57 protein-coding genes and 1 pseudogene are annotated in these 55,787 nt (G+C 62.5%); 33 read left to right on the forward strand and 25 right to left on the reverse strand.

The annotated features are described in order from the left end of the window. Positions 1-32 precede the first annotated feature (32 nt). The 9 genes and pseudogenes from mbnB to NEI07_RS08570 all read left to right on the forward strand — a co-directional run bounded on the left by mbnB (position 33) and on the right by NEI07_RS08570 (position 8,643). Positions 33-860, forward strand: a complete 828-nt coding sequence (gene mbnB, locus NEI07_RS08530) for a methanobactin biosynthesis protein MbnB (protein WP_328516970.1) — start codon at positions 33-35, stop codon at positions 858-860. Continuing rightward, on the forward strand, positions 844-1,419 hold the full coding sequence (mbnC, locus tag NEI07_RS08535) for a methanobactin biosynthesis protein MbnC (RefSeq protein ID WP_256034007.1): 576 nt from the start codon (positions 844-846) through the stop codon (positions 1,417-1,419). The genes mbnB and mbnC overlap by 17 nt, the downstream gene beginning before the upstream one ends. After that, positions 1,416-2,717 (forward strand): multi antimicrobial extrusion protein MatE, encoded by a 1,302-nt coding sequence (gene mbnM, locus NEI07_RS08540; RefSeq protein WP_256034009.1) that lies wholly within the window; start codon positions 1,416-1,418, stop codon positions 2,715-2,717. The genes mbnC and mbnM overlap by 4 nt, the downstream gene beginning before the upstream one ends. Beyond that, entirely contained in the window at positions 2,714-4,360 is a 1,647-nt protein-coding gene (gene mbnF, locus NEI07_RS08545) for a methanobactin biosynthesis FAD monooxygenase MbnF (RefSeq protein WP_256034011.1), read from the forward strand. Before mbnM ends, mbnF begins: the two co-directional genes overlap by 4 nt. A 122-nt stretch (positions 4,361-4,482) precedes the next feature. Then, a pseudogene (gene cysC, locus NEI07_RS08550) lies at positions 4,483-5,058 on the forward strand (adenylyl-sulfate kinase); the annotation flags it as partial. 31 nt (positions 5,059-5,089) lie between these two features. Further along, positions 5,090-6,097, forward strand: a complete 1,008-nt coding sequence (locus NEI07_RS08555; RefSeq protein WP_256034012.1) for a sulfotransferase family protein — start codon at positions 5,090-5,092, stop codon at positions 6,095-6,097. A gap of 129 nt (positions 6,098-6,226) precedes the next feature. After that, the gene (gene moaA, locus NEI07_RS08560; protein WP_256034013.1) at positions 6,227-7,279 is read left to right on the forward strand and encodes a GTP 3',8-cyclase MoaA; all 1,053 of its coding nucleotides are present in this window, start codon (positions 6,227-6,229) and stop codon (positions 7,277-7,279) included. Between the two features lie 2 nt (positions 7,280-7,281). Beyond that, entirely contained in the window at positions 7,282-8,157 is an 876-nt protein-coding gene (locus tag NEI07_RS08565) for an NAD(P)-dependent oxidoreductase (protein WP_256034014.1), read from the forward strand. 321 nt (positions 8,158-8,478) lie between these two features. Beyond that, positions 8,479-8,643 (forward strand): hypothetical protein, encoded by a 165-nt coding sequence (locus NEI07_RS08570; RefSeq protein ID WP_256034015.1) that lies wholly within the window; start codon positions 8,479-8,481, stop codon positions 8,641-8,643. A gap of 140 nt (positions 8,644-8,783) precedes the next feature. On the opposite strand, the gene arsA is transcribed toward NEI07_RS08570, so the two are convergent. From arsA to NEI07_RS08595, 5 genes are read right to left on the reverse strand one after another with little or no spacing between them, the layout of a single operon-like run. Next, positions 8,784-10,553, reverse strand: coding sequence for an arsenical pump-driving ATPase (gene arsA, locus NEI07_RS08575; RefSeq protein ID WP_256034016.1), 1,770 nt, complete (start codon positions 10,551-10,553; stop codon positions 8,784-8,786). 9 nt (positions 10,554-10,562) lie between these two features. Further along, the gene (arsD, locus tag NEI07_RS08580; RefSeq protein ID WP_256034017.1) at positions 10,563-10,919 is read right to left on the reverse strand and encodes an arsenite efflux transporter metallochaperone ArsD; all 357 of its coding nucleotides are present in this window, start codon (positions 10,917-10,919) and stop codon (positions 10,563-10,565) included. A 16-nt stretch (positions 10,920-10,935) separates the two neighbouring features. Next, the gene (gene arsC, locus NEI07_RS08585; protein ID WP_256034018.1) at positions 10,936-11,352 is read right to left on the reverse strand and encodes an arsenate reductase (glutaredoxin); all 417 of its coding nucleotides are present in this window, start codon (positions 11,350-11,352) and stop codon (positions 10,936-10,938) included. A 45-nt stretch (positions 11,353-11,397) separates the two neighbouring features. Continuing rightward, positions 11,398-11,892 (reverse strand): ArsI/CadI family heavy metal resistance metalloenzyme, encoded by a 495-nt coding sequence (locus NEI07_RS08590; RefSeq protein ID WP_256034019.1) that lies wholly within the window; start codon positions 11,890-11,892, stop codon positions 11,398-11,400. After that, a complete protein-coding gene (locus NEI07_RS08595) occupies positions 11,858-12,229 on the reverse strand; it encodes an ArsR/SmtB family transcription factor (protein ID WP_328516967.1) in 372 nt (123 codons plus the stop codon). The genes NEI07_RS08590 and NEI07_RS08595 overlap by 35 nt, the downstream gene beginning before the upstream one ends. Before the next feature lie 269 nt (positions 12,230-12,498). Between NEI07_RS08595 and NEI07_RS08600 the strand changes: the two genes are divergently transcribed. The 5 genes from NEI07_RS08600 to NEI07_RS08620 all read left to right on the forward strand — a co-directional run bounded on the left by NEI07_RS08600 (position 12,499) and on the right by NEI07_RS08620 (position 19,758). Beyond that, the gene (locus tag NEI07_RS08600; protein ID WP_256034021.1) at positions 12,499-13,116 is read left to right on the forward strand and encodes a LysE family translocator; all 618 of its coding nucleotides are present in this window, start codon (positions 12,499-12,501) and stop codon (positions 13,114-13,116) included. 411 nt (positions 13,117-13,527) lie between these two features. Next, complete coding sequence (locus NEI07_RS08605) at positions 13,528-14,805, forward strand: urea ABC transporter substrate-binding protein (RefSeq protein WP_256034022.1); 1,278 nt, start codon at positions 13,528-13,530, stop codon at positions 14,803-14,805. A gap of 3 nt (positions 14,806-14,808) precedes the next feature. After that, complete coding sequence (locus NEI07_RS08610; protein ID WP_256034023.1) at positions 14,809-17,580, forward strand: response regulator; 2,772 nt, start codon at positions 14,809-14,811, stop codon at positions 17,578-17,580. Between the two features lie 17 nt (positions 17,581-17,597). Then, positions 17,598-17,969, forward strand: coding sequence for a response regulator (locus NEI07_RS08615; protein ID WP_175094698.1), 372 nt, complete (start codon positions 17,598-17,600; stop codon positions 17,967-17,969). Between the two features lie 145 nt (positions 17,970-18,114). Beyond that, on the forward strand, positions 18,115-19,758 hold the full coding sequence (locus NEI07_RS08620) for an adenylate/guanylate cyclase domain-containing protein (RefSeq protein ID WP_256034024.1): 1,644 nt from the start codon (positions 18,115-18,117) through the stop codon (positions 19,756-19,758). Between the two features lie 479 nt (positions 19,759-20,237). On the opposite strand, the gene NEI07_RS08625 is transcribed toward NEI07_RS08620, so the two are convergent. After that, positions 20,238-20,894 (reverse strand): pyridoxamine 5'-phosphate oxidase family protein, encoded by a 657-nt coding sequence (locus NEI07_RS08625; RefSeq protein WP_256034025.1) that lies wholly within the window; start codon positions 20,892-20,894, stop codon positions 20,238-20,240. A gap of 277 nt (positions 20,895-21,171) precedes the next feature. Here NEI07_RS08625 and NEI07_RS08630 point away from each other — a divergent pair, with 277 nt between their 5' ends. Then, entirely contained in the window at positions 21,172-21,885 is a 714-nt protein-coding gene (locus NEI07_RS08630) for a class I SAM-dependent methyltransferase (RefSeq protein WP_256034026.1), read from the forward strand. 170 nt (positions 21,886-22,055) lie between these two features. Here NEI07_RS08630 and NEI07_RS08635 read toward each other — a convergent pair whose 3' ends face one another. Then, positions 22,056-22,925, reverse strand: a complete 870-nt coding sequence (locus tag NEI07_RS08635) for an aldo/keto reductase family oxidoreductase (RefSeq protein WP_305123670.1) — start codon at positions 22,923-22,925, stop codon at positions 22,056-22,058. A 71-nt stretch (positions 22,926-22,996) separates the two neighbouring features. Here NEI07_RS08635 and NEI07_RS08640 point away from each other — a divergent pair, with 71 nt between their 5' ends. Beyond that, a complete protein-coding gene (locus tag NEI07_RS08640; RefSeq protein WP_256034027.1) occupies positions 22,997-23,692 on the forward strand; it encodes a TetR/AcrR family transcriptional regulator in 696 nt (231 codons plus the stop codon). Between the two features lie 66 nt (positions 23,693-23,758). Here NEI07_RS08640 and NEI07_RS08645 read toward each other — a convergent pair whose 3' ends face one another. Then, positions 23,759-24,802 carry a zinc-dependent alcohol dehydrogenase family protein gene (locus tag NEI07_RS08645; RefSeq protein WP_328516968.1) on the reverse strand — a complete coding sequence of 348 codons (1,044 nt, stop codon included), beginning with the start codon at positions 24,800-24,802 and terminating at the stop codon, positions 23,759-23,761. 86 nt (positions 24,803-24,888) lie between these two features. Between NEI07_RS08645 and NEI07_RS08650 the strand changes: the two genes are divergently transcribed. Next, entirely contained in the window at positions 24,889-25,512 is a 624-nt protein-coding gene (locus tag NEI07_RS08650) for a TetR/AcrR family transcriptional regulator (RefSeq protein WP_256034029.1), read from the forward strand. Positions 25,513-25,551: 39 nt separating this feature from the next. Here NEI07_RS08650 and NEI07_RS08655 read toward each other — a convergent pair whose 3' ends face one another. Both NEI07_RS08655 and NEI07_RS08660 read right to left on the reverse strand, forming a co-directional pair. Then, positions 25,552-25,983, reverse strand: coding sequence for an ester cyclase (locus tag NEI07_RS08655; RefSeq protein WP_256034032.1), 432 nt, complete (start codon positions 25,981-25,983; stop codon positions 25,552-25,554). A gap of 90 nt (positions 25,984-26,073) precedes the next feature. Next, positions 26,074-26,436 carry a winged helix-turn-helix transcriptional regulator gene (locus NEI07_RS08660; RefSeq protein ID WP_256034035.1) on the reverse strand — a complete coding sequence of 121 codons (363 nt, stop codon included), beginning with the start codon at positions 26,434-26,436 and terminating at the stop codon, positions 26,074-26,076. Between the two features lie 222 nt (positions 26,437-26,658). Between NEI07_RS08660 and NEI07_RS08665 the strand changes: the two genes are divergently transcribed. The 6 genes from NEI07_RS08665 (at position 26,659) to ligD (ending at position 32,215) form a co-directional block, all read left to right on the forward strand. Next, positions 26,659-27,054: an ester cyclase gene (locus NEI07_RS08665; RefSeq protein ID WP_256034037.1), complete on the forward strand. Its 396-nt coding sequence runs from the start codon at positions 26,659-26,661 to the stop codon at positions 27,052-27,054. A 171-nt stretch (positions 27,055-27,225) separates the two neighbouring features. Continuing rightward, positions 27,226-27,612, forward strand: a complete 387-nt coding sequence (locus NEI07_RS08670) for a hypothetical protein (protein WP_256034039.1) — start codon at positions 27,226-27,228, stop codon at positions 27,610-27,612. 295 nt (positions 27,613-27,907) lie between these two features. Beyond that, positions 27,908-28,228 (forward strand): hypothetical protein, encoded by a 321-nt coding sequence (locus NEI07_RS08675; RefSeq protein ID WP_256034040.1) that lies wholly within the window; start codon positions 27,908-27,910, stop codon positions 28,226-28,228. A gap of 18 nt (positions 28,229-28,246) precedes the next feature. Then, the gene (locus tag NEI07_RS08680; protein ID WP_256034041.1) at positions 28,247-28,744 is read left to right on the forward strand and encodes a phage holin family protein; all 498 of its coding nucleotides are present in this window, start codon (positions 28,247-28,249) and stop codon (positions 28,742-28,744) included. Positions 28,745-28,789: 45 nt separating this feature from the next. After that, entirely contained in the window at positions 28,790-29,650 is an 861-nt protein-coding gene (gene ku, locus NEI07_RS08685; RefSeq protein ID WP_256034042.1) for a non-homologous end joining protein Ku, read from the forward strand. A gap of 6 nt (positions 29,651-29,656) precedes the next feature. Then, on the forward strand, positions 29,657-32,215 hold the full coding sequence (gene ligD, locus NEI07_RS08690; protein ID WP_256034043.1) for a DNA ligase D: 2,559 nt from the start codon (positions 29,657-29,659) through the stop codon (positions 32,213-32,215). On the opposite strand, the gene ku (NEI07_RS08695) is transcribed toward ligD, so the two are convergent. Further along, the gene (ku, locus tag NEI07_RS08695; protein ID WP_256034044.1) at positions 32,212-33,018 is read right to left on the reverse strand and encodes a non-homologous end joining protein Ku; all 807 of its coding nucleotides are present in this window, start codon (positions 33,016-33,018) and stop codon (positions 32,212-32,214) included. The two genes, ligD and ku (NEI07_RS08695), sit on opposite strands and share 4 nt — an antisense overlap. Before the next feature lie 189 nt (positions 33,019-33,207). Here ku (NEI07_RS08695) and NEI07_RS19725 point away from each other — a divergent pair, with 189 nt between their 5' ends. Beyond that, positions 33,208-33,417, forward strand: coding sequence for a NepR family anti-sigma factor (locus NEI07_RS19725; RefSeq protein WP_407659876.1), 210 nt, complete (start codon positions 33,208-33,210; stop codon positions 33,415-33,417). Between the two features lie 148 nt (positions 33,418-33,565). Here the strand turns inward: NEI07_RS19725 and NEI07_RS08700 are convergent, their stop codons facing one another. From NEI07_RS08700 to NEI07_RS08740, 9 genes are all read right to left on the reverse strand, one after another. Continuing rightward, positions 33,566-33,727 (reverse strand): hypothetical protein, encoded by a 162-nt coding sequence (locus NEI07_RS08700; protein ID WP_256034047.1) that lies wholly within the window; start codon positions 33,725-33,727, stop codon positions 33,566-33,568. A 205-nt stretch (positions 33,728-33,932) separates the two neighbouring features. After that, the gene (locus NEI07_RS08705; RefSeq protein ID WP_256034048.1) at positions 33,933-34,136 is read right to left on the reverse strand and encodes a CsbD family protein; all 204 of its coding nucleotides are present in this window, start codon (positions 34,134-34,136) and stop codon (positions 33,933-33,935) included. A gap of 111 nt (positions 34,137-34,247) precedes the next feature. Further along, positions 34,248-34,763 (reverse strand): YchJ family protein, encoded by a 516-nt coding sequence (locus NEI07_RS08710; protein ID WP_256034049.1) that lies wholly within the window; start codon positions 34,761-34,763, stop codon positions 34,248-34,250. Positions 34,764-34,877: 114 nt separating this feature from the next. Further along, a complete protein-coding gene (locus NEI07_RS08715; protein WP_256034050.1) occupies positions 34,878-35,114 on the reverse strand; it encodes a formate dehydrogenase subunit delta in 237 nt (78 codons plus the stop codon). Continuing rightward, positions 35,104-35,931, reverse strand: a complete 828-nt coding sequence (gene fdhD, locus NEI07_RS08720) for a formate dehydrogenase accessory sulfurtransferase FdhD (RefSeq protein WP_256034051.1) — start codon at positions 35,929-35,931, stop codon at positions 35,104-35,106. The genes NEI07_RS08715 and fdhD overlap by 11 nt, the downstream gene beginning before the upstream one ends. Then, complete coding sequence (fdhF, locus tag NEI07_RS08725; RefSeq protein ID WP_256034052.1) at positions 35,928-38,807, reverse strand: formate dehydrogenase subunit alpha; 2,880 nt, start codon at positions 38,805-38,807, stop codon at positions 35,928-35,930. The genes fdhD and fdhF overlap by 4 nt, the downstream gene beginning before the upstream one ends. 10 nt (positions 38,808-38,817) lie before the next feature. Next, a complete protein-coding gene (locus tag NEI07_RS08730) occupies positions 38,818-40,368 on the reverse strand; it encodes a formate dehydrogenase beta subunit (RefSeq protein ID WP_256034055.1) in 1,551 nt (516 codons plus the stop codon). Then, the gene (locus NEI07_RS08735; RefSeq protein WP_123177019.1) at positions 40,368-40,841 is read right to left on the reverse strand and encodes a formate dehydrogenase subunit gamma; all 474 of its coding nucleotides are present in this window, start codon (positions 40,839-40,841) and stop codon (positions 40,368-40,370) included. Before NEI07_RS08735 ends, NEI07_RS08730 begins: the two co-directional genes overlap by 1 nt. A gap of 125 nt (positions 40,842-40,966) precedes the next feature. After that, on the reverse strand, positions 40,967-41,866 hold the full coding sequence (locus NEI07_RS08740; RefSeq protein ID WP_256034090.1) for a LysR family transcriptional regulator: 900 nt from the start codon (positions 41,864-41,866) through the stop codon (positions 40,967-40,969). Between the two features lie 241 nt (positions 41,867-42,107). Here NEI07_RS08740 and NEI07_RS08745 point away from each other — a divergent pair, with 241 nt between their 5' ends. The 5 genes from NEI07_RS08745 to NEI07_RS08765 all read left to right on the forward strand — a co-directional run bounded on the left by NEI07_RS08745 (position 42,108) and on the right by NEI07_RS08765 (position 47,892). Continuing rightward, positions 42,108-43,508, forward strand: coding sequence for a sensor histidine kinase (locus NEI07_RS08745; RefSeq protein WP_256034057.1), 1,401 nt, complete (start codon positions 42,108-42,110; stop codon positions 43,506-43,508). Further along, positions 43,505-44,149 (forward strand): response regulator, encoded by a 645-nt coding sequence (locus NEI07_RS08750; RefSeq protein ID WP_256034058.1) that lies wholly within the window; start codon positions 43,505-43,507, stop codon positions 44,147-44,149. The genes NEI07_RS08745 and NEI07_RS08750 overlap by 4 nt, the downstream gene beginning before the upstream one ends. A 101-nt stretch (positions 44,150-44,250) precedes the next feature. Beyond that, positions 44,251-44,811: a DUF3280 domain-containing protein gene (locus tag NEI07_RS08755; RefSeq protein WP_256034059.1), complete on the forward strand. Its 561-nt coding sequence runs from the start codon at positions 44,251-44,253 to the stop codon at positions 44,809-44,811. 165 nt (positions 44,812-44,976) lie between these two features. After that, positions 44,977-46,395, forward strand: coding sequence for a D-alanyl-D-alanine carboxypeptidase family protein (locus NEI07_RS08760; protein WP_256034060.1), 1,419 nt, complete (start codon positions 44,977-44,979; stop codon positions 46,393-46,395). Between the two features lie 288 nt (positions 46,396-46,683). Beyond that, entirely contained in the window at positions 46,684-47,892 is a 1,209-nt protein-coding gene (locus NEI07_RS08765; RefSeq protein WP_256034061.1) for a CobW family GTP-binding protein, read from the forward strand. A gap of 98 nt (positions 47,893-47,990) precedes the next feature. On the opposite strand, the gene NEI07_RS08770 is transcribed toward NEI07_RS08765, so the two are convergent. After that, entirely contained in the window at positions 47,991-49,307 is a 1,317-nt protein-coding gene (locus NEI07_RS08770; protein WP_256034062.1) for a cation:proton antiporter, read from the reverse strand. Between the two features lie 173 nt (positions 49,308-49,480). Between NEI07_RS08770 and NEI07_RS08775 the strand changes: the two genes are divergently transcribed. The 3 genes from NEI07_RS08775 to NEI07_RS08785 are packed head-to-tail and all read left to right on the forward strand — an operon-like array spanning position 49,481 to position 50,937. Next, positions 49,481-50,248, forward strand: a complete 768-nt coding sequence (locus NEI07_RS08775) for a ComF family protein (protein WP_256034064.1) — start codon at positions 49,481-49,483, stop codon at positions 50,246-50,248. A gap of 21 nt (positions 50,249-50,269) precedes the next feature. Then, positions 50,270-50,542, forward strand: a complete 273-nt coding sequence (gene grxC / locus NEI07_RS08780) for a glutaredoxin 3 (protein ID WP_175093405.1) — start codon at positions 50,270-50,272, stop codon at positions 50,540-50,542. Next, complete coding sequence (locus NEI07_RS08785; RefSeq protein WP_256034066.1) at positions 50,539-50,937, forward strand: DUF1178 family protein; 399 nt, start codon at positions 50,539-50,541, stop codon at positions 50,935-50,937. The genes grxC and NEI07_RS08785 overlap by 4 nt, the downstream gene beginning before the upstream one ends. Positions 50,938-51,004: 67 nt before the next feature. Here NEI07_RS08785 and NEI07_RS08790 read toward each other — a convergent pair whose 3' ends face one another. From NEI07_RS08790 to NEI07_RS08800, 3 genes are read right to left on the reverse strand one after another with little or no spacing between them, the layout of a single operon-like run. Then, complete coding sequence (locus tag NEI07_RS08790) at positions 51,005-51,607, reverse strand: DUF1254 domain-containing protein (protein WP_256034067.1); 603 nt, start codon at positions 51,605-51,607, stop codon at positions 51,005-51,007. Next, the gene (locus tag NEI07_RS08795; RefSeq protein WP_256034068.1) at positions 51,598-52,188 is read right to left on the reverse strand and encodes a DUF1214 domain-containing protein; all 591 of its coding nucleotides are present in this window, start codon (positions 52,186-52,188) and stop codon (positions 51,598-51,600) included. Before NEI07_RS08795 ends, NEI07_RS08790 begins: the two co-directional genes overlap by 10 nt. 16 nt (positions 52,189-52,204) lie before the next feature. Beyond that, a complete protein-coding gene (locus NEI07_RS08800; RefSeq protein ID WP_256034069.1) occupies positions 52,205-54,442 on the reverse strand; it encodes a transglycosylase domain-containing protein in 2,238 nt (745 codons plus the stop codon). 140 nt (positions 54,443-54,582) lie between these two features. On the opposite strand from NEI07_RS08800, the gene NEI07_RS08805 reads away from it, so the two are divergent. Beyond that, positions 54,583-55,179: a YcgN family cysteine cluster protein gene (locus NEI07_RS08805; RefSeq protein ID WP_256034070.1), complete on the forward strand. Its 597-nt coding sequence runs from the start codon at positions 54,583-54,585 to the stop codon at positions 55,177-55,179. Between the two features lie 92 nt (positions 55,180-55,271). Here NEI07_RS08805 and NEI07_RS08810 read toward each other — a convergent pair whose 3' ends face one another. Beyond that, entirely contained in the window at positions 55,272-55,661 is a 390-nt protein-coding gene (locus NEI07_RS08810) for a hypothetical protein (RefSeq protein WP_256034072.1), read from the reverse strand. Between the last annotated feature and the right edge of the window lie 126 nt (positions 55,662-55,787).

Here is a 55,787-nt window from a genome sequence, read left to right on the forward strand (position 1 = left end):
CGTTACGCGGCCAAAACGAAGGCGACAAAGAGATGCGGCTTGGCTTCAATTTCACGCTCGGCGACACCTATGACACTGTCCAGCGGCTGCTCGCCGAGGGGCGCATCGACTATTGCGAATTTCTCATCGACAATTTTTTCTGCGTCGATCCGGACGAACTGGCCAAGGCGTTCGATTGCCCGATCGGCCTGCACATTATGTATTCGAGGTTTCTCGAAGCCGATCGGCCGACGCTCGTCGATTTCGCCGTTCGGCTCAGAGATTATATCGACGCATTAAATCCGATTTACGTCTCCGACCATATTCTGCGCTTTTCTCACGAAGGGCGCGCCTTCTTTCACTTGGGCGAAATCGACTATTCCGCCGAATATGAAGTGGTGCGCGACAAGGTCGTCGAGTGGCAGGAGATCGTCGGGCGGCGCATTCATTTTGAAAATTACCCCTCGATCATGGATGGGGGGAGAGAGGCGCCCGCCTTCTTCGAGCGCCTCATGAAGGAAACGGACGCGGGCGTGTTGTTCGACGCCTCCAACGCCGTCTGCTCCCATCGCAATTGCGGGACGCCGTTCGAGGCCTGGCGCAACGTCATCGCCAACGCCCAGCATTTTCACGTCGCCGGCTACCGGCAATCCTTGATCGAGCCCTTCATTTCGCTCGACACCCACGCCGAGGCGCTGGCGCCGGACACGCTCGCCTTCCTTCGGAATTTTCGATCGGTCTTCGACAAGCCTGGCGCAACGATGACCTATGAGCGCGACGATCAGATCGAGTTTGACGATATCGTCGTCGATCTGAAAGCGCTGCGCGATCTGTTCGGCCAACCGGAAGAAAGGCGTCACGACCTTGCTCTCACTGCCTAGTCGAACTGATCGCGACCTCTACCCTGCGCTAATGTCGCCGGAGCTGAACGCAAAATATCCCGCGGACCACAAGGCTTTCGTGCGGATCGACGTGAGCCTGCGCGTCTATTGGCACACGCTCTTCGACATCTGCCCAGAGCTATTGGAGCTTTCCGGTCCGGACGGCATGTCAATTTTTCGGCCTTTCATGGCCTGGGCCGGAGAGAAGAAGCTCGCCTTCGACTGGTCCTATTATCTTTGGGTCTATGTTTGGCTGCGCCAATCGCCGTTCAAGGAACGGCTGTTGGCGGACGACAAATATCTCCGCTCGATCATGGCGGCCTCCGCCGCACGTTGGGCGATCCTCGATCGCGGTCGAAGCCGCGGGATCGTGATCGGATGCGCTGATACGGCGGATCTCGTCATCGGCTGGAAATGCCGCAACGTTCGCTTGGGACGGGAGATCGAGCTTATTGAACCCGAGGAGCCGTTGCCGGCGCCTTCAGACCTGTTCGGCTACTTTACGCTGCCGAGCTTTGAACTCGACATCTTTCCGGGGTGGCAGAGCCTCGCGCGATGACAAGCGCGCCGCTGTGGCGCGGATACTGGTTCCTGTTCGCCAGCACCTCCGCAGCCGCCTTCATCATGCAGATCGATCTCGCCATGGTCGCGCGATTGGGCGGCCGTGCGTCAGGGGCCTATGCGATTCTGATGCGCATCACGCTGCTCGATGTCGCGGTCACCATCGCTTCCGCCGCCGTCGCCGCCATCGCACTTGGCCATGCTCAAAAGAATGGCGCGACCGCCGACGCGATCGAAAAAACCTGCGCGCTCTCCCTCGCGCTTGGCGTCGCAACAGCGATTTTCGGCTACTTCGCCTATCCGGTCGTTCTTGACGCCATGATGGGCGACGCCGTCGCCGCTCCCTATATCGGCGCCCCGATCCTTTGGCTGGTCGCCGGCGCGCCATTCCGAGTTCTTTCGAACACGCAGGGATTCCTGTTGCACGCGCTCGGACGCGGCGGTTCGGTTCTCACATGGAAGCTCGCCGAAATTCCAGCGAAAGCCGGGGCCAACGTCCTGTTTATACAGACCCTCGGATTGGGTTTTACCGGCTGTTTTCTCGCGGGCTGCGTCGTCGCCGCCGCCTCGTCCTTTTGGTTGTGGACACGGCTGCACGCGCATGGCGCGCGCCAATTGCGCCTTCCTGAACTCGCCTTTGCGCGCTCCTTTCTGAGTGGAGCTTTCTGGGAAGCATTGCGGGTGCTGTCGCCGCAGGCTGCAATGCTCTTCTCGCTAACGCTCTTCTCGCTCCCCTGGCATTACGCCGCGAATGGTCAACGCCTCGACTCCTACGCGGCCGCGCAAACCTTCATGCTGTTCATTCTTGGTCCGCTGATCACGCTGACGCGTTTTCTCGCCATTCGCCTGCCGTCGAGTTCTCATGAAGAGTGGATGACGACGCTCGCGCCGATGGTTCGGGTCGGCGCGCCAATCGCGCTGACGGCCGCCGTCTTGCTGCTCTTCGCGCGCGACTGGATCGGGGACGCTCTCTACCGCCAACACGGACCCTGGTGGTCCGTTTTCGTCGCCTGCTTGGCTCTTTCCATACCCGTCCGATTCATCGGAAGCATCGTCCGAGGACTAACGCTCGCTCGGAGCGCCTTCTCAGAACTGACATCCGTCGATGTGCTTGCGCAGTGGCTCATCGCGCCGCTGTTCATTCTGTTCGGTCTCTCCGTGAACAATCCGGCGATCGCCTATCAGTCACTGATCTGGCCTGAGATCGTCGCTGTTTTCTTGCTCTGGCGCGGACTTCGATCCGCGCCCGAGGAGCCTCTTGGCGTCTCGTGGCCCTCCAAAGGACATGTGCAATGAGCGTGGAGCGAGTCCCAGTTCTTATTGTCGGAGCCGGCTATGCCGGTCTGTCTGCGGCGACGCTGCTTGCATGGCGCGGCGTCCCCTGCCGTCTCGTCGAGAGACGCGCGTCAACGTCGCGACTGCCTAAAGCGCACGGGATCAACCGCCGCAGCATGGAAGTTCTGCGCGTCGTCCCCGGCTTGGAGGATGCGCTGTTTGCGGCAAGTCGCGCCGGCGCCAATGAGTCCACGCTCATCATCGCAGAGACGGCGACGAGCCAGCCGATTGAAACGCTCGTCACCAAGACGTCGCTCGATGCGACCGCAGTATCACCCAGCAAGATATGCACAGCGGGCCAGGATCGGGTTGAGCCCGTGCTGCTGCGCTTCGCTCGCGAGAACGGCGCCGACGTTCGATTTTCGACGACGCTGGAGCGCTTCTCGCAGCGGAACGACGGCGTCGAAGCGATCCTGCGCGACGAGGCGTCGGGACAAGAGACGACGGTTTTTGCCGACTACATGATCGCCGCGGACGGCGCCGGCGGAACGATCCGCGACGCCGGCGGCGTCAAGTTGGAAGGTCCCGGCGTTCTCGCCGATACGATCTCGGTGCTGTTTGAGGCCGATCTCGACGCTATCCTGCCGGGCGACGGATTTGCGCTCTATTATCTGCGCAACCCGGCGTTCAGCGGCGCCTTCGTCACCTGCGACGAACCCAACCATGGCCAGATCAACATAGAATATGATTCGACCCGCAATCAGGCCTCAGATTTCGATGAAGTGCGATGCGAAGAGCTGGTTCGACAATCACTTGGCGTCGCCGACCTTGCGGTAAAGATTCACGACATACGACCCTGGCGGATGGCCGCTCTCCTCGCCGATCGCATGTCTTTCGGGCGGGTGTTTCTTGCGGGCGACTGCGCTCACATCACGCCGCCCGTCGGCGGATTGGGAGGACAAACCGCGATCCAGGACGCCGCAGATCTGGCGTGGAAACTTGCGCTCGTCGTCAAGGACCAGGCCGCGCCCTCGCTGCTCGATAGCTATGCGATCGAGCGTAGGCCCGTCGCGCGGATCGCGATCGCGCGATCCATCGCCAATTACGTCGAGCGCCTCCTGCCCGATCGTCAGGACATCCGCATTCGGGAAGACGAATATGGACTTCTCGAAACATCGATGGGCTATCGCTACCGCTCTGACGCAATCATCCCTGATGAATTCGACGATGGCGCATGCGTCGAAGATCCTCTTCGCCCGAGCGGCGCGCCCGGAGCGCGTCTTCCGCATGTCTGGCTGCGGCGCGGCGAGGAGACGATCTCCTCTCACGATCTGATCGGACGCGATTTTATGCTCTTCGCCGGTCTGGACGGCGGCGACTGGATCGAGGCGGCGGAACGTGTCGCCCGTCGTTCAGGGGCGCCGCTTAGCGTCTGCCGCCTGGGATTTGACGTCGTCGACCCCGACGCGCTGTTTCTGCCGCGTCTCGGCGTCTCGCGAGAAGGCGCGCTGCTCGTGAGGCCCGACGGATACATATGCTGGCGGTCGCGCGGACGAAGCCCTGATCCGCTCGCAACGCTCGAAGCGAGTTTCGCGCGGGCCAGAGGCGAAAGGATCGCCGAGGGCTCGTCGCGGATCGAGACTCTGGTCGGAGCGTCGGCATGACGTCGCGGACTTCGACCCCACTCCCTCATGATCGCCGGTCGCCGGATGCAACCTCCGCCTATCACGAAGATCAAACCGACGCGCTTTGCGCGAATGCAGCGAACCTGACCGACCCGAAACGGCAGTCGATCGCGGTGACGAAACGCGAGCGGTCGATGATCAAGGGCCAGCGTCCGGCGGTCATTTGGCTTACCGGATTGTCTGGCGCGGGCAAATCGACGATCGGCAATCTTGTCGAGCGAAAACTTGTGACGCGCGGCGCGCACACGATCCTTCTCGATGGCGACATGCTGCGCTGCGGGCTGAACGAAGATCTGGGTTTTACAAGCATCGATCGAAGAGAAAACATCCGCAGGGTCGGCGAGGTCGCCAAGCTCATGACCGAGGCCGGCCTCATTGTCATCTGCGCGCTCATTTCACCGTTCCGCGCCGAACGACTTGCGGTGCGGCGACTTTTCGCGCCCGGCGAATTTGTTGAAGTGTTCGTCGACACGCCGCTCCAGGCTTGTGTCGCGCGCGATCCGAAAGGGCTCTATAGGCGCGCGCTCGCCAACGAAATCGCGAATTTTACGGGAATACATCAGCCCTACGAGCCGCCAGAGCGGCCTGAACTGATTTTACGGACGTTGGATGGATCGCCCGATCAAGTCGCTGATCGGCTCCTCGAAGTCATTCAACCGTTCTTGACCGCAGTTTGAGGTCGGCGTCCGCCCGATTGGAGAATGACTCATGTCTGTTTCCGTCCCCGACATGTCGATGAATGGGACCTTTTCCGGCCTCGCCGTCGACCCGAAAAGACTCGAGACGCTTCACCGTCCTTATCAGGACTTCCGCCGGCGAACCGAAGCCGGCGGCGCGTGGCGGAATCTGCCCTTGGAAGTCGCACACAACTTCCGACGCTATTATTTTTTCAATCCGCCAAAATGGCGGGTGTGGGCGCGCACGCTCGGCTCCGGCGAACGCATGGCGCCGTCCTTCGCGTCGATTGGCGCGGTGCGCTCCGGCACGTCTTTTCTCTCCTCTTATATTTTCCAGCATCCGCACGTCGTGCTGCCGCTGTCGAAGGAAATCTCCTTCACGGAGACGATGCGCGAGCTCATGGCGCATTTTCCGACGCTCGCGGCGCAAAGGGCGGCGGAGCAGCGGAACGGCGGCGCGATCACCGGCTACTGCACGCCGGTCATGCCCAATCCCTTATGGATATTCCTGGCGCAGTCGATGTTTCCAGACATGCGCATCATCTGCGTTCTGCGCGATCCGGTGGCGCGCGCCTTTTCGCACTGGCGATGGGATCAGAAGCGTTTCATCAGCCGCAAGACGCAGGATCCGCACTGGAAGGGCTTTCCGGATTTCGAAACCTTGATCGAGGCCGAAAAGGCGACGATACGCGGCGGCGGCATGGAGCCGCATGCGTTTTCCGGCGCGCGCGCCGGCTATTTGCGGCACAGCATCTACGCGCCCTTTATGCGCCTGCTGTTCGAGAAATTCGGCAGAGACCGCGTTTTCATCGTCGATGCGGCGGAATTTTTTCGAGATCCGCAATCGACCGCGAAGGAGATTTACGCCTTTCTTGGCCTGCCCGAAGTCGAGCCGCTCGTGATCGAGGAGCAAAATCCGGGTCCGCCCGGAAAACTCGACGACGGCGTTCGGGAGAATTTGGCCGCGTTTTTCCAGCCCTACAATGAAGAACTCTACGCGCTGCTCGACAGGGACTTCGGCTGGGGCGCCGCCCGATGAGGCGACATGCCGCGGCAGACCTCTCCTTTCTCCTGGTCTCGGCCCTTGCCGACTTAAGGGGTGGGCTTCACGGGGCCGCGTTCCGGCAATATATGGAGGACGCCGAATTTCCGCCGGTTCGAGGTAAGGATGAACGCCCACGCCAGAGGGCCTGCAATTGCGACGCCCGCGGCCGCCGCGCCGGCGCCGCTTGTCGACCCTTTTGGGCGGACGATCTCCTATCTGCGCGTTTCGGTCACGGATCGATGCGATTTCCGCTGCGTCTATTGCATGTCGGAACATATGCAATTCCTGCCACGGCGCGACCTGCTGACGCTCGAGGAACTCGACAGGCTGTGCTCCGCTTTCGTCTCGCGCGGAACCAAAAGGCTGCGCATCACCGGCGGCGAGCCGCTGGTGCGCCACGACGTGATGAAGCTGTTTCGCGCCCTCTCGCGCCATCTCGACACGGGCGCGCTCGAGGAGCTGACGCTCACCACTAACGGCTCGCAGCTTTCGCGTTTCGCGGCCGAACTCGCCGACTGCGGCGTGCGGCGCGTCAATGTCTCTCTCGACACGCTCGACCCGGACCGCTTCAGCGCCCTGACCCGCACCGGCGCACATGCCCAGGTGCTGGCGGGAATCGCCGCGGCCCGCGCCGCCGGCCTCAAAGTGAAGCTCAACGCCGTGGCGCTGAAAGGCGTGAACGAAGACGAATTCGTCCCGCTCGTGCGCTTTGCGCACGAAAGCGGGATGGACATGACCTTCATCGAAGTGATGCCGCTCGGCGAACTCGAGGGGCCGGAACGCGCCGACCAATATCTGCCGATGCAGGAGGTGCGCGATCGGCTGAGCAACTCCTTCACGCTCGACGAGATCGACTATCGCACCGGCGGACCGGCGCGTTACATGCGGTCGCGCGAAACCGGCGGGCGCATCGGCTTCATCACGCCGCTCACCCATAATTTCTGCGAAAGCTGCAATCGCGTGCGCGTCACCTGCACCGGGACGCTTTATATGTGCCTCGGCCAGGAGGACGCGGCGGACCTTCGCGCGCCGCTGCGCGAAAGCGCCGACGACGCGCTGCTGCATCAGGCGATCGAAGCCGCGATCCTGCGCAAGCCCAAGGGCCACGATTTTGTGATCGATCGAACCGCGCCGGCGCCCGCTGTCGCGCGCCACATGAGCATGACGGGCGGCTGATTATGGAGCCCCTTTCGCTCGCTTTTATCGGCCTTGGCGTCATGGGTTATCCCATGGCCGGCCATCTTCATCGCGCCGGCCACAAGGTGCGGGTCTATAACCGCACCGCCGCCAAGGCCGAGAAATTCGTGGCGGACCATCCCGGCGCGGCATGGTTCTCGACGCCGGCCGAAGCCGCAAATGGCGCAGAATTCGTCTTTTCCTGCGTCGGCAATGACGACGATCTGCGCGCGGTGACGATCGGCGACGGCGGCGCCTTCGCGGGCATGTCGGCGGGCGCGATCTTCGCCGACCATACGACGGCTTCTGCGGAGGTGGCGCGGGAACTCCACGCCGCAGCGGCCGAGCGCGGGTTCGGCTTCATCGACGCGCCGATTTCCGGCGGCCAGGCCGGAGCCGAGAAGGGCGCGCTGACCGTCATGTGCGGCGGCGATCCGTCGAATTTCGCCAAGGCGGAGCCGGTGATCGCCTGCTACGCGCGGGCGTGCCGGCTGATGGGACCGCCGGGCGCCGGGCAGCTCACCAAGATGGTCAATCAGATCGCCATCGCCGGCCTCGTCCAGAGCCTGGCGGAGGCGCTGCATTTCGCCGTCGCCGCCGGCCTCGACGCAGAGAACGTCGTCGATCTCCTAAAGAACGGCGCGGCGCAGTCGTGGCAGATGGAAAATCGCACAAAAACAATGCTTGCCGGCGAGTTCGACTTCGGGTTCGCGGTCGAATGGATGCGCAAGGACCTATCGATCTGCCTCGCCGAGGCGCGGCGCAATGGCGCGCGGCTGCCGGTCGCGGCGCTCGTCGACCAGTTCTACGCTGAGGTCGAGAAAATGGGCGGGCGGCGGTGGGACACGTCGAGCCTCATCGCCCGTCTTGAGCGATAGGGCGGATTTAAGGCTAAATCTTAAAATTTCGTAAATTTCGTGACTGCGGCGGAACCATTAGCGGGGCCGCCGCGTTTCTCCCCGGCAAAAGAGGAAGCGTCCAGGTTCGCATCGTTCGAGTAGCGAGCCGGGAGAGAATTCCCGATCCACCCTGTGGGAGCCCTATTAATGGCCGTTTCGCGCGAAAGCCCTTTCGCAAGCCGCACGTCCCGGATTGTTCTCGGCTTCACAGTCGCCATATGCGCGGTTGCTGCTGTCGCAGCCGCGCCTTCAGCGTCTGATCCGAAGATTCAATCCACCGCCACTGGCGTCCAAGCCGCCGTGAGCCTTAACGACGTCGGCATGCGTCCGCTTGCGCGCGGGCCGGCAATCCGAGTGGGGCGCGCCTACGGCGCGGAGGATGAAGACTGCACGCTCGTCATCACGCCGAAAGCTGACGAGCGGGGTCGCGTCCGTTACATGCGTAGCGTCTCCTGCGCCAATTGACGCCGAGAGTCGCGCACCCGGATTAGGCCAAAGGGCTGGCCTTGGGCGAGGATCGTTCGGAAACGGACGTCCTCGCCTTTTTCTTTTTCCGGCCCAATGATCCGCTCGTTCCTTGCAGGCCGAACAGGATGACGAGCGTTTCAGGCGGGTTCAGTCGCATGGCCAGCCAATTCCAGAAGGCGCGGCGCCCCGACCGGCTCGTCCCTTAGCAGCGGCACGACGGCGTAGCGGCGCGCGTGGATTGTCGCGACCTTTTCCATTTCCGCCAGCTCGTTCTCGGCGCGCTTGCGTAAGAGGGGCGAGCGTGGGCGCGCCGCCGCGACGCTGTTATTGATGACCCACGCCCAAGGTTCGATGTCCGCACGTCGCAAATCCGCTTGCAGATTGGCGGCCTCCAAGACCGGCGTCGTTTCCGCGAGCGTCACGAGCAAAACCTTGGTTCTGCGCGCGTCCTGAAGCTGCATCATCGGCGTCGTGTAATGCGCGCCCTTGGCGTCCAGCATCCGCGCAACCTCGCGGTGATAGGCCCCCGTTGCGTCCAAGAGCAGCAGCGTGTGGCCGGTCGGCGCGGTGTCCATGACGACGAATTTCTCGCCCGCTTCCCGAATGACGCGCGAGAAGGCCTGAAAGACGGCGATTTCCTCCGTGCACGGAGAACGCAAATCCTCTTCGAGTAGGGCGCGTCCCTGCGCGTCGAGCTTTGCGCCCTTCGTCCTCAGCACCTCTTGCCGGTAGCGTTCGGTTTCGGCGTGCGGGTCGATGCGGCTCACGGTCAGATTGTCGAGCGAACCATGCAGCGTTTCGGCGAGATGCGCGGCAGGGTCGGAGGTGGTGAGATGGACGGGCAGTCCGCGATGCGCCAGTTCGACGGCGACCGCCGCCGCAAGCGTCGTCTTGCCGACGCCGCCCTTGCCCATCAGCATGACGAGGCCATGACCATCGGCGGCGACGCCGTCCACCAGTTCTGACAGGCTGGGCGCGTGCAGTTCGACGGGTTCGCCGACTGCCGCTTCGATGTGCGATGGCGTCGCAACGAGGAGCTGGCGCAGCGCATCGAGCCCGACCAGATTGAACGGCTTCAACGGCACATAGTCGCAGGGCAAGCCCCGAAGCGCATCGGGCGTCGCCGCCAAAGCGGCTTGCTCGCGCGCGTAAAGGGCGGCGGCGAGCGCATCGAGCGCCGCTTCTTCCTTTGGCAGCAGACCATTTACGACGAGGAATTGTTGATGCAGGCCTATCGCCGCCAGCTCCTCATGCGTGCGCGAGGCTTCGCACAGCGCCGAATTTTGCGCGCGAGCGACGAGGATCAGGCGAGTGCGCCCACCGTCAGCCAAAGCGCCGACCGCGGCGCTGTATTGCGCGCGCTGCTTTTCCAATCCGGCAAGCGGACCGAGGCAGGATGCGTCGCCTTTCCCCGCCTCAAGGAAGCCGCTCCACGCGACGGGGAGCTGCAGCAGGCGGATGGTGTGACCGGTCGGGGCCGTATCGAAAATGATATGGTCGTATCCCGATGTAATGGCCTTGTCCGTCAACAGCGCGGTGAATTCGTCGAAGGCGGCGATTTCCGTCGTGCAGGCTCCGGAAAGCTGCTCTTCAATGCCCTTCACCACGGCGTCCGGCAGCTTGCCGCGCACGGGGCCGACGATACGGTCGCGATAGGCTTGGGCGGCGGCCTGTGGGTCAATTTCCAGCGCGAACAGGTTCGGCACGGCGTCAATCGCCGTGATTTTATCGCCGATGCCGACCCCGAACGCCTGCCCGACATTCGAGGCCGGATCGGTGCTGACGAGCAGCACGCGGCGTCCGGCTTCCGCGAGTTTTATCGCCGTCGCGCAGGCAATCGAGGTTTTCCCAACGCCGCCCTTGCCCGTGAAGAAAAGGAAGCGCGGAGCCTGTTCAAGGAATTTCATTTCGGCCTTTCAGCAGCAGGAGGAGCCGCTGCAACATGCACCTGGTTTTGTTTCCTCGACCTTTTTGAGGCCCGCCCAGCGCGCAAGTTCCTCGCGGTTCGGATAGCGTCCGGCGAGCGCGATTTCGCCGTCAATGAGGATCAGCGGCAGGGCTTCCTGCCCCGAGCGTTCGAGAAAGCCCTTAACTCTCGCATTTTCGGCAAAGACCATGGGCTCCTGGGCGAGATTGAAGCGCTCGATGTGCGCGCCGTTCTGCTTCGCCCAATCAACGTCGGCGGCAAAGGTCACGAGCGCCTGATCGGTCTCGACGCCGCAGACGCCGGTGCTGCAACATAGGGCGGGATCAAAAACTTGAATGGTTGTCATTTTCGTCCTTTCAGGATTAAGGTTGCGGGGCGCTGCCGATGACGACTTCGCCATCTTCCTTGATGAACTCGCCAATGGCGGGATTGGGGAGGATATCGAGCACGGTTTCCGAGGGTCGGCACAGCCGCGCGCCCTTCGGCGTCACGACGATTGGACGGTTGATGAGAACCGGATGTTCGAGCATGAAGCCGATCAATTCCTCTTCCGTCCACTTTGGATCGCCAAGGCCGAGCGCGTCATAGGGCGCGCCTTTCTGGCGCAGCAGCTCGCGCGCTGAAATGCCCATGGCTTTCAGTAGCTCCACAAGTCGCTCGCGCGTCGGCGGATCTTTCAGATATTCGATGACGACCGGCTCTTCGCCGCTCTGGCGGATCATCGCCAGCGTGTTGCGCGACGTGCCGCAGGCGGGATTGTGGTAGATGGTGATGGTCATCGCTCAGGCGTCCTTTTGTGGCCATGGCTTGCGCCTGAAACCGTCTCAATCATTCTGAGCTCCAGAACAACAGGCGGCTTCAATCACGGGCGCTGGCTTCGCGCCGCAGCAGGGTGAGGGCTCCTCCTTCACGGCGCTCGTGCGGAATCTCGCAAGCGCTTCATCGTCGCCGTAAATCGTGCTTTCGCCGCTTGTTAGGAACGACTCCCACAAGAGCCCTTGCGGGTCGGACGTCCATGCTTTCTCCGACTTGGCGTAGCAGCAGGTTGTCGCGCCCTCTTCCAGCACAGGCCGTTGAGCCTGTTGCAGACGGCCATAGACTTCTTTCAGCTCTTCGCTCGTCTCGACCTCGATCCCGAGATGATCGACGCCCGCCCCTCCGCCGCGCGACGATATCGCGAAGTTTACGCACGGATCATCCAGCATCCATTTCGCGTAGTCAGGTTTAGCGACGGTCGGCGCCGACGCGAAAAGCGCGCTGTAAAACTGGATGGACCCCGCAAGGTCATCGACGGATACGTGCACGTGCAGGCGTTTCATGGCTTCCCTTTGGCTGGCAAGTTGAAGGAGCGGCGCCTTCGCATGGGGCGGTTGCGCCTTGGCAACAATTCTCGGTCATGTAGGCAAGCAACGCGCTCATGACCGGATAAGCCGCCGAGTAGATCAGCGACCGGCTTTCACGCCTAAAGGTGATGAGGTCCGCGTGCTTGAGCTGGCTCAGGTGGAAAGACAGCGTCGCTGGCGGGAGCGCGAGCCGCTCGCCGATTTGCCCAGCGGCGAGCCCCTTGGGCCCGGCTTGCATGAGCAGCCGAAAAATATCGAGCCGCGTTTCGTGACCCAGCGCGACAAGAGCGGCTATGGCGCCATTCTTTTCCATATTTCCAATATGGTGGAAATATTCGCCGAGTCAAGCCTGTCCAAAACATGCAGATCATGCAGATAGAGTGGAGCGCAGAAAAACGTGACGTTGTCCTTCATCCAGTCAAACTTTGACGGCGGAAAGGATGATGGCAGCCAGCAGCAGGAGCAAAATTGCTCTGCGACGCCGAGCAGCCGCGTGACATGCCGTCAGGTCGGGCTGTTGCCTGCGAAAGCGGAATTCTTCAAAATCGCGCCATGTCAGCTTCCAATTGTTTGGAGTCAAATATGACTTTCTCCGTTTGGTTAGCCTTCGCCGCCGCGTCTGTCGTAATGGGGTTGATCCCGGGACCGGGCGTAGCCGCGATCATCGGTTACGCGCTCGGCTCTGGACGCAAGACTGCGTTGGCCTCCGTCGCTGGCATGACGGTGGGTAATGCGATTGCGATGACGTTATCGCTTGTCGGCGTTGGCGCGTTACTCGCCGCCTCGGCGCTAGCGTTCTCTGCACTAAAGTGGATTGGCGCGGTATATCTGGTTGTCCTCGGTCTCTACACGTTCTTCAAAGCCAACCGGGCAACAGCAGAACTAAAGATCGACGCAATCTCTCCACGCACCGCATTTCTCGGGAACGTCGCCGTCGGCGTCTTTCACCCCAAGACCATCATTTTTTACGTATCCTTCGTGCCCCAATTCATCGATGCGAATGGTAGTTATCCGTTGCAGGCAGCGGTGCTAACGGTGACATTCTGCTTAATCGTGGCCGCCACAGACGCAGGCTACGCACTGGCGGCCTCCACAGCGCGATCGTTGCTCTTCCGCTCTGATGTTTCGGTCTGGACGAAGCGCGCCAGTGGCGGCGTTCTTGTCGCCGCAGGAATGGCGACGGCAGCGGCCAAAGCGTGAGAACATAAGCGGCACGACTCGTGGTAGAGCGAGGCGGAAGCGCGCCGAGCCGCGCTGTATGTTGAACTCACGCCGACGACGGCGAGCGCGTCAGTCGCAGGAACATCGCGCTGCGGCTCTCCACGCGTTCGCGAAGCGTCATCATCTCGTCGGTCATCGGCGGCTCCTCGGGTGCGTTGGCGTGTCGCCACCCGATCCTGCCGGCGTTTCGTTCATGACCACCGCAGGCCGCTCGCTCGCTACTGCGCTAGGAAAAGCGCGCTTCGCAACAAGCTTGCTCTCGCTCTGCTACGCCACCACTCTTACGATTAACTACAACTTGACGGCGCGCGTCTGGAAGGCGAGGCGGCGATCGCGTAAAATGACGTTCTGTCAATTTTAACAAACCTCGGAAGAAGCAGGATACGGCCAATGGCCCTCGAGAGTCCTCGCAGCGCGTGGAAAGGCTTTATCGCGGTCGCTATCGCCGCCGCGACGCTATTCGCCGCGACGATGTTCCTTTTCAGAGCGGAAAGCGCGCCGATCAAGGTCGGCATCCTGCATTCGCGCACTGGGCCGATGGCGATCAGCGAAAATTCAATGGTCGACGCGGAGCTGCTCGCGATTGAGGAGATCAATGCGAAGGGCGGCTTACTGGGACGCAAGATTCAGCCGATTATCGCCGACGGCAAATCCGATTGGCCGACATTCGCGAAAGAGGCCGAGCGCCTGATCACCGAGGAACACGTATCCGTGATCTTCGGATGCTGGACCTCCGCAAGCCGTAAGACGGTCGCGCCCATTATCGAAAAATATGGTCAGCTCTTAGTCTATCCTATGGCCTATGAGGGACTCGAACAGTCTCCCAACATTATCTACACGGGCGCGGCGCCCAATCAGCAGGTCATTCCGGCGATCAAATGGAGCCTCGATCACATTGGCAAACGATTCTATTTGATCGGCTCTGATTATGTTTGGCCGCACAGCATCAATGAAATCATGAAGGACACGATCCGCGCGCTTGGCGCGGAGCTTGTCGGCGAAGACTATATTTTCTTCGGAAGCGCCAACGTCTCTCGGGCGATCCAAAAAATCAAGCTGGCGCAGCCGGACGTTATTGTCAGTTCGGTCGTGGGCGATTCCAACAAGGCGTTCTATCAGGCGCTGACCGACGCTGGCCTTTCCGCGAACAAGTTGCCGGTTGTCTCCGTCAGCATCGGCGAAGAGGAGCTTCGCAGCCTGCCGATTGCGAGCCTCCAAGGCCATTACAGCGCCTGGAGTTATTTCGAGGCGATCAAGAAGCCGGAGAACGAGCGGTTCGTTCGCGCCTTTCGTGAAAGATATGGCGCCAACCGTGTGACGAGCGACGTTATTGCGACCTCCTACTTCAGCGTCATCTTATGGGCGAAGGCGGTCGAAGAGGCGCAGTCCTTCGACGTTCAGAGGGTCAAACGCACCATGCTGACCGAGACCCTCGATGCCCCCGAAGGTCTGGTGTCGGTTGATCCTTACACGCAGCATACTTGGCGGTCTTTCTCTGTCGGTAAAATTCAAACTGATGGCCGGATCGAGCTTGTCTGGACGATCGATCGTCCGATCCGTCCCGTGCCCTATCCGCCGACTCGCACAAAAGCCGAGTGGGAGGAATTTCTGACCGCCTTGTACAACAGTTGGGGCGGCAGATGGGCTAATCCGACAGAGGCGGACTGATCCATGAAGCTTCCCAGGCTCGATTTCCTCCGGCGCTCCATCGGCGCCAAGATCATCTTCTGGTTCCTTGCGATCAATATCGTCTCCTGCGGCCTCCTCGCCTGGCGAACCTATGACATTTCGCGAGAGTCACTCGAGCAGGCGATTCAGACGTCGTTGCAGGTTGTCGCCAAGAAGAAAGTGGAGCAGCTGGAGACTCTGACGCTTGAAAAAATCAGAAGCGTCGAATCTCTGATGCACAGCGCCTCAATTGGCGAGGCGACCCGGGAATTTTCCGAAGCCATAAGGACGAGCGGAAGAGACTCGGAATCCTATCGCCAAGCGGTCGCGAAACACGGCCCCACTCTCAAGCGTCTTTCCGACACGTTCAATTATGTGAATTGCGCGATTGTCTCGCCCGAAGGCTTAACGCTTTTCGAGCAATCGAACACCGCCCTATTCAACCCAAATTCGCCCAGCGGGCCGCTCACGGGAACGGAGCTTGCGGACACGATTAATCGGGCGCGCACATTGCTGCAGGCCGAAATCTCGGCGTTTCAGATCTACCCGGGGCTGAAGGAGCCTGCCGCATTTATTGCGGGGCCTGTTCTGGAAAACGGCGTCGTGATTGGCGTCGTCGTCTTTCAGCTCGATAATCAGGAGCTTTACAGCCTCATCAATGACTATACGGGTCTCGGCGAGACGGGAGAGGTGCTGGTCGCCGCCCGCCTTGATCAGGGCCAAATGGTCGTGGTTAACCCGCTGCGGCACGACGCTTCCAAGGCTTTCAGCATCAGGGCGTCGCTCGATGGCGGCGCTTTTCCCGCGCTCGCCAGGGCGCTCGCCGGCGTCCACGGCTCGGGTCTTTTCGATGACCTCGAGAACAGGCCGGTTGTCGCCTCGTGGACCTACGTTCCCTCATTTCGCTGGGGCATGGTCGTACAGCAGAGCACTAAGGAGGCCTTCGCGCTCACCAGCGCGCAAAAAGCGGCGACGCTCTGGCTGCTGTTCTTCATGATTCCGCCGATTATCGCTCTGGCCATGGGCGTCGCGCGCACGATCACCAAGCCCATCAAGACCGCTGTCGGCGTCGCCGAGAGGGTCGCCGCGGGGGATCTCGACGCAAATTTCGAGATTGGCAGCCGTGACGAAACGGGGCTCTTGCTGAGGGCGATCCGCTCCATGACCGTGGAGCTACGCGGACTATACGACTCCATGGAGGACAAGATCCGGGCGCGCACGCGCGAACTTCAGCTCGCGAACGAGGAATTGTCAGTCGCGCGCGTGGCGGCCGAGGAAGCCAGCAAGACAAAAAGCGCCTTTCTTGCAAACATGAGCCATGAGCTGCGCACGCCGCTCAACGCCATCATCGGTTATAGCGAAATGCTTCAGGAGAACGCGATCGACAATGGCGATCCAGAGCCGATCGAGGACCTGAAGCGGATCGAGAGCGCGGGCCGTCACCTGCTTGGCCTGATCAACGATATTCTCGACCTTTCCAAGATCGAAGCCGGAAAGATGGAGGTCTTCATCGAGAGGGTGGAGATCAGGCCTCTCGTGAACGAGGTCCTTTCCATCGTTCAGCCCCTCGCCGACAAGAACGGCAATACGCTTGAGCTTTCCTGCCCGGGCGACGTGGGCGGTTTTCTGTCCGACGAAACGAAGGTCAAACAGTGCCTGCTCAATCTCATGAGCAACGCAAACAAGTTCACGAGCCAGGGAAAAGTCTCTCTGACCGTCGAGCGGGACGCCGACGCTTCCGTGGTTTTCCACGTGTCGGACACGGGGCTCGGCATGACGCAGGAGCAGCTTGCCCGCCTCTTTCAGGCCTTCACCCAGGCGGACGCCTCGACCACGAAGCGCTTCGGAGGGACGGGGCTGGGCCTCGCGATCACCAAGCATTTTTGCACGGCGCTCGGCGGCGATATCTTCGTTGAGAGCACGCTGGGCGCAGGCTCGACCTTCACGATCAGGCTTCCGGACCGGCAGGAGCCCCTCGCCACGAAAAAACCGGCCGAATCGACGTCGTCCCGGTCTCTCGCGACGATACTGGTCGTCGACGACGACGCGACGGCGCGCGACCTGCTCACACGAACTTTGCAGAACAAGGGCTATCACGTCGTCGCCGCCCGTAACGGGCTGGAAGCGCTGTCCCTGGCGAGACAGCACAGGCCGCATGCGATCACGCTCGATGTGATGATGCCCCAGCTCGACGGCTGGAGCGTGCTCAGGCAGCTCAAGGAGGATGTCGAATTGCGGAACATCCCCGTCATCATGGTGACGATTCTCAACGAGCGCGCTCTGGCGATTCCGCTCGGGGCGGCGGAGCTTTTGACAAAGCCGATCGACCGTCAGCGCCTGACGGCCCTGATGACGCAATATTGCGGGACCTCGAGCGAAACGACGGTGCTCGTCATCGAGGACGACTCCGCGACGCGCGAGCTTCTTTGCCGCTGCGTTTCGGGCGCCGGCTACAAGGCTGAAGCCGCGATCAACGGGCGGGATGGGCTCGACTGGATCGCTGAAAATCCGGCGCCGGACCTTATCCTTCTCGACCTGATGATGCCAAATCTCGATGGCTTCGGTTTCTTGAGAGAATTGCGTAAGCGCCGCGCCTATGACCATTTGCCGGTCATCATCGTCACAGCGAAAGATCTTAGCGAAGAGGATATTTGCAAGCTGAAAGAATTTAGGGCTGACATCATCACAAAGGACCACGACTATCTTGAGGAGCTGGTGACGATTATGCGTCAGTGCCTCAATCCCAGCGCGGCGGACGCCGTCCAAGCGCATTGACATCGGAGACAGGATCGGTGGTGAAGATTTTGCTTGTCGAAGATAATGAGATGAACAGGGATATGCTGTCGCGGCGTCTCAGGCGCAATGGCTATGAAGTCGTGATCGCCATAGATGGCCAGCAGGGCGTCGAGATGGCCGCCGCCGAATCGCCCGACCTCATCCTGATGGACATGAGCCTGCCGGTCATCGATGGCTGGGAGGCGGCCCGCCGGGTCAGAGAAAACGAAGCGACGCGCAAGATTCCAGTCATCGCCCTCACAGCCCACGCGATGGCAGGGGACCGCGAGAAGGCGATCGAAGCGGGCTGCGACGACTATGACACGAAACCTGTCGAGATCACGCGTCTTCTGGGCAAGATCACGGCCCTGATTGAATCTGGCGCTTAGTATCGTCTGATCGATTGTCGTCTCGAAGCTCTCTTCGGCCATGCGCGGCCGGTAGCCGTCGAACTCTGGCGACCCCACGGTTGAAACGTTTATGAGAAACGACTGACGCATATGACGGCGGGCGTTGGCTTTCTGGGAAAATATGATGGTATCGCATGACTTTCAGCCGTCCCCCGACAGGAGTGATCGCGCGCTGCTTGCTTATGTACAGCAGGAGTTGAGCGCGCCTGCCGAGGCGATTGCCGGTTATGCCGAAATTTTGCTGGACGAGGCCGAAAGGAACGGTCACGGGGACTTTCGTGACGACCTTGAGAAAATCCACGCCGCCAGCCGTTCGCTGATTGATGTCATCGCGTCACTCGTCAGTCGGTCCCGCGCGCCGACGCGCGGGCCAGGCGAGGATTCCGAGGACTATCGTCGCCACTTGCGGCACGATCTGCGCACGCCCATCAACGCCATCAAGGGATATGGCGAGATGCTGCGCGAAGACGCAGCGGGCATTGACGACGCGCAGGCGCTGGTCTCGGACCTCAATCGACTTTTAGAGGAAGCGTCGCGCCTGCTTGAGCGCATCGACGGCCTTGTCAGTTTTTCGCTCCCCGAGACCGAGGCGCCGGCCAAGGACGCCGAAGTCGGCGCGGGACACGTCTCCGCCATGGTCGCACATCGCTTCGTCGCCTCTGTGCAGCCGATCTCAGAAGGCGAAGCCGACAGTGTCGCCGTATTGCCGAGCCGCATCCTCGTGGTCGACGACAACGCGTCCAATCGCGAGCTTCTGAAGCGCCGTCTAGAACGACAGGGCCACTCTGTCGCACTGGCTGAAAATGGGTATCGCTCGCTGGAAACGTTGAGGCAGGCGCCCTTTGATCTCATCTTGCTCGATCTGCTGATGCCGGATATCAGCGGGTTCGATGTCCTTTCGATCCTCAAGTCCGATCCTGCCTTGAGAGACATTCCGGTCATCGTGATATCGGCGCTGAACGAGATCGACTCCATCGTCAGATGCATCGAAGCGGGCGCCGACGATTATCTCGCGAAACCCTTCGATCCGGTGCTTCTTCGCGCGCGCATCGGATCGTCACTGGAGAAAAAGCATCTACGTGATCGAGAGCGCGAGGCGCTCGAAGCGTTGTGCATCGAAAAAGAGCGCTCCGAGCAGCTTCTCCTCAATATTCTTCCAGCGCCGATTGTCGCGCGCCTGAAGAGCGGCGAAACGGTCATCGCGGATCATGTCGACGACGTCACGATTCTGTTTGCGGATTTCGTCGGCTTCACCGAGCTCTCTTCCAGGCTGCCGGCTCCCGAACTTGTTGGCGTATTGGGACGCGTTTTCTCGGCGTTTGACGGGCTCGCGCTCAAATTTGGCGTCGAGAAGATCAAGACAATTGGCGACGCGTACATGGTCGCCTGCGGGCTCTTCGGCAATCGGGACGATCACGCGCACGCCGTCGCGGACATGGCGTTGGCTATGGCCGAAACTCTGGAAACACTCAACGATACATTGCCTGCGCCGCTCGAGATCAGGATGGGCATGAACTCCGGCGACGTCGTTGCGGGCGTGATCGGCGCGCACAAGTTCATTTACGATATCTGGGGCGACGCGGTGAACATCGCGAGCCGGCTGGAGTCGAGCAGCCTGCCAGGCCGCATCCAGGTTTCACGTTCGACCTATGAGCATCTGTGCGGGGACTTCATTTTGACGCCGCGTGACAGCCTCGAAATCAAGGGCAAGGGCGCCATGGAAGCCTTTTTTCTGACCGGGAGACGGCAGGGTGCAGCTTCCCATTAAATAGGCGCCGCCGGGCTGGGGTGTGAGCCGAGCGCTCTGCCCCCAAAGAATGAGACCTGCCTATTTTTTGATAGAGCCTTACGCCTTCGTCTTCCCCTTATGGACGCGCCCCTTGCTCGCGGGGCGCGCTTTTTTGCACAAGGATGGCGGTGACGTAATCTTGTGTTTCGGTCCGCTCTTAAAAGCCGCGTCTACTGCGCGATCGAACCGAGACCATGCAGATTCATCTGCCGCATCCTGGCCAAGTGATTTGGCGGTCCTTGTCATGACCCGCAATCCCCATAAGCAACCAACGCCGCCGCCGTCAGATATTCCCATTCCTGGTCGATGCAAGCGCAGCGTCGCCCATCTGTTCATGATTTCGCGGCCGCTAAATGGCTGGCGTCAGACGACGTCGCCGGCCGCCACGCCGCAATCGACGATTTCAACGCGCTCAAGGACTTCCCACACGCATTTTCCGGCGAGAAGCGAGGCGCCTCTTAAGCCTCGCCCTTCGCGAGCAGATCCCCGTACGCGGCTTGGTCGATGACGCCGCCGGCGGCTTCAACACGCTCTCGATCAAAAGATGGAAGCGCCTCTTGAACGATGTCGATCCGTTTCCATCCCGGCAGTGGCGCTTCGTCTCCTTCTGCGGCGACATATTTGGACTCGGCGATTTTTTGATAGCGATGAATGTAACGAGGACAATTCACCCACACGCTCTCGACCTCGACGCCGACGACAAATAGCGCGCCGGGGTAGGAAGCGAGGAGCGACGCTTCGCGCATGAGTCTTGCCTCGCCTTGCACACGAAGCCGGTTGGGCGTGACGAAATCGATGAAAAGCAGGCCGACCTTGCTCGTCTCCGCCAGATTTCCGGCCGAGTAAAACATGCCGTTGCCATCGAACCACGGGAAAACGAGCGCGCTTTGACCGACGACGCGAACGAAGCCCGGAGCGCCGCCCTTATAGGAGACCGTCGGACGACCGGCGGGATCGAGCGTCGAAAGAAAAAACATGTCGCGAGACTGGATGAATTCGATCTCATGGGGAGCAAATTCGGCGTGCATGACGCCGCCCTCCATTAAATCAGCGAGGCGGCGCGTATCGAATTCGTCTTGAAGCTTGCGGTGCTCGGCGCCGTAGAATTTTGACATCGATCTCTCTCCAACCGTTTGTCGAACGCGCGGAATTTTTTCAGCTCAAGGACGCCATGCCACAGACCGGCGCGGCGTCAATGATCAAGAGCCGCCGGATCGTGACAAGCGAAAAATGCCTCGCCTCGATCAGGAAAATTGCCCGAGATGCGCGTCGGAGGCTTGGACGGCGGCCCTGTGTCTTATGATCCCGTTGGCGACATGCCCGCGGGGTTCAGAAGCGGACGTTCGGAGGTCTCAGGAACGCGAAGCGGCCCGAATCTGCTATGTCGCGGTCATGGGTGATATCTATGGACGAGACCTCGCGGTCATCCACGTGGACGCCTTCGAGGCGCTCGCGGCGTCGGCGGCGGAAACCCTGCTGAAGGCGCTTTTTGAACGCGACCTTTCGGGACGGGTGCTTGATCTTGGATGCGGCGCCGGTCCGCTGAGCCAACGCATCGGCCAGAGGGGTTTCCCCACCTGGGGGCTGGACATTTCGCCCGCTATGATCGCGCTGGCGCGCGAGCGCTTGCCGCGGGCCGAGCTCCACTGCGGCTCCGTGCTCGATGCGGATCTGCCGCAGGCTGTGGCCGTCGCAGCTGTGGGCGAGGTGCTCAACTATGCGACCGCGCACGACCCTGGCGGCCTGACGCACGTGTTCCAGCGCGTGTTTGAAGCCTTGGAGCCTGGAGGCGTGTTCCTCTTCGACTTGGCAGGGCCTAGGCGCGTGGGTGTTGGAGCGAGCTTCAAGGAGGCGGCGTCATGGGCCGTCGGCGTCGTGGCGACGGAAAGCGATGACCTACTCGTTCGAAAGATCACCACATTTCGAGACCTCGGCGACAGCGCTTGGAGCCGCTCATTCGAAGAACATCGACTGCGACTGTGGCCAGCGGCGGGCGTGATGGAGAAGCTGGCCTCTTGCGGATTCCGCGTGGAAGAGCTGCTGGGCTACGACGGCGTCGCGATGCCGCCATCTCTCCACGTCTATCTCGCGGTGAAGCCGAGTTAACGTGCGTTCAAACTCCGGCGACGAAGCTGCGTTTGTTCGCATCGCGGGAGTGGCGAACGCCGACCCCTCCCGCCCGGCCGTCGCGCGAGCCTGAATTCACCGGCGGCAGCTGCGCGAGGCGGCAAATAAAATTTAGCCCCCTCTACGCCGTCGCGCCCTTCAAGAATCGCTCAGTCAGACGAACCGATGTTTGCGGCAACGCCGTTGAGCAAAGCAGTCGCCTCGTCCGGCAGATCGAGTTCGGTCGCTGAAAGATTCTCCCGCAGATGCGCGACCGACGCCGTGCCGGGAATCGGCAGAATATTGGGCGCGCGACGAAGCAGCCAGGCGAGAGCGACCTGCATGGGCGTGGCGTCGAGATTCCGCGCGACATCGGATAGGGTCGAGGATTGCAGCGGCGTGAACCCGCCAAGCGGAAAGAAGGGCACATAAGCGACGCCGCCGCCGGTGAGTTCGTCGATGAGAGCGTCGTCGACCCGGTGCGCGAGATTATAGTGGTTCTGCACGCAGGCAATTTTGCAGATCTCGCGACCTTCCGCGATCTGTGCGGGCGTGACGTTGCTGAGGCCGATGTGACGTATAAGCCCTTGCCGCTGAAGCTCCGCGAGCGTGGTGAGCGGCGCCTCTATCGAACCTTCCGCGGGGCCATGAGCGCTGAACATGACGCGCAGATTGACCACATCGAGCGCGTCCAGGCCGAGATTGCGCAGATTATCATGCACCGCCAGCCTGAGTTCGTCGCGTGAGAAGGCTGGCCGCCATGAGCCGTCTGGGCCGCGCCGCGCGCCAATCTTGGTGGCGATGACGAGGTCATCCGGATAGGGATGCAGCGCCTCGCGGATCAACCGGTTGGTGACATGCGGACCGTAGAAGTCGCTGGTGTCGATATGGTTCACCCCAGATGCGACCGCTTCGCGCAACACGGTCAGCGCCGCATCATGATCTTTGGGGGGACCGAACGCTCCGGGTCCCGCGAGCTGCATAGCGCCGTAACCGAGCCGGTTCACGGTGCGGTCGCCGAGTGTGAACGTGCTGGTCATCACCTTGAACCTTGTTTCGTGCTGCTCACGCAAATATATGAAACATCCTTCACTTTCTGAATTCGCATTCCATGAAGGCCGTCGCAACGACCCTAAGGCCCAGAAAAACCCCGGTTCAGGTCCGCTCGGCCGCGACCGTCGAAACGCTGCACATGGCGGCCATTCAGGTTTTGCTCCAGGGGGGCCTGAGCCGCTGTACGACGACCCGTATCGCCGAGCGTGCAGGCATATCGGTCGGAAGCCTCTATCAATATTATCCCAACCGCGACGCACTGCTCGCCGGCGTCCTCGAAAGGCATCTGGAGGGCGTCGCCAGCGCGGTCGAGCGCGCCTGCCACGAGCATCGAGGCCAACAACTATCGCAAATGGGTTCAGCCTTCGTCGTCGCTTTCCTGGCTGCGAAACTGCGCGACCCCGAGGAAGCGAAGGCGCTCTACGCCGTTGCGGAAGAACGGGGCGGCGCGGCGCTGGCCGCTCGCATGCGGACCCGCATAGCGGCGGCTGTCACGGCCATGCTGGCGAGCGCGCCTGACGCTCGATTCGACGATCCCGCTTTGGTCGCCAAGATCGCGCTTGGCGCTTTGGTCGGTCCGGTCCAAACCTTGCTCAAGGAAACTGCGCCGGCCCGAGTCACAGCGCGCCTCGAAAAGGAGCTTATCCTGCTCGTGACGGCGTATCTCCAAGCGCATCAGTCCAAGCCCAAGCGCCGCAGCAAGCCGGCGGCGATCGCCAGACGCCATCAAAAATCGAAGGCCGTTGCGTCATAGGCTGGTCGAACAGAACTGCGACTAACGCCGAGCTTCCTTTCTGAATTGACTCGCGCTCCCCAATATTCAGAGACGGATGACGAGCTTGCCGAAGTGACGGCCGCTCGCGAGTTCGTCGTAAGCGGCTTGCGCCTCGTCGAACGCGAAGCTTCTGTCGATCACCGGCTTGATTCGATGCGCGACGAGGAAGGCGTTCATCGCCTCGAACTGCTCGGCCGAACCGACATTGACGCCATCGATGGTTCCGTTGATCTGCTGAAGGCGGAAGAGGTTCGAGCGCGGCCCGAAGCCGGTGAAGACGCCGATCTGGGCGATGCGCCCCCCGGCGGCAAGCGCGCGTAGCGAACGGTCGAATGTGTCCGGCCCGCCGAGCTCGAGGATGTGCGAGACGCCGAGTCCATCGGTCAGCTTGCGCACCGGGACATCCCAGTCCGGCGTGGCGCGGTAGTTCACCGTCGCGAAGGCGCCGAGCGCCTCAGCGCGCTCGCGCTTCTCATCGGAGGAAGACAGTACGATCGTTCTCGCCCCCACGGCGCGCGCAATCTGCAGTCCGAACAGCGCGACGCCGCCGGTTCCCTGCACCAGCAGCGTGTCACCGGCCGCTATGCCGCCGCGGACCACGAGCGCCTGCCAGGCGGTCAGGGCGGCGCACGGCAGGGTGGCGGCCTCCTCGACGCTCAGCTCGTTGGGAATGCGCACCAGCGAGGCTTCGGGAACAGCAATCAAATCAGCAAGCACGCCATCGGCATCGCCGCCGCCGAGCGCCGCGGGCCCATACGCCTCGCGATAGGCGCCAGCGACCCAATCCCGATAGAAGATCGGCGCGACACGATCTCCGACGCGCCAGCGCGTAACCTCCCTGCCGGTCGCCACCACGCGCCCCGCGCCGTCGGAGAGCGGGATCAGTCCCTCGCGCACGGCTCCGAGCTGGCCGCGCAGGATGAGCAGGTCACGATAATTGAGGCTCGCGGCTTCCACTCTCAATAGCACTTCGCCCGGCCCAGGCGCGGGCGCCACATCCTCGACCTGGCCGAGACGGCTGCCGCCATCGGTCGGAACGAGCCGGTAAGCGCGGCATGTCGCTGACAGCGATGCTGCTGCTCTGGTCACCGTCTTCTCCCTTGGGATATTAAAATAGCGATCACTAGTTAAATACGCGATTGCGCGCCGGTCAAGATATTTTAATATCGATCGCTATGAAAAAGATCGAAAAGCGACCCCGCGGGCGGCCGCGCGCACTCGACCGCGACAAGGCGCTGGAAACGGCGCTGCAGCTCTTCTGGCGGCATGGCTACGAAGGCGCCTCCGTCGCTGACCTGACCGCAGCCATGGGCGTGACCCCGCCGAGCCTCTACACCGCGTTTGGCAGCAAGGAGCGGCTCTATCGGGAGGCTTTGGACCGCTACGGCGCGTCATATGGCGCATTCACCGCCCGGGCGCTGGCTGAGGAGCCGACGGCGCGGCGGGCGGTAGAACGAATCCTGCAGGAGGCAGTGGCGGTCTATTCCGAAGGGCCGTCGCCGCGTGGCTGCATGCTGGCCAGCGGCGCCGTAACCTGCGCGCCCGAGCACGCCCTGGTGGTCGCGGATCTGTCCAAGCGAAGATTGGCGATCATCTCCGCGATCAAGGCGCGGTTCGATCGCGCCGTGATCGAAGGGGAGCTTGCGCCCTTGACCGACACGGAGGCGCTCGCGGCCTTCTATGCGGCGGTCGTTCAGGGCCTGTCGATCCAGGCGCGCGACGGCGTCGATCGCGACGTGCTGGAAGCCATCGCTGTGACGGCGCTCCGCGCTTGGCCTGACGCTGTTGCCGGTCGCTGAGGCGAAGGGCGGGCGGCCGATAGGAACGAACCACGAGCGTCAGTCGCTGACCAGATCCCTATAGGCCTCAAGCGCCGCGCGCTCTATCCAGCATTCTGCGAGGCGTCCGTTCTCGACACGCCAGATGGCGATCCCCGAAAACTTGACGGGGCGCCCATCAGCGGGAAGACCAAATATCCCGTTGTTGAAGCCCGAGCACATCCACCGCGAGACGACGCGATCACCCGCCGCATTGGCGAAGACCTCGAGGATTTCATTGCGGGCATTCCTGAGCCGAGTTTGAAAATCGCTCACCCACTGCCGGAAGGCGTCACGTCCGCGGATGGTCTTCGTGGCGGAATGGATCTCATAATCTTCCGTCATTAGCTCGTCGATCGCGCCGAGATCATTGGCGGTACCATTCCATACCCGCGACAGAAAGGCTGTCGCCAGTTGCTCGGCTTGCCTTGAGGGGGTGACATCGTTCGGCATGCACGCCCTCCTCTACTTCAGTCCGTTCTTCCCTGGATGAAGTCTCACTCTCGGCGCTTCCGCGCGCCGCCCGACCCGCAAGTCCCGCACTCACTTTCGATCGACAGCGCCCCGTTTTTCGCGAGCCTTATGCACGCGCGACATGTTGGCCTCCGCCCATTCGCGGAGCGGATCGAGCACTGAATTCAGGCTTCGTCCGAGCGGCGTGAGTTGATACTCGACGGTGACCGGCACCGTCGCGAAGGCGCGTCGCGTAATCAACCCATCCGCTTCCAGACTCCGCAGCGTTTGCGTGAGCATCTTTTGCGAGATGCCCTCGATTCGTCGTCTTAGCGCATTGAACCGCTGCGGGCCGGGTTCGAGCAAGCCCAGCACCAGCACCGCCCACTTGTCGCCTATCCGATCCAGCAGTTGGCGCGTCGGGCATTCAGCCGCGTAGGGGTTCCAGCGCATCCTGCGATCCCTTGGTTACCATTAGGTACCTATACCACTTTCTAGTGCCTTCTTTCCAGATGTTACCTAACCGCTTAGGTAATACTGACTGGCATGAACGCCAGTGCGCGCACGGGGATCGCTCGATGTTCCGTTTGCGGCCGGCGCCGTTGCGGCCCTTGTATGCCTGCGCCTGCATCGTCCTTCACAACCGATGCGTTCCGATCAACACAGGAGACGAGAATGACAGATCCCAAGTCAATCCTTGCGGCGCTGGGAGGAAGCGTGTTCGCGAACAAGGATTTTTCGCAACTCGATCAGTTGATGCGAGAAGACTATGTCCAACACAATCCGTTCGTGCCGCAAGGCAGCAAAGGATTTCGTGAGTTCTTCGAGGCGTGGTTCCTGGCCGTGCCGGACTTCAAATATGAGGTCAAGAAAATTGTCGCCGAAGGCGATCTCGTTTGGGCCTATGGCGCATATTCCGGCACCCACGCCGGCGACTGGCTCGGCATTCCCGCGACAGGCAAGGCCTACGCCTTTGACGCCGTCGATATCTTCCGTGTTGAGGACGGCAAGCTCGCTGAGCATTGGGACGTCCTCGACATCTATGGGTTGTTCAAACAGCTGGGCGCGTGACGTGAGCCCCGTCGTTTAACGCGCGATGTTTAGCAGTCACTTCCGAGCCTTGAGCTGCGCGATACGGGACCTGCGCGGACCCTTCGGAACATAGAACCCATCAATTCAGTTTTCATCCTGACGGGCGGCCTTTGCCGAACCCAGGAATTGCGATTTAGGAGCACGGAATCAATGGATGCGTTAGCTGAAAATGGCGAGAACCCCATTGTCTGCGCCGACGAAGAATACAGCTTCTGCGATGCATCGACTCCACCGGCGCGGCCAGATGGAAATTCCGTCGATTTAGAGCCGCCAACACGGGCGCGCTCCCCGGTCGCCCAAGTGAAGGATTCGATGAGAGAGGCGATCGACACCATTGTGCAGTCGGGAGCGACCGATCAAATGCGCGGCTATGCCAATGAAGCCATGGGCAAGACCAAGTTAACTCTCGGGCTCGCCACGCAATCGACCCATCTCACGCTCAACGGACTCGCGCAGATCGTCGTTGGCGAGTTTCAAAAGTCCATTGGCGAAGCGAAGCTCGCCGAAGAGGGAAAGGACATCTCTTCGGGACTGTAAGGACGGCCAACAGACGGTCCGCGCGGTTACAATGGAACATTGGCGGGTGCCGTTTTGAGTGACCGACTTGCGAAGGTGGGGCGTTCCGCCCGGCGTCTTCGCCGCCGCGGTTGTCTTTGGCGCCGTGTTGATCATTCGCGCTGCCGTTGTTCAGAGCTCAACGATCCATATGTTCCCGCCGCACGAAATTAATCTTGCGGAGTAGCGCGCGCCACTTGGAACGCGGCGAGGAACAATCAACCGATCTGGAAGTTCAGTATTCGCCCAGCGGGGCAGTAACAGCGGAGCAGAGGGCATGAGCATAACATCTCAAGTCACGAACAAGGTCCAGGAGGCGCAAGAGGCCGTGACCAAGGCCTCGGCGAACGCCGCCGCGAAGGCGGCCTCGATGGCCGAAGACGTCAGCGCAAAGGTCGACGAAACCGTAGAGATGGCTGACGCCGCGTTAACGACAGTGGGCGAGCAGTCTCGGCAAGTCGCGGAGAAGGCCAGGTCGGCCGGCGAAGGGCTCAAGACAACCGTCGAAGGCGCGGTACGCGAGCAGCCGCTCACGGCGCTGTTGCTTGCTGTCGCCGGAGGATTCCTCGTCGGGGCCATGTGGAAGGGCCGCAGCTAATCTCGGGCGGGCAAGATCATGATACTGGATCCGATATTCCAACGGGTTGACGAGAGTATCGCGAACGCGACGCGAGGCGCGTCGCGTCTCGCCATCGTCGCGACCCTCGCGCTGTTCGCGCTCGGCTTCGCGACGGCCGCCGCCCACGCCTACGCCATGCGGACGTGGGGAGAGATCGCCGGCAACCTCGTCCTCGCCGGAGCTTTTCTCTTCGCGGCTCTCATCGTTTATCTCGCGACAAAGGACTCCGTCCCGCCGGAAACTCAAACGCGAACCGCTGAACTCGAACAGAGCAGCTTTGCGCAGCTCCCCTTCGTTGATCAGCTGTTCAAACCGGACGGAAACCTGATGCGCTCGATCGGCTCCTCGATCGGCTCGATGGCGCCTGGCGCGGCGAAAGCAGTGGCCGAACGCGTGGTGCCCAACCTCCATCTGATCATCGGCGCCGCCGTCGGACTGATGATTGCGTCAAAAATCTCAGAAAAGCTTGACAGTACGAAGTCTCCGGAAGCGTAATCGGCGGGCGAGCGTTCCGCCGCCCGCGAGCGTACGAGGTTTGCGTTGTCGCCGAGAGCGAACTGGAAGGGCTCTCTGAAGATTGCGGAGCTCACCTGTCCGGTGGCGCTATACTCCGCGACGTCGACGTCTGAGAGGATCGCGTTCCACACGATCAACCGATCGACCGGTCACCGCGTGCGGCGAACCTTTGTCGATAGCGACACCGGCGAACCTGTGGAATCCGGCGACCAAGTCAGGGGCTATGAGGTCGGTAAGAACGAATATGTCGTTCTCGAACCGGAGGAAATCGCTCAGGCGACGCCAAAAAGCGATAAAACTCTAGCGATCGACACATTCGTGGATTGCGACGAAATCGACGCCGTCTATTTCGACAAGCCCTACTATCTGTCCCCCGCGCAAAGCGACGCGAACGAACTTTTCGTTCTGATACGCGAGGGCATGCGCAAGAACAAAGTCGCGGCGCTCGCGAAGACAGTGCTCTTCAGGCGCGCGCGCACCGTTCTGATCAGCGCTTATGGTGACGGGCTTCTCGCGACGACGCTGAACTTCGATTATGAGGTGCGCTCGGCGCAGCAGGCGTTCGACGACGTGCCTGAAGTTAAAGTGCAGGGCGAAATGCTTCAGCTCGCCAAGCACATTATCGACACGAAGCGGGGCGCCTTCGACCCCTCTACGTTCGAAGATCGCTATGAGGCCGCCCTCGCCGAGTTCGTAAAAGCGAAGCTGGAAGGCACGGCGATCGCGCCGCCGCGTAAGGCTCGGGAAGCCAAGGTCGTCAATCTGCTCGAGGCGCTGCGCGAGAGCGCGGCTCTTTCCGAGCGGAGCGACAAAGCTGCAGCCAAGAAGCGAGCGGCGCAGCCTCGCAAGACCAGAACAGCGGCGACGCGCCGGAAAGCGAGCTGACCTCGCATGTCTCTTGCCGACTACCGCAAGAAGCGCGATTTTGGGGCGACGCGCGAGCCGAAGGGGCGCGGCGCTAAAAAGACCGGCAACAGCTTCGTCGTCCAGAAACATGCCGCAAGACGGCTGCACTACGATCTTCGCCTGGAGATGGACGGCGTTCTGAAGAGCTGGGCCGTCACCAGAGGTCCAAGCCTCGTGCCGGGCGAAAAGCGGCTTGCCGTTCACGTCGAGGACCACCCTCTCGATTATCGCGATTTCGAAGGCGTCATTCCCGAAGGCCAATATGGCGCCGGCGAAGTGATCGTATGGGACAAAGGCGTGTGGATTCCCGAAGGCGATCCGCACAAGGGCTATGCCAAGGGCCATCTCGATTTCGAGTTGCGCGGAAAAAAGCTCGGCGGCCGTTGGCATCTCGTGCGCATGACGCGAAAGCCGCGCGAGAAGCACGACAACTGGCTTCTCATCAAAGGCGAAGACGAATTTGCGCGTGCGCCTGAAGACGAGGACATACTTGAGGAGATGCCGCGTTCGGTAGACACCGGGCGCACGATCGGCGATGTCGCAGAAGGCAAGCCCTCGCGGCGGTCCAAGAAAGGCGCCATGCCGAAGCAGAGCGCCGCGTCGCGCTTGGATAAAACGAGTTCCCTTGCGACGCCTCAGGCGCCTGCGGTCGACATCGACCCGTCACGCCTCAAGGGCGCAAAGAAAGCGCCGCTGCCGAATTTCATTGCGCCGATGCAGGCCAGTTCCGGCGCCGCGCCATCAAGCAAGGCATGGATTCACGAAATCAAATTCGACGGCTATCGCGTGCAGGCGCGCGTCGAGGCGGGACGCGTACGGCTGCTCTCGCGCAGCGGTCTCGATTGGACGAAGAAATTTGGCGATGAGATCGCGTCGTCGCTACGCGCCCTGCCTCTCGGCGCGGGGCTCATCGACGGCGAAATCGTCGTCGAGACCAGTTCCGGCGCGTCGGATTTCTCCGCGCTTCAGGCCGATCTGAGCGAAGGGCGGACCGATCGCTTCGTCTTTTGGGTCTTCGATCTTCCTTTCCTCGAAGGCTACGATCTGCGCGGCGCCACCTTGCTGGAACGCAAACGGTTGCTGGAAGGACTCTTGGGCGCTGAGGCCGGCGACAAACTTCGCTTAAGTCTTCACTTTGAGGACAGCGGCGCGGTCGTGCTGGCGCATGCGTGTCGGCTCGGCCTCGAAGGCGTGGTGTCGAAGCTGCGGGATTCGCCCTATCGCTCCGGCCGCGTGAAGAGCTGGATAAAGGCCAAATGTTTCGCGCGGCAGGAATTCGTCGTCGCAGGCTATACGCCATCGACGGTGTCGCGCCGGGCGATCGGCGCCCTCGTGCTTGGCGTCTACCAGAATGGCGTCCTTTGCCACGTCGGCCGCGTCGGGACGGGATTTACGGCGAATATGGCGCAGGAGCTTTTCACGAAACTCGATCCGATGCGCACCTCCTCGAATCCATTTGGCGCGCGGCTCAGCGCGGACGCGGCGCGCCATGTGCGCTACGTGCGGCCCGAACTGGTGGCCGAGGTGGAATTTCGCGGCTGGGCGGGCGATCAAAATCTTCGGCACGCCTCCTTTCGCGGTTTGCGCGAAGATAAGGACGCGCGCGACGTCGTTCGCGAAAAGGCGCCGCCCATTGAGCGTGCAGTAGCGGCGAGAGCGGAGCAAAGCGTCGTGAAGCTCACTCATCCCGATCGGCTCTATTGGCCGGATCAAGGCGTCACCAAGCAGGGCCTCGCCGATTACTACGCCGACATCTGGCGCTATATCGCGCCCTTCATCGTCAATCGCCCGCTGGCGCTGCTGCGCTGCCCAAACGGCGTCGAGGGAGAGAAATTCTTCCAGAAACACGCTTGGAAAGGCATCGATCCGAACATCGTGCTCATCGACGATCCGAAAGGAGACGAAGAGCCCTTGCTCAGCATCAAGGACCTCGACGGCCTGATCGCGCTCGTTCAATCCGGCGCTTTGGAGATTCATCCCTGGGGCTCGACGGCGTCGGACTGGGAGCGTCCTGACGTCATCATCATGGATCTCGATCCCGGCGAACAGGTCGCGTGGGAGTCCGTCATTGCGGCCGCGGAAGAAACGCGAGACCGTCTCGAAGCCTTTGGGCTCGCCGCTTTCGTGAAAACATCCGGCGGAAAGGGTCTTCATGTGGTTGCGCCGGTGAAGCCCAAAGCGGAGTGGCCGCAGGTGAAGGCTTTCACCAAGAGCATCGCCGATGCGATGACACATGACAGCCCCGGCAAATATGTTGCAACGATCACGAAATCGAAGCGCCGCGGAAAGATACTCGTCGACTATCTGCGCAATCAGCGCGGCGCGACGGCCGTCGCGCCCTACTCCACGCGCGCCCGTCCGGGAGCCGCAGTATCGGTTCCGCTCGCCTGGGACGAACTTAGTCCGGCGATCGGACCTGACTATTTCACGATCGCGAAAACCCTCGCGCGCCTCGAGTCGCTGCAGAGCGATCCGTGGCGAGACTTTCGTCAAGCGGCGGCGCCGATCGAAACGCCGAACGCGCGGAGAAAGCGAAAAGCCTAGCGACGTTTGGCGCCGCGCTTTTCCGCATCGATGCTCTTACGGAGCGCATCCATGATATTGACGACGTTGCTTGGAGCCGCCGACGCCTGTTTTTTGCCGCGAGCGGGCGTGTGCGCCTTCTTCTTTCCAGAAATGATGTCCAGCAACTGCGCCTGCACGGGATCATGGGTCATCGCCGGATCCCAGTGACTCTTGCGCTCCTCGATCAATTTGGAAATCAAGTTGAGAGCTTTCGCGTTCGGCGTCTCAGCGCCGATCTTGTCGAGGTAGTCCTTCGGATCGCGCACCTCATCGGCGAAGCGCAATGTCCATAAGACGAGCCCCTTGTCGCGCGGCTCGACCATCACGGCGCGCTCGCGTCGATACATCACGAGCCGCGACAGGCCGACTGTGCCCGTCGCCTTCATCGCGTCGCGAATGACGGAAAAGGCCTCGACGCCGATCGGATCGTCCGGCACAAGATAGTGGGGCTTATCGAACCAAATCCAGTCGACGCTCGCGGCCGGCGCAAAGGTCTCAATATCGATCGTTCGCGTGCTTTCGAGGCTTAAGGCGTCAAGCTCTTCATCTTCAAGCAGCACGTAATCGTCTTCGCCGCGCGGATAACCCTTCGCCGCATCGTCTTCGCCAATCGGCGCGCCGGAGACCGCGTCGACATATTGGCTGACGACCCGATTGCCGGTGTTTCGATTAAGGATGTGGAAGCGAACTTTTTCGCCTTCAGTCGTGGCCGGCGTCATCGCGACCGGACAGGTCACAAGCGAAAGCTTCAAATAGCCTTTCCAGAATGACCGCGGCGCCATTCTAACCCTCCGAGGGCAGGAACTCTCCTATAACGTTCCGTCGAACGCATCGTTCCGCTTCCGCCCTATTCCGCGCCGTGGAACATTGGGCCTCGAATATTGTTGAATTCAAGCATGATCCTTCATCCGCCCGTTGTCATTGGAGTCGACGGCTCCCACATCGGAAGCGCCGCCCAAGGGCTCTTCGAAATGGAAAAGAAGGCTGAAAGGCAAAGGACGCAGGGCCGCCGAAGCGCGCCCAGGGCGCAGCGGGACGCGCTCCACAATCTCTCTTCCCTCGGGATCGATGGGGAATTGACCTCGGGGTTGCGCGACATGTACGCGACGAGCCTCTTGGAACCCGTGCCGGACAAGTTTCTCGACTTGCTCGTACGACTTTCGACGTCGGCAGCCAAATAGGCCGTGAGGTTCTTGCTCCCCTGCGCTCCTGAAAAACGCGCGACGGGCGCCTTGAGTTGAGTCGCGCTAAAGCGACTAGAAAACAATACACAAAAAATGATTGCCTGTCGTTCGACAGGCAATCATCCGGGATCAATCGTCGAGGGAGTCATTTTCGGTTGCGCAGCCAATGCTCGATCTCCGCTTGTCGCGGTTCGCGAACATGGATGAGCCGCTCCTGCGGCGCTTCGACGTGCGACAAAAGCAGGGTCTTGGCGAGGGCTTCGACAATGCGCCGCCAGTCCACTCCAAGCTTCGGCCTCGAACTCATTTCGGCTCTCCTTTCATCGGAGAAGGATAAGAAAACAACTCTCCCTTTTTAAAAATGTTCCAAGATGCCGGCGAAGCTCTGTGCTCGCCTCTTGCCCGAAGGAAGGACGAGCGCGCGCCGATTAAAAAAAGCCCGAACCTAAGGTTCGGGCGGATCAAGAAGCGCTAGGAGAGTCGTCGCGCCAAGCTTGCGACGCGCTGAAGATTCACGACTTCAGAGTCTTCAGCCAGCTGTCCACCTCTTCGCGAATGCGGTCCCGCCCTTCGCCGTAGCGTTCTTGGAGAACGCCCTCAAATTGTTCGCGCTTGCCGTCCATGCGGGCGAGATCATCGTCGGTCAGTTCCGCCCACTTCTCTTTCACCTTGCCCTTGAACTGCTTCCAGTTGCCTTCGACACGATTCCAATCCATCGGCGGTCTCCCAAGGTTAAGGAGTGTTCCACGCCGACGGAACGCGGGCGCAACCGCTTTGTTCCAGGATTCTGGCGGCAGGTGAATCGAATCGTCGCGTTCAATCGCCGGTCACGCGGCGGCGCCGCAACACTTCTTGAACTTCTTGCCGGAGCCGCACGGACAAGGATCGTTACGGCCCGCCTGCTTGCCCTTCACGATGGGCGCATTCTTGCGATTGGCCTCTTCGAGGAAATACCAGCGGCCATCCTGCGCGTCATGTCGAAACAGCGACCGCTCCCGATGCGCATAGCGTTCGCCTTCGCTGGTGAAATGCGCGACGAACTCGACGTAGCCGGTTTCATCGCCTTGCAGCCCCTGTTCTGTCGACAGGATCTCGAGTCCAAGCCATTGCGAGTTGCGCGACCAATGCGTGATGGCCTTGCGGTCAAAATCGTAACGCGACTCCGGCGCCAAGGAGTCGACAAGGTAGTCGATGTCACCCCGGGCAAAGGCGGTGTAACGCGAGCGCATGAGCGCTTCAGCGCTTGGCGCCGGCAGTTTCTCTTCGATGTAACGCGCGCAGCAAGCCGAATAGGAATGCTTTTGCGCGTCCATCGCGCGGCAGGGACATGTCTGGTCGGTCATCGCTCTGTCGGCATAAGAATGATCGCGCGGCTGCGCCTGGGTCTCAGACCTAGGCGAGGAACGCGCCGACGTCCAATAATATTGAGAATCGGCGGCTGCGCCTTCGAGCTTTCGTCAGCCGTCGGAGCCGACTGGGGGCTTGAGACGCTTCACCGCCTCCATCGCGATCGGATCGAGGCCGGCGCCGCCGTGATCGACATGCGCGAGGATGGCGTTCCGCATACGCGGATCCCAGAACTTCCTCAGGTGATCCGCCATGCTCGCGACGCCGTCGGGATGCTTTTGAGCCATGAAGAATGTGCCGATCTGGTTAGCCATTCTGACGAGCTTATCGACCGAATCATGCGACATGTGCGGAAACCTGTTCGAGGATGCGTCCTGGATGGGTGAAGATTTCGAAGTCGCGGCCGCGCATGACCGCAACGAGCGTCATGCCGCAGTGCTGCGCGTTGCGCACCGCGAGCGCGGTCGGCGCGGAGACGGCGGCGATGATCGGCGCGCCCATGCGCGCCGCCTTCTGCACGAGTTCGACGGAAACGCGGCTCGTCATCAGCACGACGCCTTGCCCCGCGGCGACGGCCTGGCGCGTCAAGGCTCCGGCGAGCTTGTCGAGGGCGTTGTGGCGGCCGACGTCCTCGCGCGCGATCAGCGCGCCGGAAGCTGGATTCCAAAAGGCCGCGGCGTGAATGGCGCGGCTCTCCTGATTATATTTCTGAGCCGCGGGCAGACGCTCCATCGCCTCGATCAAGGCGTCGGCGCGCACCGAAAGCGCATTGTCGAGCGTCGGCAGAACGCGCGTCGCCGCCTCCAGACTCTCGATGCCGCAAAGACCGCATCCCGTCGGCCCCGCCATCGAGCGGCGTCGCTCGACATAGGCTTCCTGGCGTCCGCCCTTGAGCCAGGCGCGCAGTTCAATGCCGGCGTCGGAGACGACGATCTCGACGTCGCCCGCCTGCTCCGGGGAATCGATCAGCCCCTCCGTCAGCGCGAAGCCGATCGCGAAATCCTCGAGATCGGCCGGCGTCGCCATCATCACCGCATGGGTGGAGCCGCCAAAGGTGAAGGCGACCGGCGTCTCTTCGGGGATCACGCGAGAAGAACGCGCCATCACATCGTGACGGCGCGCCAGGCATTCGACCCGAAGTGTCGGCGACGGCGTCTCCGTCATTCCGCCGCGTCGATCGTGCTCGCGATGCGACGGCTCTGCTCCGTCAGCTCGCGATACTGATGCTGCCAGTCGGTCGGTCCATTCGTGGTCGAGATCTGCACCGCCGTGACCTTGTATTCAGGACAATTGGTCGCCCAGTCGGAATTGTCGGTCGTGACCACATTGGCCTGAGTGGTCGGATGGTGGAACGTCGTGTAGACGACGCCCGGCGCGACGCGATCGGTGATCTTGGCGCGCAGCGTCGTCTCGCCGGCGCGGCTCGCCACCTTCACCCAGTCGCCGTCGCGCACGCCGCGATCCTCGGCGTCGTGCGGGTGGATCTCGAGGACGTCCTCAGGATGCCATTGGCTGTTCTCGGTGCGCCGCGTCTGCGCGCCGACATTGTATTGCGACAGGATACGGCCGGTCGTGAGCAGCAACGGGAACCGCGGTCCCACCTTCTCCTCGGTCGGGACATATTCGGTGATGACGAATTTGCCCTTGCCGCGCGCGAAGCCTTCGATGTGCATGATCGGCATGCCGTCGGGCGAGGCGTCATTGACCGGCCATTGCAGCGAACCGGCTTCCGCCAGTCGCTTGAACGAAACGCCCGCGAAGGACGGCGTCAACCGCGCGATCTCGTCCATGATCTCGCTGGCGTCGGCGTAATTCCAATTGAGTCCCAGCTTGTTGGCGAGCAACTGGGTGACTTCCCAGTCGGCGTAGCCATTCTTCGGCGACATCACTTTGGTGACGCGCTGGATGCGGCGCTCGGCGTTGGTGAAGGTGCCGTCCTTCTCGAGGAAGGTCGCGCCCGGCAGGAAGACATGCGCGTAGTTGGCGGTCTCGACCAGGAAGAGATCCTGCACGATGACGATGTCCATATTCGCCAGCGCGCGCGACACATGGCGCGTGTCGGGGTCGGACTGCAGAATGTCCTCGCCCTGGACATAAAGTCCCTTGAACGTGCCGTCGATCGCCGCGTCGAACATGTTGGGAATGCGCAGGCCCGGCTCCGGATCGAGGGAAACGCCCCAATCCTTCTCGAACGCCTGGCGCGCCGCATCGTTGGAGATGTGGCGATAGCCCGGCAGCTCGTGCGGGAACGAGCCCATATCGCAGGAGCCCTGCACATTGTTCTGACCGCGCAGCGGATTCACGCCGACGCCGCGGCGGCCGAGATTGCCGGTCGCCATGGCGAGATTGGCGATGCCCATGACGGTGGTGGAGCCTTGGCTATGCTCCGTCACGCCGAGTCCGTAGTAGATCGCGCCATTGCCGCCGGTGGCGTAGAGACGCGCGGCGCCGCGAATGTCGGCGGCCGGCACGCCCAGCAGGTTTTCGACCGCCTCGGGGCTGTTCTTCGGCAGCGATACGAATTCCGCCCAGTCCTGATATTCGTCCCAGTCGCAGCGCGACTTCACGAAATCGAGGTTGACGAGATTTTCGGTCACGATCACATGCGCCAGCGCCGTGACCATCGCAACATTGGTGCCGGGCTTGAGCGGCAGATGGTAATCCGCCTGGATGTGGGGCGACTTCACGAGGTCGATGCGGCGCGGATCGATGACGATCAGCTTGGCGCCCTCGCGCAGGCGCTTCTTCATGCGCGAGCCGAATACCGGATGCGCGTCGGTCGGATTGGCGCCCATGACGAGAATAACGTCGGCGTCGTCGACCGAGTCGAAATCCTGCGTGCCGGCGGAGGTGCCGAAGGCCTGGGCCAGTCCGTAACCCGTCGGCGAATGGCAGACGCGCGCGCAAGTGTCGGTATTGTTGTTGCGGAAGCCTTGACGCGCCAGCTTCTGAACGAGGTAGCTCTCCTCATTCGTGCAGCGCGACGAGGTGATCACGCCGACGGCGTTCTTGCCATATTTCTCCTGCGCCGCCTTCAGCCGGTCGGCGGCGAAGCCGACCGCTTCATCCCACGAGACCACGCGCCAGGGCTGATCGATCGACTCGCGGATCATTGGCTCGAGGATGCGGTCGCCGTGATGGGCGTAGCCATAGGCGAAGCGGCCCTTGACGCAGCTATGGCCATGGTTGGCCTTGCCGTCCTTCCAGGGAACCATGCGGACGACTTCCTCGCCGCGCATCTCCGCCTTGAAGGTGCAGCCGACGCCGCAATAGGCGCAGGTCGTAACCTCGGAATGCTCCGGCTGGCCGACCGCCACGACCGACTTCTCGATCAGCGTCGCTGTCGGACAGGCCTGAACGCAGGCGCCGCAGGACACGCATTCCGACTCCATGAAAGCTTCGTCCATGCCGGGCGAAACGCGGGATTCGAAACCGCGGCCCGATATCGTCAGCGCAAAGGTGCCTTGCACTTCCTCGCAGGCGCGCACGCAGCGGTTACAGACGATGCACTTGGACGGATCATAGCTGAAATAGGGGTTCGACTCGTCCTTCGGCTTCCAGTCGAAATTCACTTCGCCATTGTTGCGGGCGAAGACGTGATTGGCGCCGTCATAGCCATAGCGGACGTCGCGCAGGCCCACCGCGCCCGCCATGTCCTGAAGCTCGCAGTCGCCGTTGGCGGCGCAGGTCAGACAGTCGAGCGGATGGTCGGAAATATAAAGCTCCATCACGCCGCGGCGGATCGCGGCGAGGCGCGGGGTCTGCGTCTTGACGGAGATGCCGGGCGCAACCGGCGTCGTGCAGGAGGCCGGCGTGCCGTTGCGGCCCTCGACCTCGATGACGCAGAGCCGGCAGGAGCCGAACGCCTTGATGCTGTCGGTGGCGCAGAGCTTCGGGATCTCGGTGCCAACCTCCATCGCCGCGCGCATGATCGACGTGCCCTCGGGCACGGTGACGCTCTTCCCGTCAATGGTCAGCGTGACCGATTTTACGGATGGCGATTCGGGCGTGCCGTAATCGATTTCCTTGATAAGCGTCATGGCGGCTACCTCACTCAGCGGCTTCAAGGGCCGGCTTGCGGAAGTCCTCGGGAAAATGGCGAAGCGCGCTCTCGACCGGATAGGGCGCAAAGCCGCCCAATGCACAGAGCGAGCCAAACTTCATCGTGTGGCAGAGATCCTTGAGGAGCTCGATATTCGCATCGACGTCCATGCCGTTGCGAATCTTGTCGATCGTCTCGACGCCGCGCGTCGATCCCAGTCGGCACGGCGTGCATTTGCCGCAGCTCTCGATGGCGCAGAACTCCATGCCAAAGCGCGCCATCCAGGACATGTCGACGGTGTCATCGAACACGACAAGGCCGCCATGGCCGATGAGACTATCTTTGGCCGCGAAGGCTTCATAGTCGATCGGAAGGTCGAAAAGCGACACGGGCACATAGGCGCCGAGCGGGCCGCCGACCTGAACCGCCCGGACGGGGCGACCAGAGCGGGTGCCGCCGCCGATCTCGTTGACGACCACGCCGAGCGGAATCCCGAAGTCCGTCTCAAACAGACCGCCATATTTGACGTTGCCGGCGATCTGCAGCGGCATGGTGCCGCGCGAGCGGCCAACGCCGAGATCGGCGTAATGCTTCGCGCCCTTCTCCATGATCATCGGTATGGTGGCCATGGACAGCACGTTGTTGATGACCGTCGGCTTGCCGAAGAGACCGACATGGGCCGGCAGCGGCGGCTTGGCGCGCACGATGCCGCGCTTGCCCTCGAGAGATTCGAGCAGCGAGGTTTCCTCGCCGCAGACATAGGCGCCGGCTCCGATGCGCAGCTCGACGTCGAAGTCGAAACCCGAGCCCTTGATGTTCTTGCCGAGCCAGCCCGCCTCAAGCGCCTTCTCGATCGCCGCCTGAAAGACTTTGGCGACGATCGGATATTCGGAGCGCAGATAGACATAGCCCTTGGAGGCGCCGACGGCGTATCCGCAAATGAGCATGCCTTCGATCAGCGAGAGCGGATCGCCCTCCATGATCATGCGGTCGGCGAAAGTGCCGGAATCGCCCTCGTCGGCGTTGACGACCACATATTTTTGGCCCGGCGGACAGTCGGCCACGGTCTTCCACTTGATGCCCGTCGGAAAGCCCGCGCCGCCGCGGCCGCGCAGGCCCGACTTCGTGACCTCTTCGACGACGGCAGCAGGCCCGATCTCGAAGGCGCGCGTGAGGCCCTTGAATCCCTCATGCGCCTCATATTCGGCGACCGACAGCGGATCGATGACGCCGCAACGGACGAAGGTGACGCGGTTCTGCTTCTTCATCCAGGGATGTTCGTCGACGATCCCGATGTTCAGCAGATGCGCGCCGCCGGCCAGGAACCCGGCGTCAAACAGCGACGCGACGTCCTTGACCTTGGCCGGGCCATAACCGACCCGGCCCGCGGGAGTCTCCACCTCGATCAGGGGCTCGAGCCAGAGCATTCCACGCGAGCCGTTTCTCACGATCTCGACTGTTTCGCCGCGGGCTGCGGCCTCTTGCGCGACGGCGGCAGTCAGTTTATCGGCGCCCATCGCGACCGCCGCCATGTCCAGCGGGATGTATACCTTCACCATCAGTCGCGCGCCTCCGCGGCGATTTCGTCAAGCATTTCAGCGTCGACGCGGCCGATCGGCTCTCCGTCATAAAGCGCTGAAGGGCTGTGCGCGCACAGCCCCAGACAATAGACCGGCTCAACCGAAAGGGCGCCGTCCGGCGTCGTTCCTCCCCAGTCAAGCTTCAACTTGTCGAGAAACGCCCGCGCCTGTCGCTCCGCGCCCATCGACTGGCAGGATTCGGCGCGGCAGATCTTGAGCGTATGGCGCCCGTGCGGGGCGCGATGGAAGTCATGGTAGAAGGTCACGACGCCATGCATTTCGGCGCGCGAAATATTCAGCGCCTCGGCCATCTCCTTGACGGCGGCGTCGGGCACATAGCCGAACTCTTTTTGGAGCGCGTGCAGAATGGGCATCGCGGGTCCTTCGAGACCCATATGGGCGGCGATGATTTCCCGCGCGCGCTCGTCGCTATACTGAGCAGCGCCAGACATTTCTTCCCTTTCAGTCCGGACGTTGCGCATATGCGGTCGTCCTATTTAGACTAATTCCGAGAACAGTGCCGGAAATCCAAGGCCCGATCAATAGCGACCATCCGTTGTGCGATAGGGCGATCCTATCAACCGTCGAGCGTGTGGCTTTCCGCTAGCTTTTTGGCCTCCGAGACCAAGGCGGCGACCAGCGGAATCACCGGTTCGCGCTGCGGCGCCACAAGGCCGATTTCATGCACAGCCTCCGGCTCAACGATGGGGATGGAGCGCAACGGCGCCGCCACGTTCAGGGTCTTCGCGAGCTTCTCCGGCAGCACCGTGGCCCAGCGGCCCGATCTCACATGGTCGAAGAGCAAGATGACATCGTTCGACTCGAGGATCGGCACGGGCTCGGATCCACCCTTGCGAATGAGCTGCTCGACGATGCGACGGTTCTGCATGTCCGGCGTGAGAAGACAAAGATCGATGCGACCGACCTCGCCCCATGTCACCCGGTCGCGGTTTCCGAGCGGATTGTCGGCGAAGGTCAGCAGCCGGTAGCGTTCGGAGCAGAGCGGCACCGTGCGCACGCGGCCAAGCGGCTCATTGTCGAGATAAGTAATGCCGGCGTCGATCTCAAGATTATCGAGCATGGTCAGCACCTCGCTCGACGAGGCGGAAACCACGGAAAAACGCACCCCGGGATGCTTCTCGCGATAGGGCGTCGTCAGCGCCGAGACAATGCCAAGCGCGGTCGGGATGACGGCGATCTTCAGCTGACCGGTAAGTCCTTCCTTGAGCGTGCGAACTTCCTGGCGCATCGCGCGCGCATCGCCGACGATGCGCTTCGCCCATTCGAGCACCCGCTCGCCCTCGGCGGTCAGGCCGTGGAAGCGCGAGGAACGGTTGACGAGCAACACGCCGAGCGAATCTTCGAGCTGCTTGACGCCGGCCGAGAGCGTGGGCTGGGTGACGCCGCAAATCTCCGCCGCGCGAGAAAAGCTCTTCTCCTTTGCGACGGCGATGAGGAATTCAAGCTTGTCGATCACGACCGAGTCCACATTCGGGTCGCCAGGACGCAACGGCCAGGGCGTCACTGGCGCTTTCGTCAACCCACAGCCGGCACATTAGCATATCCGCCCAGGCCGCGCCGAAATTTTCAAACGAATCCAAATCCCTCGCGCGGATTAGGCAATTTGCCCGATCAGGGCCTAAGCGCATGATGCGCGTTGGACCTCCTTTCGATTCCTGCTCTACTGAGCGACGGGTTTTTTATCGGGGAATGCGCCAATGCGGTTGATCGTTGGGCTTGTCTTGCAGCTTGTCGGCATCACCCTGATCTGCCTTACGCTGACGGCGGGTTGGGTGATGGTCGATGCGCGCCGCGCGGTCGAAACGGAAGCGGCGACGTCCGCCGAGCGCGTCGCACACCACCTCGAAAATCTCTACTGGCAGGCCATCCTCTGGCGGAGCAGCATGCGGCGTGACAACATTTTGCCCGTCCCCGACTGGGAGTCGCTTTCGACCTTGAAGCTCGTTTCGCCGGGCGTCTGCGTCAGCTATGCGCCGGGGGACGACGAGCCGCAAACCCTTTGCAGCCAGCTCGAGGGCGTCGGCTCCGCCGCGCCGGCATGGTTTGCGGCGGCCTATGAGCGGATATTCGGCGCACATGCGCCGATCACTCGGCCCTTGACCGTGCGGCAACCGGAAACCGGCGCAATCCTCGTCAAGGCGGACGCCGGCGCGGCGATCCGACAAGCCTGGCGGCAGATCTCGATCATCGTCGGCGTTGCGGCCTCGATGGCGGTCTGCATTTGCCTCTTGGCCGCGGTCGCCATCGTCCATGCTCTGGCGCCGACCCAGGCCATCGTCCGCGGGCTGCGCCAGTTGGAGCAAGGGAATTACGCCAGCCGGCTAAGCGCCGTCACCAAAGGGGAGTTCGGCCTGATCGCGCGCGCGGTCAACGACCTTGCCGAACGGCTGGCGCAGACGACGGCGGAACGGGCCGCGCTCACGAAGCGGCTGTTCGAAGTCCAGGAGGAGGAACGCCGCGCGCTCGCCCGCGACCTTCACGATGAATTCGGTCAGTGCCTGACGGCGACCCTCGCCTTCGCCGGCTCGATCGAGTCGGCGGCGGCCAAGATCGATCCGGGCGTCGCCGAGGACGCCCGCTCAATCGGGCGCGTCGCCAAGCGCATGATGACGACCCTGCGCGACGCGCTTGCCAGGCTGCGCTCGCAAGACCTCGATGAGCTTGGGCTCGAAGCCTGTCTCGTCCAGCTCGCGGCGAGCTGGAACGCCAAAGCGGGACGAAAGGCGGTCATCCATCTGCGGCTCACGGGCGACCTCGCCGACCTTCCGCAGACAATTTCGACGAGCCTCTATCGCATCGCGCAGGAATGCCTGACTAACGCCATGCGGCACGGCGACTCGAAAAACGTCTATCTGCGCGTCGAGCGCGCGGCGGCGGCCGACGGGCTCGTCGCGCTGACGGTCGAGGATGACGGCGGCGGCGACGCCTCCCGCCTCGCCGCCGCCTCCGGCCACGGCATTCTCGGAATCCGCGAGCGCATCGCGGCTTTTGGCGGAAGTCTGTCGATCAGCGACGCCACGAAAGGCGTGCGCGTCGTCGCGCGCATCCCGCTCATCGCCGTCGCGCCCGCGCCGATGAAAGGTCTCGCGCTCGCATGACCACAATTCTTCTCGTCGACGACCACCCAATCGTTCGGGAGGGATATCGGCGGCTCCTAGAGCGCCAGCCGGATTACAAGATTGTCGCCGAAGCCGCCAACGCCGCGGAGGCCTATCAAGCCTATCGGAAGGTTTCGCCCGACATCGTCATTATGGATCTTTCTCTCCCGGGCGCGAGCGGCGTCGAAGCGGTCCGCCACATCAGGCAGTGGGACAGAAGTGCGCGCATTCTGATCTTCACCATGCACAGCGGCGCGGCCTTTGCGCTGAAAGCGTTTGAGGCCGGCGCATCCGGCTATGTCACCAAAAGCAGCGACGCCGCCGAGCTGCTTCGCGCCGTGGCGATCGTCGCCAAGGGCGGCCGGGCGCTCAGCGACGACGTCGCGCGCGAGATCGCCGCGGAGCGATTGGGCGATGGCCGCGCGCTCGTCGACGAGCTTGGCCCGAGAGAGACGGAGATCTTGCGGCTGGTCGCGTCGGGCAAGACGACCGAGGACATCGCCGGCATCTTAAATCTCAGTCCGAAAACCATTCAGAACTACCATTATCAGATCAAATCCAAGATCGGCGCGCGCACCGACGCCCATCTGGTCTGGCTCGCCATCGGCGCAGGACTTGTCGGCGATGCGTCGGCGACCTGAGGCCGCCCAAAGGAAATTTGCCCAGAGCGCCGCAGGCGAAAGGCCGAAGCTTCTATCGTTTCGCGCAGCTACGCCTTCAACGAGAACGGCGGAGTCTGGCGATGGTTAAGAAGACGCTCACACACATTTTGTTATCGGCGCTCGTCACAATCGCGACCGGAGCCGTCGCGACCGGCGCTCGCGCGCAATCATCGCCGCCATTCAAACTCGCGGTCTTCGACATCGAGCTCGACGACTTCACCGCCGGGGGGCCGATCGCCGGCGAAAGCCCCGAAGAAACCGCGCGCCTCCAGCGGATGACCTCCCTGGCGCGGGAGCTCTTAGCCCAGTCGGGCCTGTTCGAAATCGTCGACGGAAGCGCGGCGACGGATCAGAGGGTCAAGGACCATTGGCTGCGCAAGTGCAACGGCTGCGACGCCGACATTGCGCGCACGCTTGGCGCGGACCTGTCCTTCGTCTGCTTCTTTCGAAAAGTCAGCGTGATGGAGCAATATCTCGAAATGCGCATTCGCGACGCGCGCACGGGAGAACTGGCGCATATCTCGCAGACGGACCTGCGCGGGGAAACCGACCAGTCATGGACCCGTGCGCTGAAGTTCCTGATGAGATATCATCTTGTCGAGCCAGAACTCGCGCGTCGAAATCACCCGCTTCAGCCGTGACGGCCGCGCGCGCTTTGCCTGAGGCCATGGTTAACAGCTTATCAACAACCGCCCCCGAATCGCCCAAATCCGAGCCTATTCCGGCTGTGCGCCTCAGGCGCTATTATATAAGTGGCGTTTCATGCGATCCCGCGCGTTTCAGCGCCGGGTAACGGGGCTAGGCGGATGATCTTCTCGAAGTCCACTTTGATTGCGGCGGCCAGCGCGTTGTTGATCCTATTTGGCGCCGCCGCGCCCACCCGCGCGACCCCGTCGATCGTCGTCGATGTGGCGTCGGGAGCCGTGCTCTCGCATGATCAGGCGACCGCCTCCTGGTATCCCGCCTCCGTGACGAAGCTGATGACGGCCTATGTCGCGCTCGAAGCAGTGCGCCAAGGGCGCATCTCGCTCGACACGCCGGTGATGATGTCGCCGCGCGCCTGTCGCGCGGCTCCTTCCAAGATGGGTTTTCGAGCCGGCTCGGAAGTCACCCTGCACAATGCGCTCGTCATGCTGATGGTGAAGTCCGCGAACGACATCGCCGTCGCCATCGCCGAAGGCGTGTCCGGCTCGGTGGAAGCCTTCGCCGACGAGATGAACCGCGCCTCGGCGTCGCTCGGCATGACGCAGTCGGTATGGCTCAATCCCAACGGCTTGCCCGACGAGCGGCAGGTCACTTCGGCTCGCGACCTCGCCATTCTCGGCCGCGCGCTCTATCTGCAATTTCCCGAGCACGCCAATCTGTTCAACATCGGCGCCATGCAGCTCGGCAAGCAGATCATCCCCACGCATAACCATCTTCTCGGCCGCTATGCCGGCGCCGACGGCATGAAGACCGGTTTCACATGTTCGGCCGGATTTAATCTTGTCGCCTCGGCGACGCGCGGCGGCCGGCGTTTGATCGCCGTCGTCCTCGGCGCGCCCAATCCGATTCTGCGCACGGCGAAGACGGCCGCCCTGCTCGATCGCGGCTTCCAAAGCGGCGCGGCTGTCGCCTCTTTGGCGTCCCTGCCCAGCTCCGGCCCCACGGCGGCGCCTGACTTGCGCGAGTCCGTGTGCCACCACCGCGGCCCGGCGGCGGCGGAATTCATGGCGGAGATCGAGGACGCCTCGGTCCCAGTCGGCTCCGGCGTTCCGCTGCTCGACACGCTCGGCGGCGCTCCGCAGCAGCAGATGAACGCCAAGGAAATCGCGCATCTGCCGCGCCCACGTTTTGAGCCTGTACCCGTCTATGTGGGACGCGCGCCGGGCTATGCCGGTCCGGTGGCGCGGTCACGCGCGCCGGGCGCGCCGGTCGGCGAGCAGCCTGATCTTGCCGCCTATGCGTCGTCGCAGCCGGAGGCCAGCGACGCCAGCGCCTCGCCGATCAGCAAGCCGGCGCCCGACGCGGTATCGCTGCGACGCGCCAAACACACCAAGGCCGTGAAAGCGGCGCGCGCCGCCAAGGCGGCGGCAAAGGCCGACGCTGCAAAGGTCGACGTCGTCGTCGATGAGCCAGCCCCGAAGCCCAAGGCGGCGAGAAGCGCGACGAAGCCGAAAGCGGCCGCGGCGCAAAAGCCGGCGGCCTCGAAGGCCCACTCCGCCGCCGAACCGGGCAAGAGCTGAGAATCTCAAAGGATCAGGGGAATCGGGTGAAGAATTTTTTCCTCACCCTCATCATGAGGAGCCGCCGTAGGCGGCGTCTCGAAGGACGAGGGTGAGGAAAAATACGCGAAAACGGGTTTCCTCGTCCTTCGAGACGCGTGCTGCGCACGCTCCTCAGGATGAGGAAACCCTTCACCCGATCGCCCTGGGCAAAGAATCGTTCGTTCTGGAAACGCGCGGCGTTTTCGGCGAAGATGCGCGCCTACCGCGAGCAGGAAATATCTTCTGCTCGGCCGCGAGTTCCGCTGAATGAACGATCTGACCAAGGCCGCCGCGAGTCGCGCGACGCGCTCGGCGCCGCCGCCCATTCCGCTGACCGTCATCACCGGCTTCCTTGGCGCCGGCAAGACCACGCTGCTCAACCGCCTGCTCGCCTCGCCGGCGCTCGCCGACACGCTCGTTCTCATCAACGAGTTCGGCGAGATCGGCCTCGATCATCTCTTCATCGAGAAGATCGACGGCGACATGGTGATGATGAGTTCGGGCTGCGTGTGCTGCTCGATCCGCGGCGATCTGGTGAACACGCTCGAGGATCTGCTGAAGCGGCTCGACAACGGCCGGATCAAGCCGTTCAAGCGCGTCGTGCTGGAAACGACCGGCCTCGCCGATCCGGCGCCGATCCTGCACACGATCATGTCCCACGCCTATCTGATGATGCGCTATCGGCTCGACGGCGTCGTCACGCTCATTGATGCGGTGAACGGCGAAGCGACGCTCGACGCGCATGAGGAAGCCGTCAAACAGGCCGCCGTCGCGGATCGGCTCGTCATCGCCAAGACGGATCTGCCGCAAGGCGCCGAGCGTGTGGATGCGCTGAAGGCGCGGCTGGCGCGGCTCAACCCGGGCGCGCTACAGCTTGACGCCGCCAAGGGCGAAGCGACGCCCGACGCGCTCCTCAACTGCGGCCTCTACGATCCTGCGACGAAGACGCCGCGCGTGAAGGAATGGCTCAACGCCGAAGCGGTGGAAACGGCGCAGACGCACGACCATTCGGGTCACGGCCATAGCCATGATCATCATCATCACCACGAAGCCCACGATCATCGTCAGGACGTGAACCGGCATGACGCGCATATACGCGCCTTCTGCTTTTCCTCCGAGACGCCGCTGACGCCAGCCTCCTTCGACATTTTCATCGACCTTCTGCGCCACACCCACGGGCCGCGCATGTTGCGCGTGAAGGGAATCGTGGCGCTGGCCGACGATCCGTCGCGCCCCGTGGCGATCCATGGCGTGCAGCATGTCTTTCACCCGCCGCACCGCCTCGAGGCGTGGCCCGATGCTTGGCCGGACGCGGACAGACGCACGCGCATCGTCTTTATCGTCAAGGATCTCGACGAAGGCTTCGTCCACGGACTCTACGGCGCGCTGGTCAATCACCCCGCGCCCGACCGTCCGGACGCGCAGGCGCTCACCGACAATCCGCTTGCGCCCAGGGCGGGCGGCCTGTTCGGCTAGAGCAGGTTCCGAAAAAGTTGACAGACTTTTTCGATGAGAACCCGCTCCAAATTTTGATGTTGAGCGATGCCTCATCGATCACATGATCGGGCAGCGCTCTAAGGGCGGTTCAAAAGATCGGCGACGCGGCGCTCGGCGTCCCGCAGACGCTCGATCCATTGGGGCGGCATTTTGGCGAATAGGGCGGCCGCTTGCGTAGAGAACCAATCGGCAACGGCGTACGCGATGGACGATATGCTGTTCTCAAGGCGCGATGGCTGACGCGTTCCACGCAGCCAGAAGGCCAGCGTCGGGAACGCCGTGACGGTCACCATCGCGGCGCCCACGAGCGCGGAGGCCGTCTGTGGCGCCATCTGTCCCCTGCCGACGCCGAGATAGGTGAGCGCGACGACAAGCGGCAAGGTGGTCGACGACAACAGCGCCAGCGCCGGCATGTCCCGCTCGGTCAGCGTCCCGCGAAAAAGATTCAGCGGTGCGAGACGAATGAGCAGGAAGGCGACGCAAAAAAACGCGAAGAGCGCGACGGTCGCCGGGCTCCTGACAAGCGCCACAAAGTCAAATGACGCACCGCTTTCGATAAAAAATAGCGGAATCAAAAAGCCGGAGCCGATGGCGGTCAACCGATCGTTGAGGATTTCGGCCTTGGTGCCGCGCACCAGGACCGCGACGGCCATGCCCGCCATATAGGAGCCGACCACAAGCTCCATGCCCAGCCTGTCGGCGAATGAGACGAAGCCAAGCAAGACGACGAGCGCGATTCGAATAGGCAGAAGCTCGCCGTCGCCAAGCCAATACACGATGCTTTCGGCGAGCCGGTCCGAACGCGCGGTCTTGAGAAAAAAAATCGCGGCAAGCCCGAGCGCGATGAAAAGCGCGCTTAGCAGCGTCTGGTGCAGATGATGATTGTGTTGCGCCAGAACGATCGAGGCGAGAATGAGCGGTCCAAGTTCGCTGACAGCCGCGACGCCAAGGACGTAACGTCCGAATTCATTATCGAGATCCCCAGCCTGCCGCAACATGGGGATCAATATGCCGAACGCCGTGGTCGGCAAGATCAGCGCGACGAGAAGCGGCGCTTCCACGAGGCCAACAAGATAAAGCAGTCCGGAAATAATGACCGAGAGGCTCAGTGAACCGAGCCAGGCGAAAAGCCCCAGGCGAAGCGGTTTTCCGGTTATTTCCTTCTGATTGAACTCGAAGCCCGCCTGAAAAAACAAATAGACCAGGCCAAACTCCATTAGAAAATTGACGGCGCCATCCGCCGCCACCAGCCCCGCCCCGCTTGGGCCGACAAGCATGCCCAGCAACACTTCGATGGCGACGATCGGCGCGCGCGCAAAAGCTGGAATTCTGTTGATCAGCGGCGCGAGCACGGCGATGCAGGAGATGACGAAGATCGTGTGGAATTCGCTCATGGGGGCGTCAATCTCCTTTGGGGCTCCGCTTGGCGCAGTAAAGGCGGCCTTGCCGCCCGGCCGGACAATGATTCTTTTCCTGAGCCTTACGATGCGATAGGATTCCGCCTGCGCTCAAGCCCTGAATTATTTTGCGAAGGGCGCGCGCAGATTCATTTGAGCGGATTTCGGCGATGACGCGGCTCGTGAAGGAGGGTCTGCTTCGGCCCCTCGCGCGGGCGGGACATGCGCTTCTCGACCTCATCTATCCGCCATCCTGCCTCGTCTGCCGAAGGGCGGTCGCCGCCCATGGCGCGATCTGCGCCGAGTGCTGGCGCGACATCGCCTTCATCGAGCGCCCCTATTGCGAACGGCTCGGCACGCCGTTTGAACGCGACTTGGCGCAGCCGGGGCTGATCTCGCTGGAGGCGGCCGCCAATCCGCCGGCCTTCGGCCGCGCCAGGGCCGTCGCCCGCTACGACAGCGACAAGGCCCGCGCTTTGGCGCACCGGCTGAAATATTACGACCGGCTGGAGCTCGCCGATCCGATGGGCCGCTGGATGGCCCGCGCCGGCGCCGAACTCCTCGCCGACGCCGACGTCATCGTGCCCATCCCCTTGCACCGGCTGCGGATTCTCGCGCGGCGGTTCAACCAGTCGGCGGCCCTCGCGCAGGCGATCGCGCGCGAGAGCGCCGTGCCGGTGGAGGCCATGGCGCTGCAGCGCGTCAAGCCGACGGCGCCGCAGGTGGGGCTGACGCGGGCGCAGCGCGCCGCCAATCTCTCCGGCGCCTTTCGCGTCGACCCGGAGCGGGCGGACGCCATCGACGGGCGCAATGTCGTGCTGGTGGACGACGTGCTGACCACCGGGGCGACCGCCAACGCCGCGACTCGCGCTTTGCTCAAGGCGGGCGCGGCGCGCGTCGATCTCCTCGTCTTTGCGCGGGCCGTGACAAGCGCATGAAGGCCGGCGTATAAGCGCGCCATGGCCCCCCGCATCGAAATCTACACCACGCCGACCTGCCCCTATTGCCTCGCCGCGAAGCGGCTGCTGACGCAAAAGGGCGCCGAGTTCGAGGAAATCTCGGTGGCGTGGGACCCGCTCGGACGCCGGCGCATGAGCCAGCGCGCCAACGGCCGCTCGACGGTGCCGCAGATCTTCATCGACGACAAGCACATCGGCGGCTGCGACGAGCTTCACGCGCTCGAAGGCGAGGGCAAGCTCGACGCGCTCCTCGCCGGCGGAGCGACGCCATGATTCGCTACTCGCTCATCTGCGACGCCGGACACAGCTTCGACAGCTGGTTTCGCGACAGCGCGGGATTTGAAAAACAGGCGGCCGAAGGACAGATCGCCTGCCCCTTCTGCGACTCGACGAAGATCGCGCGCGACGTCATGGCGCCCAATATCGCCAAGCCGCGCGACGACGCGGCGCATGATCTGCGCGTGAAGCTGCGCGAGCTTCATGACAAGGTGGTCGCGCATACCGAAGACGTCGGCGACCGCTTCCCAGAGGAGGCGCGCGCCATGGAGGACGGCGAGACGGAGCGTCGCGCCATCCGCGGCCGCGCCACATTCGAAGAAGCGAAGGCGCTGCTCGAAGAGGGAATCGAGATTCTGCCGATCCCGGGCTTGCCCAGCGACAGCAACTAGCGCGCGCCTGTCGCGCCAATCCCGCAGCATGTCATGCCCGATGCGGGGCTTTCACGATGTCATTCCCTTACCCCTGCGGCAGATCGAAACGCTGGCAGCTGATCGCGCTCAATCTGCTGCGCGCGCGCTCCTGATCGGACGGGCGCTTGGCCAAGGAGCGGATCAGAATGAAGCCGCGCTTCGCCGGCGCCGTGAGCCGAACTTCCTGCGGCGGCGGGGCGTCGCCCTCGTCGGCGCTCGTCAGCGCGTCGATCTGGCGCGCGTCGCCGACGACGATGTCGATCTTGCCTTTGATCGCCGAGCGGTCGGTCATCGAATGATAGATGCGGCCGGCGTTGGCGTGAAATGAGAGCCCGAGAAAATCCTCGCCGTCCACGCTGGTCTTGACCCGCAGCGGACCCTTGGCGAGATCATAGACGCAGACCGCCTCGGCGAAGGCCGGGTCCTCGAAGGGCAACGTCTCGGCGCCGGCCGCCATCTGCGGCAGCATCACCAGGCCTTCGGCCGGCGCGGCGCTCTTCACATAGGACGCGAGTCGCGCGAGCGCGTCGTTCGGCGCCACGGTCGGCATCAGCAGCACCGAAACGATATGCACGATCCCCGCGACGAGCAGCGTCGCAAGCAGCCACGGCAGAAGGTCGAGATAGCGATCGGGAATGTTCAGGCGCATCCGAGTTTCACGATTTTTGGAAAGGAATTTGGATCTGGAGCCGACTCGATATCGAGCGGCGTATCATAGAGCCGCAGCAAGACGACGAAGTCTTTCGCCTCGCCCGGCGACAGCCAATTGCCGGGCCGGGCCTCGCGCGCGACGTCGATCTCAAAGGCGCCGCCCTCACTGCGCAGAAGATCGACCGAGGAATAGCCATAGCGCTCGGTGGGATTGGCGAGCAGCCGGCCGTCGGGGCTCGCCAGCGCGATCGTCCAGAAGCGCGCGGCCGGCAAGGGATCGATAATCCGATATTCGCATTCGGCGCTGAGCGGCGCGCCATCGGAGTCGGCGCGCGCGATGAAGGCCAGTCCCTGATCGCGGCCGAGCGGCGCTTCTCCAGAACGCGAGATGACCGCCCGCGCATAAGGGTCGATGTCGGCGCCGCCGATATGCGGCCAGGCAGTCCACGCCCCGGCGCGCAGAGAATTGAAGCCGTAGCCGGCGTTGAGCGACAGAACGGTCACGAACAGGCCGATGCCGACGCCGGCGATCATCGCCGAGGCGGCGCGCAGATAATTTGCGTAAGGCTTGAGGTCCAAGGGTGCGCTCCCGCCGCTAACGGATGACGCCGCCGCCGGCGTCGCTGGCGTGCTGCGCCTCGCGCCGATCGACGTCGGATGCGGCGGGTTCAGGCGCTTCGAGCGCGCTCTGCTTGTCGCCGCCGACCGCCTTGATCTTCATTTGAAGCGATTCGAGCGCCTGCATCGCCCCCTTCGACAAGGTCGCGGGACGCTGCGGCGCGCCAAGTTCGAGCGGCTTGACGACATTGGCGTTCACGGCGGCCGTCGCGCCCTTGGGATCCGGCTTCAAGCCGACAATGGGCTTCAGGGTCGCGCCCTGATGCGCATAGGCCATGATGTCGTGCCAGGTGCCCGCCGGCAGCGTGCCGCCGGTCATGTTGTTCATCGGGGCGTTGTCGTCATTGCCGTACCAGACGCAGCCGCCCATCGTTCCGGAATAGCCGCAGAACCAAGCGTCCTTATAGCCATTTGTGGTGCCGGTCTTGCCGATCACGTCGATGCCCTCGCCGAGCTGGGCGCGCTTGCCGGTGCCTTCCTCGACGACCTTCTTCATCATGCCGGCGAGTTCGACGACCTTGTCGAACGGCACCGCCTGCGTTTGCGGCGGCGCGTCGCGATCGTGGCGATAGAGCAGATCGCCCTGGCGGTTGCGGATTTCGACGGCGGCGTAAGGCGTCACCTTTTTGCCGCCGTTGACGAAGGCGCCATAGGCGGCCGAATGTTCGAGCGGAATGACGTCGCTCTGTCCGACCGGAAGCGAAGGCGTGTCCTCGAGCGGCGTGGTGATGCCGAGCCGCCGGCAGGTTTCAATGATCTTGGCGCGGCCGATGCGCGAATCGCCCTTGCCGATCGCCTGCGACAATTGAATGGCGACCGTGTTCAAGGATTTCGCCAGCGCCATGGCGAGCGGCATGGAGCCGGCATAGCCGCCGCTGTAATTGTGGACGCAGTAATTGCCGATGCAGGTCGGTCGGTCGGTGACGATGGTCGTCGGCTTGAAGCGGCCGGTCATCAGCGCGGTGAGATAGACGTAGGGCTTGAAAGAGGAGCCCGGCTGGCGCGCGGCGTCGGTCGCGCGATTGAACTGGCTCGCGCCATAATCCCGGCCGCCGACGATGGCGCGCACGGCGCCGTCCGGCTCCATGACGACCGCCGCGCTCTGCTTGACATGGAAGCTGCGGCCCTGCTCGCGCAGATTGGTTTCGATGACGTCTTCGGCGCGCTTCTGGACATTGGAGTCGAGCGTGGTGCGCACGCTGAGCACGCGATTGTCGCCAAGCTTGCCTTCCTGCGCGAGCTTGCGGATTTCGCCATAGGCGTAATCGAGATACCAGTCGGGGCTCGTCTCGCGGGCGCGGTCGATCGGCGTCGCCGGACTGCGCTGCGCCGCGATGATCTGGCTATCGGTCATGAAGCCGGCGTCGACGAGATTGTTCAAGACGTCATTGGCGCGCGCGCGCGCCGCCGGCAGATTGACGTGCGGCGCATATTTCGTCGGCGCCTTGAAGAGGCCGGCAAGCATCGCCGCCTCGGAAAGCGTGACGTCTTTGACCGACTTGCCGAAATAGAACTCGGCCGCCGCCTGGATGCCGAAGGCGCCGCCGCCCATGTAGACGCGATCGAGATAGAGCTTGAGGATTTCGCGCTTGGTCAGATGGTGCTCAAGCCAAAGCGCCAGAAACGCCTCATTGATCTTGCGGGTGATGGTGCGCTCATTCGAAAGAAAAAGATTCTTGGCGAGCTGCTGGCTGATCGAGGAGCCGCCCTGCACCACGCCAGATGACCGCGCATTGACCGTCAGCGCCCGCAGCGTGCCTATCACGTCGATGCCGAAATGTTCGTAGAAGCGGCGGTCTTCCGTCGCCAGCACCGCCTTGATCAAATGATCGGGATATTGCTCCAGCGGCACGGCGTCGTCGTGCTTGATGCCGCGCTGGCCGACTTCCGCGCCGTAACGATCGAGGAAGGTGACGGCGAGATCGGTCTGCTTGAGCCAATTCTCGTCGCTGGTCATCTGGAACGCCGAGGAGGCGAGCGCCATGGCGACGATGCCGGCTCCGAGGCCGAGCGTCAGCGCCTCGCAAGAGAGCTCCACGCCGACCCGGGCAATCCCGGAGACATGGAACCGCTCCATGAAGGTCGAAAAATCCTCATAGAGCTCGCGGGCGCGCCGCCCGCTCTGGAACATCGCCGAATCGATCAGCGCATCGACCGCGAGTAGGATGCGCCTCAATCGCTTGGCGAAAGCAGAAGCCTGGAAACGCTCCAACACAGCTCAAATGCTCCCCGCGCCGATAAAACTTACCGGCGCTTTGTGGACATTACCACTTTTTTAACCATCTTGACGACAGTCCGCGCGACCCACACTGCGTTATGGTTTCTGTCGCGAAAAGCGCAAGTCGAAAGAGAAGGATGGCGTTAAAAAAAGGCAAAAATGCCCCAGATCACGCTGCAGGCGGGGGGAACCGCCAGAATCCAAATCATGGCGCAGGGTCCAAAAGCGTCGAGAGCGCGCGGCGCGCCCTCCCGGTCGAGGCCGCGCAGACCAAGACGCCATTCTGGGAAAAGCCGCTTTCGGACCTCACTCGCGCCGAGTGGGAACAGCTGTGCGACGGCTGCGGCCGCTGCTGCCTGGTGAAGCTCGAGGACGAGGACACCGGCGCGATCTATCACACGAGCGTCGCCTGCAAACTGCTGGACCAGCAGAGCTGCCGCTGCGGCGACTATCCGCGGCGACGGCGCTACGTGCCGGACTGTGTGCGGCTCACGCTGGAGAAGCTTGCGGATATTCCCTGGCTGCCGCCGACCTGCGCCTATGTGCTGCGCTTTCGGGGCAAGCCGCTGCCGCCGTGGCATCCGCTGATCTCCGGCGATTCGGAAAGCGTCGCTCGCGCCGGCGTGTCGGCGCGCGGCCGGATCGAGGCGGGCGAAGACCACGTCGAGACCGACGATCTGCCGGACTTCATCAGGCTATGGCCGAAGCGCTGGCCGAAGAAGGCGCGGTGGTGAAATAGCTTTCCGGACGACGGGACCTATTCGGATACGCCTTTTGCGCAGCCGACCGAGGATCGCCGGCAATTTTGCGCGGCGAATGGATCCGGCTATCTCTTCAGCGCGACCACTTCGTCGATTCGGTCGTCCTTGTCGTATCTGACGCGGAAGACCATCTCGTCGCCGGTGAAAAATACGCCTTCCGTCGGAGTTCCCACGACTTCCCATAAGCCCAGCGTCACGACGTCGGCGGCGCCATGAAAAACCGCGCGTCCCGCTTTCGCCCCCGCAGTATAGCCGTTCACGAATTTAAATATCTCATATGTTCGGCCGTTCTTGGTTTCGGTTGCGGCTGGCATGCCGAATTCCGCCAGCATCAACGTCCTGGGCGTTCCGACCGTAAATAAATCGACATTCTTCGCGTCCGGCTGCTTCGTCGCCATATAGACGCTGCATCCCGACAGCGCCCAACAGAGCGCCGCGCCAATAAATATCCGCATGAAACCCCCAGCCGTAAGAATGCGTTTTTTTAGCGCCGCGCTATCCGAAAGTCGACCCTCGCTCGGCGCTCTCCCGTTGATTCCGCCGATCGCGCGGCGAGAGCAAAGACCATCGCCGTCAAGCAA

Source organism: Methylocystis suflitae (assembly GCF_024448135.1).
Taxonomy (GTDB): Bacteria; Pseudomonadota; Alphaproteobacteria; order Rhizobiales; family Beijerinckiaceae; genus Methylocystis; species Methylocystis suflitae.

Bases quoted from the DNA above. Each gene is read 5' to 3' on its own strand.
- NEI07_RS19725 (WP_407659876.1), top strand. From the start codon at position 33,208: ATGGAAAAGAAGGCTGAAAGGCAAAGGACGCAGGGCCGCCGAAGCGCG.
- NEI07_RS08810 (WP_256034072.1), bottom strand. From the start codon at position 55,661: ATGCGGATATTTATTGGCGCGGCGCTCTGTTGGGCGCTGTCGGGATGC.
- NEI07_RS08670 (WP_256034039.1), top strand. From the start codon at position 27,226: ATGGATGCGTTAGCTGAAAATGGCGAGAACCCCATTGTCTGCGCCGAC.
- fdhD (WP_256034051.1), bottom strand. From the start codon at position 35,931: ATGACGGAGACGCCGTCGCCGACACTTCGGGTCGAATGCCTGGCGCGC.
- ligD (WP_256034043.1), top strand. From the start codon at position 29,657: ATGTCTCTTGCCGACTACCGCAAGAAGCGCGATTTTGGGGCGACGCGC.
- grxC (WP_175093405.1), top strand. From the start codon at position 50,270: ATGGCCCCCCGCATCGAAATCTACACCACGCCGACCTGCCCCTATTGC.
- NEI07_RS08805 (WP_256034070.1), top strand. From the start codon at position 54,583: ATGGCGTTAAAAAAAGGCAAAAATGCCCCAGATCACGCTGCAGGCGGG.
- arsD (WP_256034017.1), bottom strand. From the start codon at position 10,919: ATGACAACCATTCAAGTTTTTGATCCCGCCCTATGTTGCAGCACCGGC.
- NEI07_RS08660 (WP_256034035.1), bottom strand. From the start codon at position 26,436: ATGCGCTGGAACCCCTACGCGGCTGAATGCCCGACGCGCCAACTGCTG.
- mbnB (WP_328516970.1), top strand. From the start codon at position 33: ATGCGGCTTGGCTTCAATTTCACGCTCGGCGACACCTATGACACTGTC.
- NEI07_RS08785 (WP_256034066.1), top strand. From the start codon at position 50,539: ATGATTCGCTACTCGCTCATCTGCGACGCCGGACACAGCTTCGACAGC.
- ku (WP_256034044.1), bottom strand. From the start codon at position 33,018: ATGGCGCCGCGGTCATTCTGGAAAGGCTATTTGAAGCTTTCGCTTGTG.
- NEI07_RS08775 (WP_256034064.1), top strand. From the start codon at position 49,481: ATGACGCGGCTCGTGAAGGAGGGTCTGCTTCGGCCCCTCGCGCGGGCG.
- NEI07_RS08590 (WP_256034019.1), bottom strand. From the start codon at position 11,892: ATGAAACGCCTGCACGTGCACGTATCCGTCGATGACCTTGCGGGGTCC.
- NEI07_RS08565 (WP_256034014.1), top strand. From the start codon at position 7,282: ATGGAGCCCCTTTCGCTCGCTTTTATCGGCCTTGGCGTCATGGGTTAT.
- NEI07_RS08635 (WP_305123670.1), bottom strand. From the start codon at position 22,925: ATGACCAGCACGTTCACACTCGGCGACCGCACCGTGAACCGGCTCGGT.
- NEI07_RS08595 (WP_328516967.1), bottom strand. From the start codon at position 12,229: ATGGAAAAGAATGGCGCCATAGCCGCTCTTGTCGCGCTGGGTCACGAA.
- NEI07_RS08640 (WP_256034027.1), top strand. From the start codon at position 22,997: ATGAAGGCCGTCGCAACGACCCTAAGGCCCAGAAAAACCCCGGTTCAG.
- NEI07_RS08700 (WP_256034047.1), bottom strand. From the start codon at position 33,727: ATGAGTTCGAGGCCGAAGCTTGGAGTGGACTGGCGGCGCATTGTCGAA.
- NEI07_RS08655 (WP_256034032.1), bottom strand. From the start codon at position 25,983: ATGCCGAACGATGTCACCCCCTCAAGGCAAGCCGAGCAACTGGCGACA.
- NEI07_RS08770 (WP_256034062.1), bottom strand. From the start codon at position 49,307: ATGAGCGAATTCCACACGATCTTCGTCATCTCCTGCATCGCCGTGCTC.
- mbnF (WP_256034011.1), top strand. From the start codon at position 2,714: ATGAGCGTGGAGCGAGTCCCAGTTCTTATTGTCGGAGCCGGCTATGCC.
- NEI07_RS08755 (WP_256034059.1), top strand. From the start codon at position 44,251: ATGGTTAAGAAGACGCTCACACACATTTTGTTATCGGCGCTCGTCACA.
- NEI07_RS08600 (WP_256034021.1), top strand. From the start codon at position 12,499: ATGACTTTCTCCGTTTGGTTAGCCTTCGCCGCCGCGTCTGTCGTAATG.
- fdhF (WP_256034052.1), bottom strand. From the start codon at position 38,807: ATGACGCTTATCAAGGAAATCGATTACGGCACGCCCGAATCGCCATCC.
- NEI07_RS08735 (WP_123177019.1), bottom strand. From the start codon at position 40,841: ATGTCTGGCGCTGCTCAGTATAGCGACGAGCGCGCGCGGGAAATCATC.
- NEI07_RS08605 (WP_256034022.1), top strand. From the start codon at position 13,528: ATGGCCCTCGAGAGTCCTCGCAGCGCGTGGAAAGGCTTTATCGCGGTC.
- NEI07_RS08730 (WP_256034055.1), bottom strand. From the start codon at position 40,368: ATGGTGAAGGTATACATCCCGCTGGACATGGCGGCGGTCGCGATGGGC.
- NEI07_RS08680 (WP_256034041.1), top strand. From the start codon at position 28,247: ATGATACTGGATCCGATATTCCAACGGGTTGACGAGAGTATCGCGAAC.
- NEI07_RS08620 (WP_256034024.1), top strand. From the start codon at position 18,115: ATGGTATCGCATGACTTTCAGCCGTCCCCCGACAGGAGTGATCGCGCG.
- arsA (WP_256034016.1), bottom strand. From the start codon at position 10,553: ATGAAATTCCTTGAACAGGCTCCGCGCTTCCTTTTCTTCACGGGCAAG.
- mbnM (WP_256034009.1), top strand. From the start codon at position 1,416: ATGACAAGCGCGCCGCTGTGGCGCGGATACTGGTTCCTGTTCGCCAGC.
- arsC (WP_256034018.1), bottom strand. From the start codon at position 11,352: ATGACCATCACCATCTACCACAATCCCGCCTGCGGCACGTCGCGCAAC.
- NEI07_RS08555 (WP_256034012.1), top strand. From the start codon at position 5,090: ATGTCTGTTTCCGTCCCCGACATGTCGATGAATGGGACCTTTTCCGGC.
- NEI07_RS08790 (WP_256034067.1), bottom strand. From the start codon at position 51,607: ATGCGCCTGAACATTCCCGATCGCTATCTCGACCTTCTGCCGTGGCTG.
- NEI07_RS08715 (WP_256034050.1), bottom strand. From the start codon at position 35,114: ATGTCGCATGATTCGGTCGATAAGCTCGTCAGAATGGCTAACCAGATC.
- NEI07_RS08650 (WP_256034029.1), top strand. From the start codon at position 24,889: ATGAAAAAGATCGAAAAGCGACCCCGCGGGCGGCCGCGCGCACTCGAC.
- NEI07_RS08765 (WP_256034061.1), top strand. From the start codon at position 46,684: ATGAACGATCTGACCAAGGCCGCCGCGAGTCGCGCGACGCGCTCGGCG.
- NEI07_RS08745 (WP_256034057.1), top strand. From the start codon at position 42,108: ATGCGGTTGATCGTTGGGCTTGTCTTGCAGCTTGTCGGCATCACCCTG.
- NEI07_RS08665 (WP_256034037.1), top strand. From the start codon at position 26,659: ATGACAGATCCCAAGTCAATCCTTGCGGCGCTGGGAGGAAGCGTGTTC.
- NEI07_RS08750 (WP_256034058.1), top strand. From the start codon at position 43,505: ATGACCACAATTCTTCTCGTCGACGACCACCCAATCGTTCGGGAGGGA.
- NEI07_RS08675 (WP_256034040.1), top strand. From the start codon at position 27,908: ATGAGCATAACATCTCAAGTCACGAACAAGGTCCAGGAGGCGCAAGAG.
- moaA (WP_256034013.1), top strand. From the start codon at position 6,227: ATGAACGCCCACGCCAGAGGGCCTGCAATTGCGACGCCCGCGGCCGCC.
- NEI07_RS08760 (WP_256034060.1), top strand. From the start codon at position 44,977: ATGATCTTCTCGAAGTCCACTTTGATTGCGGCGGCCAGCGCGTTGTTG.
- NEI07_RS08610 (WP_256034023.1), top strand. From the start codon at position 14,809: ATGAAGCTTCCCAGGCTCGATTTCCTCCGGCGCTCCATCGGCGCCAAG.
- NEI07_RS08710 (WP_256034049.1), bottom strand. From the start codon at position 34,763: ATGACCGACCAGACATGTCCCTGCCGCGCGATGGACGCGCAAAAGCAT.
- NEI07_RS08630 (WP_256034026.1), top strand. From the start codon at position 21,172: ATGGGTGATATCTATGGACGAGACCTCGCGGTCATCCACGTGGACGCC.
- NEI07_RS08625 (WP_256034025.1), bottom strand. From the start codon at position 20,894: ATGTCAAAATTCTACGGCGCCGAGCACCGCAAGCTTCAAGACGAATTC.
- NEI07_RS08705 (WP_256034048.1), bottom strand. From the start codon at position 34,136: ATGGATTGGAATCGTGTCGAAGGCAACTGGAAGCAGTTCAAGGGCAAG.